The 57,671-nt window shown below is 41.7% G+C and carries 56 protein-coding genes and 7 tRNA genes (2 of these 63 only partly in view); 51 read left to right on the top strand and 12 right to left on the bottom strand.

Translation table 11 applies throughout. The features are described from left to right. The 6 genes from ACTNDS_RS05115 to ACTNDS_RS05090 form a co-directional block, all read left to right on the top strand. Positions 1–3,110 carry the 3' portion of an isopeptide-forming domain-containing fimbrial protein gene (locus ACTNDS_RS05115; RefSeq protein ID WP_441034153.1) on the top strand. The gene continues 1,561 nt to the left of window position 1, outside the view, so only the last 3,110 of its 4,671 coding nucleotides appear in the window; its start codon lies off the left edge, out of view; the stop codon is at positions 3,108–3,110. After that, positions 3,107–3,949 carry a class B sortase gene (gene srtB / locus ACTNDS_RS05110; protein ID WP_441034151.1) on the top strand — a complete coding sequence of 281 codons (843 nt, stop codon included), beginning with the start codon at positions 3,107–3,109 and terminating at the stop codon, positions 3,947–3,949. Before ACTNDS_RS05115 ends, srtB begins: the two co-directional genes overlap by 4 nt. Before the next feature lie 110 nt (positions 3,950–4,059). Then, positions 4,060–5,151, top strand: a complete 1,092-nt coding sequence (locus tag ACTNDS_RS05105) for a GntR family transcriptional regulator (protein ID WP_441034149.1) — start codon at positions 4,060–4,062, stop codon at positions 5,149–5,151. A 95-nt stretch (positions 5,152–5,246) separates the two neighbouring features. Then, positions 5,247–6,746, top strand: a complete 1,500-nt coding sequence (araA, locus tag ACTNDS_RS05100) for an L-arabinose isomerase (RefSeq protein ID WP_173743654.1) — start codon at positions 5,247–5,249, stop codon at positions 6,744–6,746. Between the two features lie 142 nt (positions 6,747–6,888). Next, a complete protein-coding gene (locus ACTNDS_RS05095; protein WP_441034146.1) occupies positions 6,889–8,493 on the top strand; it encodes a xylulokinase in 1,605 nt (534 codons plus the stop codon). 251 nt (positions 8,494–8,744) lie between these two features. Next, on the top strand, positions 8,745–10,721 hold the full coding sequence (locus tag ACTNDS_RS05090) for a diguanylate cyclase (protein ID WP_441034144.1): 1,977 nt from the start codon (positions 8,745–8,747) through the stop codon (positions 10,719–10,721). A gap of 55 nt (positions 10,722–10,776) precedes the next feature. Here the strand turns inward: ACTNDS_RS05090 and ACTNDS_RS05085 are convergent, their stop codons facing one another. After that, positions 10,777–10,980: a hypothetical protein gene (locus ACTNDS_RS05085; protein WP_441034142.1), complete on the bottom strand. Its 204-nt coding sequence runs from the start codon at positions 10,978–10,980 to the stop codon at positions 10,777–10,779. A gap of 324 nt (positions 10,981–11,304) precedes the next feature. On the opposite strand from ACTNDS_RS05085, the gene ACTNDS_RS05080 reads away from it, so the two are divergent. The 14 genes from ACTNDS_RS05080 (at position 11,305) to ACTNDS_RS05015 (ending at position 16,394) form a co-directional block, all read left to right on the top strand. Next, positions 11,305–11,616 (top strand): rhodanese-like domain-containing protein, encoded by a 312-nt coding sequence (locus ACTNDS_RS05080; protein WP_173743657.1) that lies wholly within the window; start codon positions 11,305–11,307, stop codon positions 11,614–11,616. 86 nt (positions 11,617–11,702) lie between these two features. After that, positions 11,703–12,245, top strand: coding sequence for a phosphodiesterase (gene yfcE / locus ACTNDS_RS05075; RefSeq protein WP_441034140.1), 543 nt, complete (start codon positions 11,703–11,705; stop codon positions 12,243–12,245). Between the two features lie 38 nt (positions 12,246–12,283). Further along, the gene (locus tag ACTNDS_RS05070; protein ID WP_441034138.1) at positions 12,284–13,432 is read left to right on the top strand and encodes a THUMP domain-containing class I SAM-dependent RNA methyltransferase; all 1,149 of its coding nucleotides are present in this window, start codon (positions 12,284–12,286) and stop codon (positions 13,430–13,432) included. A 33-nt stretch (positions 13,433–13,465) separates the two neighbouring features. Continuing rightward, a complete protein-coding gene (locus ACTNDS_RS05065) occupies positions 13,466–14,050 on the top strand; it encodes an XTP/dITP diphosphatase (protein ID WP_019160654.1) in 585 nt (194 codons plus the stop codon). Between the two features lie 28 nt (positions 14,051–14,078). Further along, on the top strand, positions 14,079–14,558 hold the full coding sequence (locus ACTNDS_RS05060) for a metallophosphoesterase family protein (protein WP_019160655.1): 480 nt from the start codon (positions 14,079–14,081) through the stop codon (positions 14,556–14,558). 317 nt (positions 14,559–14,875) lie between these two features. Beyond that, positions 14,876–14,950, top strand: a tRNA-Pro gene (locus ACTNDS_RS05055). 36 nt (positions 14,951–14,986) lie between these two features. Beyond that, a tRNA-Gly gene (locus tag ACTNDS_RS05050) sits at positions 14,987–15,057 on the top strand. 22 nt (positions 15,058–15,079) lie between these two features. Beyond that, positions 15,080–15,153, top strand: a tRNA-Arg gene (locus ACTNDS_RS05045). A gap of 5 nt (positions 15,154–15,158) precedes the next feature. Then, positions 15,159–15,232, top strand: a tRNA-His gene (locus tag ACTNDS_RS05040). Positions 15,233–15,241: 9 nt separating this feature from the next. Continuing rightward, positions 15,242–15,313: transfer RNA gene (locus ACTNDS_RS05035), tRNA-Gln, on the top strand. A 10-nt stretch (positions 15,314–15,323) separates the two neighbouring features. Then, positions 15,324–15,396: transfer RNA gene (locus ACTNDS_RS05030), tRNA-Lys, on the top strand. 48 nt (positions 15,397–15,444) lie between these two features. Then, positions 15,445–15,525: transfer RNA gene (locus ACTNDS_RS05025), tRNA-Leu, on the top strand. Between the two features lie 153 nt (positions 15,526–15,678). Further along, complete coding sequence (locus tag ACTNDS_RS05020; protein WP_441034136.1) at positions 15,679–15,810, top strand: hypothetical protein; 132 nt, start codon at positions 15,679–15,681, stop codon at positions 15,808–15,810. Beyond that, a complete protein-coding gene (locus ACTNDS_RS05015) occupies positions 15,780–16,394 on the top strand; it encodes an NUDIX hydrolase (protein ID WP_441034134.1) in 615 nt (204 codons plus the stop codon). The genes ACTNDS_RS05020 and ACTNDS_RS05015 overlap by 31 nt, the downstream gene beginning before the upstream one ends. Positions 16,395–16,544: 150 nt before the next feature. Here ACTNDS_RS05015 and ACTNDS_RS05010 read toward each other — a convergent pair whose 3' ends face one another. Beyond that, positions 16,545–17,885 carry an MATE family efflux transporter gene (locus tag ACTNDS_RS05010; RefSeq protein WP_441034132.1) on the bottom strand — a complete coding sequence of 447 codons (1,341 nt, stop codon included), beginning with the start codon at positions 17,883–17,885 and terminating at the stop codon, positions 16,545–16,547. Positions 17,886–18,159: 274 nt separating this feature from the next. On the opposite strand from ACTNDS_RS05010, the gene ACTNDS_RS05005 reads away from it, so the two are divergent. The 10 genes from ACTNDS_RS05005 (at position 18,160) to ACTNDS_RS04960 (ending at position 25,296) form a co-directional block, all read left to right on the top strand. Continuing rightward, on the top strand, positions 18,160–19,479 hold the full coding sequence (locus ACTNDS_RS05005) for an MATE family efflux transporter (RefSeq protein ID WP_441034130.1): 1,320 nt from the start codon (positions 18,160–18,162) through the stop codon (positions 19,477–19,479). Between the two features lie 89 nt (positions 19,480–19,568). Continuing rightward, a complete protein-coding gene (locus tag ACTNDS_RS05000) occupies positions 19,569–20,387 on the top strand; it encodes a TrmH family RNA methyltransferase (protein ID WP_441034128.1) in 819 nt (272 codons plus the stop codon). A gap of 25 nt (positions 20,388–20,412) precedes the next feature. Then, on the top strand, positions 20,413–20,556 hold the full coding sequence (locus ACTNDS_RS04995) for a hypothetical protein (RefSeq protein WP_441034126.1): 144 nt from the start codon (positions 20,413–20,415) through the stop codon (positions 20,554–20,556). A 90-nt stretch (positions 20,557–20,646) separates the two neighbouring features. Then, complete coding sequence (locus ACTNDS_RS04990) at positions 20,647–21,108, top strand: hypothetical protein (protein WP_441034124.1); 462 nt, start codon at positions 20,647–20,649, stop codon at positions 21,106–21,108. A 159-nt stretch (positions 21,109–21,267) separates the two neighbouring features. Then, positions 21,268–21,705: a PPC domain-containing DNA-binding protein gene (locus tag ACTNDS_RS04985; RefSeq protein WP_022379989.1), complete on the top strand. Its 438-nt coding sequence runs from the start codon at positions 21,268–21,270 to the stop codon at positions 21,703–21,705. Between the two features lie 114 nt (positions 21,706–21,819). Beyond that, a complete protein-coding gene (locus ACTNDS_RS04980; RefSeq protein WP_173696594.1) occupies positions 21,820–22,311 on the top strand; it encodes a GNAT family N-acetyltransferase in 492 nt (163 codons plus the stop codon). 281 nt (positions 22,312–22,592) lie between these two features. Beyond that, positions 22,593–23,186: a hypothetical protein gene (locus ACTNDS_RS04975; protein WP_441034121.1), complete on the top strand. Its 594-nt coding sequence runs from the start codon at positions 22,593–22,595 to the stop codon at positions 23,184–23,186. A gap of 149 nt (positions 23,187–23,335) precedes the next feature. Further along, complete coding sequence (locus tag ACTNDS_RS04970; protein WP_022381192.1) at positions 23,336–23,920, top strand: biotin transporter BioY; 585 nt, start codon at positions 23,336–23,338, stop codon at positions 23,918–23,920. Further along, entirely contained in the window at positions 23,904–24,287 is a 384-nt protein-coding gene (locus ACTNDS_RS04965) for a CHY zinc finger protein (protein ID WP_441034119.1), read from the top strand. Before ACTNDS_RS04970 ends, ACTNDS_RS04965 begins: the two co-directional genes overlap by 17 nt. 226 nt (positions 24,288–24,513) lie before the next feature. Beyond that, positions 24,514–25,296 carry a ZIP family metal transporter gene (locus ACTNDS_RS04960; RefSeq protein WP_441034117.1) on the top strand — a complete coding sequence of 261 codons (783 nt, stop codon included), beginning with the start codon at positions 24,514–24,516 and terminating at the stop codon, positions 25,294–25,296. Between the two features lie 19 nt (positions 25,297–25,315). Here ACTNDS_RS04960 and ACTNDS_RS04955 read toward each other — a convergent pair whose 3' ends face one another. Further along, positions 25,316–25,639: a hypothetical protein gene (locus ACTNDS_RS04955; protein WP_433845066.1), complete on the bottom strand. Its 324-nt coding sequence runs from the start codon at positions 25,637–25,639 to the stop codon at positions 25,316–25,318. A gap of 194 nt (positions 25,640–25,833) precedes the next feature. On the opposite strand from ACTNDS_RS04955, the gene ACTNDS_RS04950 reads away from it, so the two are divergent. Next, positions 25,834–26,592 (top strand): hypothetical protein, encoded by a 759-nt coding sequence (locus ACTNDS_RS04950; protein WP_441034114.1) that lies wholly within the window; start codon positions 25,834–25,836, stop codon positions 26,590–26,592. Positions 26,593–26,594: 2 nt separating this feature from the next. Then, positions 26,595–27,194 carry an NAD(P)H-dependent oxidoreductase gene (locus ACTNDS_RS04945; RefSeq protein ID WP_441034112.1) on the top strand — a complete coding sequence of 200 codons (600 nt, stop codon included), beginning with the start codon at positions 26,595–26,597 and terminating at the stop codon, positions 27,192–27,194. A 97-nt stretch (positions 27,195–27,291) separates the two neighbouring features. Here ACTNDS_RS04945 and ACTNDS_RS04940 read toward each other — a convergent pair whose 3' ends face one another. Together ACTNDS_RS04940 and ACTNDS_RS04935 are read right to left on the bottom strand one after the other, a co-directional pair. Then, the gene (locus ACTNDS_RS04940; RefSeq protein WP_441034110.1) at positions 27,292–27,732 is read right to left on the bottom strand and encodes a DMT family transporter; all 441 of its coding nucleotides are present in this window, start codon (positions 27,730–27,732) and stop codon (positions 27,292–27,294) included. A 13-nt stretch (positions 27,733–27,745) separates the two neighbouring features. After that, entirely contained in the window at positions 27,746–28,168 is a 423-nt protein-coding gene (locus ACTNDS_RS04935; RefSeq protein ID WP_173744113.1) for a DMT family transporter, read from the bottom strand. A gap of 281 nt (positions 28,169–28,449) precedes the next feature. Between ACTNDS_RS04935 and ACTNDS_RS04930 the strand changes: the two genes are divergently transcribed. The 5 genes from ACTNDS_RS04930 (at position 28,450) to ACTNDS_RS04910 (ending at position 34,684) form a co-directional block, all read left to right on the top strand. Next, positions 28,450–29,862 (top strand): ADP-ribosylglycohydrolase family protein, encoded by a 1,413-nt coding sequence (locus ACTNDS_RS04930; RefSeq protein ID WP_441034108.1) that lies wholly within the window; start codon positions 28,450–28,452, stop codon positions 29,860–29,862. 20 nt (positions 29,863–29,882) lie between these two features. Next, positions 29,883–31,013, top strand: a complete 1,131-nt coding sequence (locus ACTNDS_RS04925; protein WP_441034106.1) for a BMP family lipoprotein — start codon at positions 29,883–29,885, stop codon at positions 31,011–31,013. Positions 31,014–31,150: 137 nt separating this feature from the next. Further along, positions 31,151–32,704, top strand: coding sequence for an ABC transporter ATP-binding protein (locus ACTNDS_RS04920; RefSeq protein ID WP_173744111.1), 1,554 nt, complete (start codon positions 31,151–31,153; stop codon positions 32,702–32,704). Then, on the top strand, positions 32,697–33,761 hold the full coding sequence (locus ACTNDS_RS04915) for an ABC transporter permease (protein WP_441034103.1): 1,065 nt from the start codon (positions 32,697–32,699) through the stop codon (positions 33,759–33,761). The genes ACTNDS_RS04920 and ACTNDS_RS04915 overlap by 8 nt, the downstream gene beginning before the upstream one ends. A gap of 2 nt (positions 33,762–33,763) precedes the next feature. Then, positions 33,764–34,684 carry an ABC transporter permease gene (locus ACTNDS_RS04910; RefSeq protein WP_019160689.1) on the top strand — a complete coding sequence of 307 codons (921 nt, stop codon included), beginning with the start codon at positions 33,764–33,766 and terminating at the stop codon, positions 34,682–34,684. A gap of 94 nt (positions 34,685–34,778) precedes the next feature. On the opposite strand, the gene ACTNDS_RS04905 is transcribed toward ACTNDS_RS04910, so the two are convergent. Then, positions 34,779–35,678 (bottom strand): PfkB family carbohydrate kinase, encoded by a 900-nt coding sequence (locus tag ACTNDS_RS04905; protein WP_441034101.1) that lies wholly within the window; start codon positions 35,676–35,678, stop codon positions 34,779–34,781. Positions 35,679–35,786: 108 nt separating this feature from the next. Between ACTNDS_RS04905 and ACTNDS_RS04900 the strand changes: the two genes are divergently transcribed. The 3 genes from ACTNDS_RS04900 to ACTNDS_RS04890 all read left to right on the top strand — a co-directional run bounded on the left by ACTNDS_RS04900 (position 35,787) and on the right by ACTNDS_RS04890 (position 38,309). Further along, a complete protein-coding gene (locus ACTNDS_RS04900) occupies positions 35,787–37,091 on the top strand; it encodes an amidohydrolase family protein (protein WP_441034099.1) in 1,305 nt (434 codons plus the stop codon). 101 nt (positions 37,092–37,192) lie between these two features. Continuing rightward, entirely contained in the window at positions 37,193–37,897 is a 705-nt protein-coding gene (deoD, locus tag ACTNDS_RS04895) for a purine-nucleoside phosphorylase (protein WP_173744107.1), read from the top strand. 31 nt (positions 37,898–37,928) lie between these two features. Continuing rightward, a complete protein-coding gene (locus ACTNDS_RS04890) occupies positions 37,929–38,309 on the top strand; it encodes a metal-dependent transcriptional regulator (protein ID WP_441034097.1) in 381 nt (126 codons plus the stop codon). Between the two features lie 190 nt (positions 38,310–38,499). Here the strand turns inward: ACTNDS_RS04890 and ACTNDS_RS04885 are convergent, their stop codons facing one another. After that, positions 38,500–39,375 carry an AraC family transcriptional regulator gene (locus ACTNDS_RS04885; protein WP_441034095.1) on the bottom strand — a complete coding sequence of 292 codons (876 nt, stop codon included), beginning with the start codon at positions 39,373–39,375 and terminating at the stop codon, positions 38,500–38,502. 300 nt (positions 39,376–39,675) lie between these two features. Here ACTNDS_RS04885 and ACTNDS_RS04880 point away from each other — a divergent pair, with 300 nt between their 5' ends. The 6 genes from ACTNDS_RS04880 to ACTNDS_RS04855 all read left to right on the top strand — a co-directional run bounded on the left by ACTNDS_RS04880 (position 39,676) and on the right by ACTNDS_RS04855 (position 46,215). Next, positions 39,676–40,953, top strand: coding sequence for an ABC transporter substrate-binding protein (locus ACTNDS_RS04880; RefSeq protein ID WP_441034092.1), 1,278 nt, complete (start codon positions 39,676–39,678; stop codon positions 40,951–40,953). A 143-nt stretch (positions 40,954–41,096) separates the two neighbouring features. After that, a complete protein-coding gene (locus tag ACTNDS_RS04875) occupies positions 41,097–41,924 on the top strand; it encodes a carbohydrate ABC transporter permease (protein WP_441034090.1) in 828 nt (275 codons plus the stop codon). Between the two features lie 15 nt (positions 41,925–41,939). After that, a complete protein-coding gene (locus tag ACTNDS_RS04870) occupies positions 41,940–42,773 on the top strand; it encodes a carbohydrate ABC transporter permease (RefSeq protein WP_441034088.1) in 834 nt (277 codons plus the stop codon). Next, positions 42,774–43,934, top strand: a complete 1,161-nt coding sequence (locus ACTNDS_RS04865; RefSeq protein WP_441034086.1) for a glycoside hydrolase family 27 protein — start codon at positions 42,774–42,776, stop codon at positions 43,932–43,934. It begins immediately after the preceding gene. After that, complete coding sequence (locus ACTNDS_RS04860) at positions 43,931–44,137, top strand: hypothetical protein (protein WP_026649642.1); 207 nt, start codon at positions 43,931–43,933, stop codon at positions 44,135–44,137. Before ACTNDS_RS04865 ends, ACTNDS_RS04860 begins: the two co-directional genes overlap by 4 nt. Positions 44,138–44,169: 32 nt before the next feature. Next, positions 44,170–46,215: a Sip1-related alpha-galactosidase gene (locus ACTNDS_RS04855; RefSeq protein ID WP_441034083.1), complete on the top strand. Its 2,046-nt coding sequence runs from the start codon at positions 44,170–44,172 to the stop codon at positions 46,213–46,215. Positions 46,216–46,375: 160 nt separating this feature from the next. Here the strand turns inward: ACTNDS_RS04855 and ACTNDS_RS04850 are convergent, their stop codons facing one another. From ACTNDS_RS04850 to ACTNDS_RS04840, 3 genes are all read right to left on the bottom strand, one after another. Then, positions 46,376–47,275, bottom strand: coding sequence for a DMT family transporter (locus tag ACTNDS_RS04850; protein WP_441034251.1), 900 nt, complete (start codon positions 47,273–47,275; stop codon positions 46,376–46,378). Between the two features lie 222 nt (positions 47,276–47,497). Next, on the bottom strand, positions 47,498–48,874 hold the full coding sequence (locus ACTNDS_RS04845) for an NCS2 family permease (RefSeq protein ID WP_441034081.1): 1,377 nt from the start codon (positions 48,872–48,874) through the stop codon (positions 47,498–47,500). A gap of 98 nt (positions 48,875–48,972) precedes the next feature. Then, a complete protein-coding gene (locus ACTNDS_RS04840; protein ID WP_441034079.1) occupies positions 48,973–50,250 on the bottom strand; it encodes an amidohydrolase family protein in 1,278 nt (425 codons plus the stop codon). 221 nt (positions 50,251–50,471) lie between these two features. Here ACTNDS_RS04840 and ACTNDS_RS04835 point away from each other — a divergent pair, with 221 nt between their 5' ends. Continuing rightward, a complete protein-coding gene (locus tag ACTNDS_RS04835) occupies positions 50,472–50,840 on the top strand; it encodes a BlaI/MecI/CopY family transcriptional regulator (protein WP_019160697.1) in 369 nt (122 codons plus the stop codon). A gap of 102 nt (positions 50,841–50,942) precedes the next feature. On the opposite strand, the gene ACTNDS_RS04830 is transcribed toward ACTNDS_RS04835, so the two are convergent. Further along, positions 50,943–52,169, bottom strand: coding sequence for an argininosuccinate synthase (locus ACTNDS_RS04830; RefSeq protein ID WP_019160698.1), 1,227 nt, complete (start codon positions 52,167–52,169; stop codon positions 50,943–50,945). A 500-nt stretch (positions 52,170–52,669) separates the two neighbouring features. Between ACTNDS_RS04830 and argC the strand changes: the two genes are divergently transcribed. The 4 genes from argC (at position 52,670) to ACTNDS_RS04810 (ending at position 57,379) form a co-directional block, all read left to right on the top strand. Then, a complete protein-coding gene (gene argC / locus ACTNDS_RS04825; RefSeq protein ID WP_441034077.1) occupies positions 52,670–53,710 on the top strand; it encodes an N-acetyl-gamma-glutamyl-phosphate reductase in 1,041 nt (346 codons plus the stop codon). 356 nt (positions 53,711–54,066) lie between these two features. Beyond that, positions 54,067–55,290, top strand: a complete 1,224-nt coding sequence (argJ, locus tag ACTNDS_RS04820) for a bifunctional glutamate N-acetyltransferase/amino-acid acetyltransferase ArgJ (RefSeq protein ID WP_441034075.1) — start codon at positions 54,067–54,069, stop codon at positions 55,288–55,290. 15 nt (positions 55,291–55,305) lie between these two features. After that, positions 55,306–56,202 carry an acetylglutamate kinase gene (gene argB, locus ACTNDS_RS04815; protein WP_441034073.1) on the top strand — a complete coding sequence of 299 codons (897 nt, stop codon included), beginning with the start codon at positions 55,306–55,308 and terminating at the stop codon, positions 56,200–56,202. After that, positions 56,189–57,379 carry an aspartate aminotransferase family protein gene (locus ACTNDS_RS04810; protein ID WP_441034071.1) on the top strand — a complete coding sequence of 397 codons (1,191 nt, stop codon included), beginning with the start codon at positions 56,189–56,191 and terminating at the stop codon, positions 57,377–57,379. The genes argB and ACTNDS_RS04810 overlap by 14 nt, the downstream gene beginning before the upstream one ends. A gap of 226 nt (positions 57,380–57,605) precedes the next feature. Here ACTNDS_RS04810 and ACTNDS_RS04805 read toward each other — a convergent pair whose 3' ends face one another. Next, positions 57,606–57,671 carry the final stretch of an ATP-binding protein gene (locus ACTNDS_RS04805; RefSeq protein WP_441034069.1) on the bottom strand. 480 nt of this gene lie beyond the right edge of the window, so only the last 66 of its 546 coding nucleotides appear in the window; its start codon lies beyond the right edge, outside the window; it ends in the stop codon at positions 57,606–57,608.

Here is a 57,671-nt window from a genome sequence, read left to right as displayed (position 1 = left end):
TTTCCGCTTATGAGTGGAAGGTAGGGGATATGATAGATTATTCTGTGACGGTTACGCAGACAAAGCCGGATGTCCAGGCTGTAGGAGTAAGTGTGACAGATGAGATTCCCTCCTGCCTTTGCCTGACAGAGGGACAGTATGCAGCACAGACCAGTCCGGGAGCAGATCCCTGCACTCTTACCAGGCAGGGGGAAAATGGATGGAAAGTAACCTGCCCTACTTTGAAGTATGGAGAAACCATAACAGTCAGCTTTAAATGCCAGGCAGCGGAAGCTTCCAATGGTCAGGAATGGGAAAATATAGTAACTGCTACAGCGGATAATCTTGTAGACCCGGAGACAGGGGAACAGAAAGACCGAAAAGATATGGCCGAAGTATGGCCTAACAGCCCTCAGCTGGAGATTGACAAAACAGCAGATAAATATGAATGGCAGGTAGGGGATGGAGTTACTTATAGAATTGTAGTGAATAATTCTGTGCCCGGAACAATTGCAAAGGATGTCAGTGTGACAGATATCGGACTTCCTCAGGGGCTTGTGCTGTCAGGGGGAACCCAGAGTGTGGAAGTGCTGAATGTACAGTCTCAGGTAAATTACCCGGTTCCTGATAAAAAAACAGGGCAGGCTTATGAAAGCCGGACGGTAGAATCACATATGGAAGCAGATGAAAGCGGCTTTGCTTTTTATTGCTCTTATCTGCCTTACAGTCAGCCGGTCACGCTTGTATTTCACTGTATAGCTACAGAGTCTGCCAATGGCCATGAAAGTGTAAATGTGGCAAATGTAAAAGCTTCCAATGCAAATGAAAAATCTGATGATGCAGAAGTATATGTAAATACGGGAAGTCTCTGGATTGAAAAGACAGCCGATCATTATGAGTGGAAGACAGGAGAACAGGTTGAGTATAAGGTTGTTGTTGAGAATAAAAATCAGGGAACGATTGCCAGAAATGTGACAGTCTGGGATACAGAGATGCCGGCAGGCCTGGTTCTGGATTCTATGGAAAATGTATCTGTTAATGGAATTCCTCAGAATATTACGCAGCCTGTTGCTGGAACAGAAGATACTCCGGGACAGCTGAATCCGGAATTTTATAATGAAACCGGTGAGAAAACGGTAGGATATGAGTTTCTTCCGGAAGGAAATGGATGGAGACTGAATCTTTCAGACTTGCCTGCAGGAGTACCTGTGACGGTTGCTTTTCTCTGCACAGCCACTGAGGATGCAAATGGAGTGGAAAGTATTAACCTGGCTAATGTGCAGGCAGAGAATGCACCGAAGACCACTGATGATGCGGAAGTATATGTAAATACAGCAATCCTGTCTATTGATAAAGGTTTTCAGAATCCATATCTGGCAGCAGAAGATGGCCGCGTGGAAAATGAATTCCGGGTAGGAGAGCAGGTAAATTATCAGGTAACGGTTACCAATCAGCAAAAAGGGTCTATTGCAAGAAATCTGGTGATCAGTGATCTTTCTCTTCCTGAAGGACTTGCGCTGGACGGTGATGAAGGAGCAGTTACAGTTAGTGGTGTTCCTACAGTGATCCAGAATCCGGTTGCCGGAACGGATGATATGGGGAATGCGTTGAATCCAGAGAATTACGGTGAAACCGTAGAAAAACAAGTCAGCTGCCAGGTGATTCGTCAGGGGACAGGATGGATCGTTACTATTTCTGATCTGCCCTATCAGATGCCGGTAACTGTCAACTTCCGTTGTACAGCCCAGAGTACTGTAAATGGTATGGAAATTGTAAATACAGCCAAGGCATATGCAGATAATGCAGCGGAAGTGAAGGACACCTCTAAGATATGGGTAAATTCTCCGGCTCTCAGGGCTGTAAAGACGGCAGATAAGACTTTTTATAAATATGGAGATATTGTTACCTGGCGTATTGATCTTACTCAGGAGCAGACAGGCTGTGTTGCCAGAGAGCTGGTGGTTCAGGATGTGACGGATACTCCGGGAGTTCGGCTTCAGAAGGATTCTATTGTACTTCTGGATGAAAAGGGAACTAAGGTTGAGGCGCAGATTCAGGCAAATGATGACAATACCTTTGTGATCAATACAGGCAGAAACCTGATCAAAGATGTGGGATATCTGATCTGTGATAATGACAGAGGTGGTATTTCAGAGCAGGTAATGCCTAATCCGCTGGAGTGCAGGGAACAGAAATGTATGGCTGTAGAATATCAGACCGCAATTATTGATCCGGCTCTGGCAGGAAAGAAAATCCATAATACAGCAGTGGTAAACAGCAGAGAAAATATTCCGGTGAATACAGAGGCAGAAACAGAGGTACATAGTCCGGTCCTGGAGATTACAAAGACCTCAGATAAAAAAGAGTATATGTCAGGAGAAACAGGCTACTATACCTTAAAGGTACGTCAGCTCCGTGAGGATGTAACGGATGAAAATATAGTGATCACGGATGCTTTTCAGACAGAGGGAGCAAAGATAAAGAAAGAGTCTGTTCTGGTAAAGAAAAACGGAACTGTTTTGAAGGATGCAAAAACAGAAATTTCAGAGGCAGGCTTTGTGATCCATACAGGAACCGGATTAGGAGATTCAGACAAATTGGAAATTTATTATGAGGCAGTGTTTGAAACAGCAGCGAAAGATAAACAGACGATCGTAAATCATGCCACAGCCAGAGGAGATCTTTCTACAGAAGTACAGGCTGATCATGAGGTTTATGTGAAACCTGTGCTAAAACCAAGTCCTACGCCAACTCCGACTCCGAAACCATCGAAAACTCCAGAACCTACCAATACGCCTGTGCCAACGCCTACAATCATTCCAAAAGCAACCCCAACTCCACGTCCAAATGGAACTTGTCCAAAGCTGACACAGATTCCGACAAATACGCCGGTAGGAGTTATAGGCGGTGGAAATAACGGGAATTCCGGAAATGGAGGTTATGGATCCGGAGGTTATTCTTCTTACAGCAGCGGATATCAGGGTGGATATACTGCGGGAAGCTCTAAGACAGGAGAATCCAGACCTTTTAAAACGATGGCAGGTTTGAGTATTCTGGGAATTCTTTTGCTGGGAACCGGAATTCTGGTATTCAGAAGAAGCAAAACCGGAAAAAGGGAAAAGCATTTATGAAAATTCTGAAAAATCTTGCTCGAAGTATGATCTGTGTAGCTGCCGGATTGCTTTTGTACTGCGGGGGCTTTTATATAAAAAGCTATGAGCAGAACAAAGTTGCCAGGGAAAAGAATCAATATGTGGAACAGCTTGCCTATGCCGGAAGTTACGCAGAAAATGATAAAGCAGTTAAAAATCCGGATACAGAAAATAACACCGGACAAAGCAGAAAAAAATCTGACGCAGAAAAGGCGAAAAATAATATAAAGGCTGAAATCAGGGAATCCTTTGGGATTTCCTGGGAGAAGCTAAGAAAGCTCAATCCGCAGACAGTTGGCTGGATTAGGATTTCGGGAGCTGATATTTCCTATCCGGTAGTGCAGGGAGAGGACGATGAATTTTACCTGAAACATGATTTTGAGAGAAAGGAGGATTTATTTGGGAGTATTTTCCTTGGGCATCACAATGATGCAGCTTTTACAGATTCTCACAGCTTTATCTATGGTCACAACATGGAAGGTCATATGATGTTTGCTAATCTGAACCAGTATGAACAGCCTGAATTTCTGGAAAAATGTCCACAGTTTGAAATTGTGACACCAGAGAAAAAGTTGGTTTACGATATTTTTTCTGTAGAACAGGCAGGGGAGGGAGGAGCTGCCTTTGAATATGGATATGACCTGGACAGTCCGTCATATCAAAGGCAGCTGGCTGCCCTGAAGAGAAATTCTATGTATGAAACCGGTATCTGGCCGGATGCCCATAAACCGATGGTGACATTAATCACTTGTAATTCCAGGCTGGATGAGAAGGTACGTATGGCAGTTCATGGTATTTGTAGCCAAGAGATAAAATAATGGGAAAAACTAATGAAAAATCCTCCTGTATTTTGTATAATTTAAGCATAAAAAACAACTTGTTCGTATGTGCATACAAGTTGTATCCTAAATACAGGAGGGAAGAAGACATGACAGATAATGGAAAGCCTAAATATTTCTCGCTTATGGAACAGCTCAGAAATGATATTGTATCAGGAGTTATCCGGCCGGGAGAAAAGCTTCCTTCAGAAAACGAACTTTCTCAGAAATATTCCCTGAGTAGGCATACAGTCCGTAAATCACTGGGAATTCTGGAACAGGACGGATATGTGGAGGCATTTCACGGGAGAGGTACTTATTGCTCAGAAAATATGCGCCACATCAAAAAATCAAAAAATATTGCGGTAGTTACCACATATATTTCTGATTACATTTTTCCCAGACTGATACAGGGAATGGACAATGTCCTCTCAGAAAGTGGTTACAGCATTATCCTGAAAAATACGGCAAACAGCAGGCAAAAAGAAGCCAGATGTCTGGAAGAGCTTCTGAAGAAAGATATTGACGGACTGATCATTGAACCAAGTAAAAGTGAAATGATCTGTAAACACAGAAATCTTTATCAGAATCTGGACAAGTTTGATATTCCATATGTGTTTATTCAGGGAATCTATTCGGAAATGAGAGACAAACCTCATATTCTCATGGATGACGCGCAGGGAGGATATCTGGTAACAAAATATCTGCTGGATCTGGGACATAAGAAGATCAAGGGATTCTTTAAAGCTGATGATATGCAGGGACTGAAACGTCATAAAGGTTATGTAAAAGCACTGCAGGAGGCCGGGATTTCCTATGATCCGGATGATGTTATCTGGTTTCACACAGAAGACAGAAAGATTAAACCGGCACTGATGGCAAAGGAGATGGTACAGAACGGACAGCTTCCGGATGGGATTGTCTGTTATAATGACCAGATTGCTGTTCAGGTTATGGAAGAACTGGAAAAACTAGGAATCAGGATACCGGAAGATGTTTCGATCACAGGTTATGATAATTCTCTGTATGCACAGCGTGGAGGCGGAATCACAACAATTGCCCATCCCCAGGAAAAACTGGGAGAAATGGCTGCAGAACTGATCCTGGAAAAGATCAACGGAGTTTCTGAAGCAGAGAGCAAGGTTGAAAGACTGATCCACCCGGAACTGATCATACGGGGATCGTGCAGAAAGGCTGAATAAAAACGCCGGATATTAACAGTAAACACACAGATTGAAGATGCTGTGGAAAGCAGCAGAAGATCTGAAAATATAAAAAATCCAGGAGGAATTTTATCATGAAAACAGGAAGAAACTATAAGTTCTGGTTTTGTACAGGTTCACAGGATCTTTACGGAGATGAATGCTTAAGAAAAGTTGCCGAGCATTCCAGAATTATCGTTGAAGAATTAAACAAAAGCGGTGTTCTTCCATTTGAACTTGTATGGAAACCAACACTGATTACAAATGAACTGATCCGTAAAACATTTAATGAAGCAAATGCAGATGAGGACTGTGCAGGTGTTATCACATGGATGCATACCTTCTCACCGGCAAAATCATGGATCCTTGGCCTGAAAGAATACAGAAAACCACTCTGTCATCTTCACACGCAGTTTAATGAAGAAATTCCTTATGATACCATTGATATGGACTTTATGAATGAAAATCAGTCTGCACATGGCGGTCGTGAATATGGTCATATTGTTTCAAGAATGGGAATCGAAAGAAAAGTTATCGTTGGCCACTGGGCAGATAAAGATGTACAGGAAAGACTTGCTTCCTGGATGCGTACAGCTGTTGGCATTATGGAAAGCAGCCATATCCGTGTATGCCGTGTGGCAGATAACATGAGAAACGTAGCTGTTACAGAAGGTGATAAAGTAGAAGCACAGATCAAATTCGGATGGGAAGTAGATGCTTATCCTGTAAATGAGATCGCTGACTATGTAAAAGATGTAGCTAAGGGTGATGTTGATGCGTTAGTAGATGAATACTACAGTAAATATGATATCATTCTTGAGGGAAGGGATCCGGAAGAATTCAGACGTCATGTAGCAGTTCAGGCTCAGATTGAAATCGGATTTGAGAAATTCCTGGAAGAGAAAAATTATCAGGCCATTGTTACACACTTTGGAGATTTGGGCGCTCTTAAACAGCTTCCTGGACTTGCAATCCAGAGACTTATGGAAAAAGGTTATGGATTCGGTGCAGAAGGTGACTGGAAGACAGCTGCAATGGTTCGTCTGATGAAGATTATGACTGCTGGTGTAAAAGATGCAAAAGGAACTTCTATGATGGAAGACTACACCTATAACTTTGTACCTGGAAAAGAAGGAATCCTTCAGTCTCATATGCTTGAGGTTTGCCCGTCTGTTGCAGATGGCAAGATTGGCATTAAGGTATGCCCGCTTTCCATGGGTGACAGAGAAGATCCTGCAAGACTTGTATTCACAAGCAAAACCGGTCCGGCTATCGCAACATCTCTGATTGACCTTGGAGATCGTTTCCGTCTGATCATCAATGATGTAGACTGCAAGAAGGTTGAGAAACCAATGCCGAAGCTTCCTGTAGGAAGTGCGTTCTGGACACCACAGCCAAACCTTAAGACAGGTGCAGAAGCATGGATCCTTGCAGGTGGAGCTCATCATACAGCATTCTCCTATGACCTGACAGCAGAGCAGATGGGAGACTGGGCAGCTGCTATGGGTATTGAAGCTGTTTACATTGATAAAGATACCAATATCCGTGATTTCAAAAATGAACTGAGATGGAATGAACTTGCATTCAGAAAATAATTTTTTTGCAATTAAAATGTAAAAAATTATGGCAAAACAATAAAAGAAATGCGATAATAATATGGGTGTACAATATATATGATTACAGATTGTCGAGTGATCTGTAATCATAAATGACAGAGAAACAGGGAGGTACATAAAAATGGGAGCAGCAGAAGCAAAAGCAGCGATTCTCGCTAACAAAACAGCACTTGGTATTGAATTTGGTTCTACCAGGATCAAAGCAGTACTTGTAGATGATAAAAATCAGCCGATCGCATCCGGCGGTCATGAATGGGAAAATCGTTATGAAAACGGTGTCTGGACATATAGCCTTGATGATATCTGGACAGGTATCCAGGATTGTTATCAGGATATGGCAAAGGATGTAAAAGCAAAATATGACGTAGAACTGGAATCTGTAGGTGCATTTGGTGTCAGCGCCATGATGCATGGATATATGCCTTTCAATAAAGAGGGAGAACTTCTTGTACCATTCCGTACATGGAGAAACAATATTACAGGGGAAGCCAGCGAGAAACTGATGGAACTGTTCAACTACAACATCCCTCAGAGATGGAGTATCGCACATCTGTATCAGGCAATCCTTAACGGTGAAGAACATGTGAAAGATATTGACTATATTACAACTCTGGAAGCTTATGTTCACTGGAAACTGACAGGAAAGAAAGTTCTGGGTATCGGCGATGCAGCAGGTATGTTCCCCATTGATACCACAAAGGCTGATTACAATCAGGAGATGGTTGATAAATTTGATGAACTGGTAGCCCCTTATGGATTTTCATGGAAGCTTCGCGATATTATGCCGAAAGCACTTGTTGCAGGTGAAGATGCCGGTGTTCTGACAGAAGAAGGTGCAAAACTTCTTGACGTAACAGGAAAACTGAAAGCCGGAATCCCGATGTGTCCTCCGGAAGGTGATGCAGGAACAGGTATGGTTGCCACAAACAGTGTAGCAGTCCGTACAGGTAATGTTTCAGCAGGAACTTCTGTATTTGCCATGATTGTTCTGGAAAAAGAACTCTCCAGACCTTATAAAGAAATTGATATGGTTACCACTCCGTCCGGACACCTGGTAGCTATGGCACATTCCAACAACTGTACTTCTGACCTGAATGCATGGGTAAATGTGTTCAAAGAATTTGCAGAAGCTATGGGCATGGAAGTAGATATGAACAAACTGTTCGGAACCCTTTATAATAAAGCACTGGAAGGAGATCCAGACTGTGGAGGACTTCTATCCTACTGCTATTTCTCAGGTGAGCATATGACAGGCTTTGAAGAGGGACGCCCCTTATTTGTACGTTCTCCTGAAAGCAAATTTAACCTTGCAAACTTTATGAGAAATAATCTGTATACATGCCTTGGTGCCATGAGAGTAGGCCTGAACCTTCTGTTTGAGAAAGAAAACGTAAAGGTAGACCGTCTCCTTGGTCATGGCGGATTATTTAAGACAAAAGGCGTTGGACAGCAGATTCTGGCAGACGCTGTAAATGCACCGGTATCTGTAATGTCTACAGCAGGTGAAGGTGGAGCCTGGGGAATTGCCCTTCTTGCATCCTATCTTGTAAATAAAGAAGAAGGTGAAACTCTGGAAGCATTCCTTGATAATAAGGTATTTGCAGACCAGGAAAGCAGTACTCTGGATCCGAAACCAGAAGGTGTAGCAGGATTTAATTCCTTTATGGAAAGATATATGAAGGGACTTGCGATTGAAAAAGCAGCAGTGGATTCCAAAATCTGGTAAATGATAAAATAATAAAACAAAAAACGTTTTGTACGTGAAATGAGTACCGACCTCCGGAAATCAGATCTGAAAATCTAATGACCGGAAGGCCGGTACTTTTTATGATTGTTCGAAAATATAGAGCTTCTTTTGCGAATATTTATGAAACTAAGAAAAAAATTATTCTTATTGTGCTGCGTAATAGGTAAGTGATATAATAATACAAGTTTATATCACAGAAAAAAGCTGGTGTTCGTGAGAGGCTGGGAATAATGATCGAGTGGAAACAAATAACAATGCAGGAAGCAGAGAATAAAATGGAAGTGCTCCGGGAGATTTTTGATATAGTCCGTCTTCTGAAGGGCAGTGATCTGCAGGCTGCCGGAATGGAAAGTAAGCTTCCAGGAAAAAAATATCTTTGTCAGTGTTATGCTTTCTGGAATAAAAATAAAAGATGTGATAATTGTATTTCTCTTAAAGCACTGGATGAAAAGAAACAGACATCCAAGATTGAATTTCTTGATTCCGACATGTACCAGGTGTTTGCAAAGTATTTGGAAATAGATGGTGAGCCTTATGTAATGGAAATGTTGAAAAAGCTGGATGAGAATACACTGACTGATAAAGAAGGGTACGAAAAGCTGGCAGGAAAACTGACTGTATATAGTGAAAAGCTGTATAAGGATGTGCTGACCGGGGCATATAATCGCAGATATTTTGAGGAAAAAGTCAAGGATATGTCTGTGAATGCCGGAATTGCGGTTATTGATCTGGATGATTTCAAATTATGCAATGACACTTATGGTCATGATGGAGGAGATCTGGTACTGACAACCGTAGTGAAGGTGATTCGGCATTATATCCGCCGCACGGATATTCTGGTGCGTTATGGAGGAGATGAATTTTTGTTGATCCTGCCTGGAATTGAGAAGGAGGTTTTTTCTCAGAAGCTTCGCATGATCCAGGAGAAGATTCATGAGACGCATATCCCCGGCTTTAATCGTCTGATCCTTTCAGTGAGCATTGGTGGAGCTATGTTTACCCACGGCAGGATGGAGGAAGCAATCACCAAAGCAGACAGACTTATGTATATGGCCAAGGGGCATAAAAATACAGTAGTGACCCGTTGGGATCTGAAGCAAAATACAGATGAGATGGAAAAAAGAAATCTGCCTCAGCTTCTGGTCGTTGATGATTCTGAAATGAACCGCGAGATACTCAAGGAAATTCTGGGAAAAGAATACCGGATCCTGGAAGCCTGTGATGGAAATGAGGCCCTGGAGATGCTGGAGCAGTATGGAACTGAAATCTCATTGGTTCTGCTGGACATTATTATGCCCAAAATGGATGGATTTGAAGTACTTGCCTATATGAACAGAGATAAATGGATCGAGGATATACCGGTGATTATGATTTCCAGTGAAGGATCGGAGAGCTATATCCGTCGTGCCTATGAACTGGGGGCTTCAGATTACATAAGCAGACCATTTGATACCAAGGTGGTATATCAGCGGGTTATCAATATGATCAAGCTTTATGCCAAGCAAAGGCGTCTGATCCATCTGGTAACAGATCAGATTTATGAAAAAGAGAAAAATAACCGTATGATGACCGGGATTCTCAGCCAGATTGTAGAGTTTCGAAATGGTGAAAGCGGGCTTCATGTGCTTCATATCAATATTCTGACTCAGCTTTTGCTGGAGAAACTGATGCGGAAATCAGAGAATTATAATCTTTCCTGGTCTCAGCAGTATATGATTGCCACAGCTTCTGCGCTTCATGATATCGGTAAGATCGGAATTGATGAAAAAATTCTGAATAAATCCGGAAAGCTTACAAAGGAAGAATTTGAAATTATGAAACAGCACACGCTCATAGGTGCCCAGATGCTGGATAGTCTGGAAATGTATCATGATGAAGAGATGATGAAATATGCCTATGAAATCTGTCGCTGGCACCATGAACGTTATGATGGAAAAGGATATCCGGATGGCTTGAAAGGAGAAGAAATCCCCATATCTGCCCAGGTGGTATCACTGGCAGATGTGTATGATGCCCTGGTAAGCGACCGGGTATATAAGAAAGCATATTCTCATGAAAAGGCAATGGAGATGATCTTAAATGGAGAATGCGGAGTGTTTAATCCGATTCTTCTGGAATGTCTGGTGGAAATTCAGGATAAAGTACGCAAGGAACTGGGTATCAAAAGTGTGAATGAATGTCTGGAATATCTGGAAGAGAAAGCCTGATAAAAATCCCCCTGAAGGGTCGCGGAAAGACTTCAGGGGGATTTTTGAGCAGATTTTAGTATCTGGAGGTTTCTTCGGATTTGTAAGACTGGGAGTCCTTATGATTCATTTTATTACTGTTTTTGCTGTTATGACAGTTTGATTCGCTGTTGTTAGTGTGGTCAGAGGACTGGTTTGTTCTGCTTTCGGAACTGTATTTACTGGAAGTGCCCTCATAATTTTTGCTGTTTTTGGTTGTAGAATCGTAATTTTTTGCCATTTTAATTCCTCCTAATGTGGTTTATTAACCGGAATTGAGTATTTTTTATAAAAATCCCGGTGTTTCTGAATGACAATTGTTATTATTCCAAAAACCTCAGGGAATATTCATTAAAATATGTTGATTTTTTCAACAAGCTATATTATAATCGTACTTGTAAAAAGAATTTACCCTTCAAAAATTTTTTTTACATAACCCCTTATTTAATTATTTATACTCCCCTTGAACACCCCGGTAGCTCCCCTACCGGGGTGTTCTCTATGTAATAGGCTGGTTTCTCAATTCTGAAACTATGCATATACTATAAATAAAAAGGAGTCAGCTATGTTTCCTCTGGAAACTATTTCTGCAAAAATGCTGGATTATTATGTGGATCGGAAGGATTCACTGATCATAGATCTCAGAGATGAGAAAGAATATGCAGAAGGTCATGTAAAAGGGGCAGTGAATATACCATACGGAAAATTCGATGAATATAGAAAATTACCTGAAAAAAAGGTTCTGGTACTTTATTGTGACAGAGGTGGGGCAAGTCTTATGTTAGCCAGACAACTGGCAAAAAAAGGCTATATGACCAGGTCTGTGATCGGAGGTTTTCGGGCTTATCGGGGAAGAAATCTTGTAATTTCTTCCTGACCATGGTAATGTAATGAATTAGAAAGAAAAAGGTAACTGTGAAAGAATTAAACAGTAACAACGAAACAAAGAGGAGAAATGAAATTATGAAATATATGTTTGCATCAGATGTTCATGGATCTGCATATTACTGCAGAAAGATGCTGGATGCTTATAGAGAGGAAAAGGCAGAACGCCTGGTTTTGCTGGGCGATCTGCTTTACCATGGACCAAGAAATGATCTTCCGAAAGATTATGCACCTAAGGAAGTGATCTCTATGTTGAATGCTTTGAAAAGAGAAATATACGCAGTTCGAGGAAATTGTGAAGCAGAGGTAGATCAGATGGTGCTGCAGTTTCCGGTGATGGCGGATTACTGTATTCTCAATCTGGATGGCAGAACTTTTTATGCTACACATGGGCATATTTATAATGAAAATAATTTGCCCCCTGTTCAGGATGGGGATATCCTGATTCATGGACACACCCATGTCCTCCGTGCTGAGCAAAAGGAAGGATATATATTGTTAAATCCGGGATCTGTGTCTATTCCTAAGGAGGGAAATCCACCTACTTATGGGATTTATGAAAACGGAGTATTTTTAATCAGAGATTTTGAAGGCAATATTGTAAAGCAAATAAATTTATAATCATACTGACAGATATATGAAAAATGAAAGGATAAAGAATGGATAAATTTGAACTGATCGCACCCTGCCATTTTGGGATGGAGGCTGTGCTGAAGCGGGAAATTCTTGATCTTGGTTATGAGATCACCAAAGTGGAAGATGGTAAGGTGACTTTTCAGGCAGATGCCCAGGGAATTGCAGATGCAAATATGTTTCTGCGTTCTACGGAGAGAATCCTGTTGAAGGTGGCGGAGGTAAAAGCGCAGACCTTTGACGAGCTGTTTGAGAAAACCAAGACTCTGCCCTGGGAAAATTATATTCCCAGAGATGGTAAATTCTGGGTGGCAAAAGCGAATTCTGTAAAAAGTAAGCTGTTTAGTCCCTCAGATATCCAGTCTATTATGAAAAAGGCGATTGTGGAACGTCTGAAGGGGGTATATAAGGTATCCTGGTTTGAGGAGGAAGGAGCCAGTTTTCCCATCCGTGTAGCCTTTATGAAGGATGTAGCGACCATTGGTATTGATACCTCGGGCATTTCCCTTCACAAGAGAGGTTACCGGAAAATGACAGTGAAAGCGCCTATTACAGAAACGTTGGCGTCTGCTTTGATCATGCTGACACCGTGGAACAAAGACAGAATTCTGGTAGATCCTTTCTGTGGAAGCGGTACTTTTCCAATAGAGGCTGCAATGATCGCTGCAGATATTGCACCTGGTATGCATCGTTCATTTCTGGCCGAGGACTGGAAGCATCTGGTTCCAAGAAAGTGCTGGTATGATGCGCTGGAAGAGGCTCAGGACAGAGTAAATCTTAACATTGAAACAGATATTCAGGGATATGATATTGATCCGGAAGCTCTAAAGGCTGCCAGAGCTAATGCCCAAATGGCAGGAGTAGACAAGCTGATTCATTTTCAGCAGCGTCCGGTGAAAGAACTTCGACATCCGAAGCCCTATGGTTTTATTATCACGAACCCACCCTATGGTGAACGTCTGGAGGAAAAGGAAAATCTGTCCCGGCTTTATCGGGAGATCGGGGAGAGCTATCAGCGTCTGGATAAGTGGTCTATGTATCTGATCACATCTTATGATAAAGCAGAAAATGATATTGGCAGGAAGGCAGATAAAAACAGAAAGATTTATAATGGTATGTTGAAAACCTATTATTATCAGTTTCTGGGTCCACGTCCGCCGAAAAAGAAGAACTAAACATGAAAACGCAATAGATGAGGGTATCAGAAAATGAAAAAAATAATTTTTGCAACAGGAAATCAGAATAAGATGAAGGAAATCCGGGAAATTCTGGCAGATATGGATGTGGAGGTTGTTTCCATGAAAGAAGCGGGAATCCATGCAGATATTGTAGAAGATGGAAATTCCTTTGAAGAAAATGCAGAGATCAAAGCGAAAACAATCTGTGAAATGACAGGTGAGATTACGCTGGCAGACGATTCAGGCCTGGAAATTGATTATTTGAATAAGGAACCGGGAATCTATTCTGCCCGTTATATGGGAGAAGATACTTCCTACCGTATCAAAAATGGAAATCTGATCCAGCGTCTGGAAGGAGTACCGGACGAAAAGCGTACTGCAAGATTTGTCTGTGCAGTTGCGGCAGCATTTCCGGACGGAACTGTGAAAACAGTAAGAGAGACAATGGAAGGCCGTATCGGGTACGAAGAAAAGGGAGAGAATGGTTTTGGATATGATCCTATATTTTATCTGCCGGAATATGGATGTACCTCTGCAGAACTTTCTATGGAGGAAAAAAATAAGATCAGTCACAGGGGGAAAGCCCTTCGTGCGATCAGGGACGTATTAAAATAAGACATTCACAAAATAAAGGAAGATGCAGATGAAAATATTGATCGTCAGTGATACTCATGGAAGGGACGAGAACCTGGAAAAAGCTGTATACAGGGAGGAACCCTTTGATTACCTGATTCATTGTGGAGATGTGGAAGGCCGCGAGATTTTTATTGAAGCTCTTGTGGACTGCCCCTGCTGTATTGTATCAGGAAATAATGATTTCTTTTCGGACCTTCCAAGGGAAGAAATTATTGATCTTGCAGGAAAAAAGATTCTGGTGACCCATGGACATACTTATGGGGTTTCAGGCGGAACAGATGGCATTGTAGAAGCTGCCAGAGCCAGAGGCTGTGAGGCAGTGCTGTTTGGACATACACATTATCCGGAAATTGAGATGCAGGAGGGAATCCTGGTGATTAATCCGGGCAGCCTGACCTTTCCCAGACAGAGAGGGCGTAAATTCAGTTATGCTGTGATGGAGGCAGAAGAGGGGAAGGATCTGCAGGCAGAAATCCGGTATCTGTAAAAATAGATTTATTTTGATCAAATGTAGCAAATAAATCAAACAATATATTTTGCTTAAAAAATTTATAATCAAAATAGAAAAAGAAGAAAATATAGAAAAAATATAGAAAAAATATAGAAAAAAAGGCGGGATTGGGATTAACCGGGAAAGTCTGCAAACCCTTGATTTTACTGGGTTTTCATCCTGCCTTATACCTTTGAAAATTTAATTTTTAAAAAAAATTGTAAAAATTGAAAAAAAGGTGTTGACATTTGACACTGATTAACATATAATATGTCTTGCGTCGGACAACGAAGCAAAAATAAATAAAGAAACAGCGGGGTGTGGCTCAGTTTGGCTAGAGCGCCTGGTTTGGGACCAGGAGGCCGCAGGTTCGAATCCTGTCACCCCGACTGCTGTAAACAACAACATTACCGTTTCAGCGAAATGCGGGTGTAGTTCAATGGTAGAACACTAGCCTTCCAAGCTAGATACGTGGGTTCGATTCCCATCACCCGCTTCTCTGTATGTAACAGGGAGATGTGTCTGTAGCTCAGCTGGATAGAGCAACGGCCTTCTAAGCCGTGGGTCGGGGGTTCGAATCCCTTCAGGCACGCTGTGGTGGGTATAGCGCAGTTGGTTAGCGCGCCAGATTGTGGCTCTGGAGGCCCAGGGTTCGAATCCCTGTATCCACCCTTTGCCTTTGGGCTATCGCCAAGCGGTAAGGCACAGCACTTTGACTGCTGCATTCGCTGGTTCGAATCCAGCTAGCCCAGTCTTTTATATGGAGCATTAGCTCAGTCGGTAGAGCACTTGACTTTTAATCAAGTTGTCCGGGGTTCGAATCCCCGATGCTTCATTAAACAAGCGGAAATCTTTTATAAGGTTTCCGCTGTTTTTATAACAGGCGGATATGGCGGAATTGGCAGACGCGCTGGTTTTAGGTACCAGTGGGCATCCCGTGCAGGTTCAAGTCCTGTTATCCGCATAAAAGAGTATCTTTCCATATGAACGGAAGGATACTCTTTTGTTATATGCGAGTAAAAAAATAATTGCAGAAATTATCTGACAGGCTTAAAAAAGATAGGATAATATGGTAAGATAAGGAAAAGTATAAACATCAAAATGTGAGGTTTATGAAATGAATGATACTGGTATCCGGCAGGAAGTTATTGAGGAAATCAGAAAATTAGCAGTAATTAATCCACAGATAATATTAAAAAACGAAAGGAAGTATCCATTATGGGACAGATACACAATATCGAGAAACTGACAGACTGTAAATTTTTGAATTTGTATCATTTAAATGCAACAAGCATCCACAACACTCCTGTGTCATATTTCGTGGCATCACGTGCGAAAACTATTAACGAATTAAAGATAAAAACAGGTAAAAACACTCCTGATGGCGTGATCATTTACAGTCTTTACGGAGAAAAAAAAGACAGAGTTGTATTGGTACGTCAGTACAGATACGCAATCGGCGGATATATCTACGAATTTCCGGCAGGTCTGGTAGAACCAAACGAAGAATTTCATGAGGGTGCGGTAAGAGAAATGTACGAGGAAACAGGATTGAAATTCACACCTCTGAAAGTAGATCCTGCATTTGAGAAACCTTATTTCACAACGGTTGGCATGACAGATGAATCCTGCGCAACTGTTTACGGTTACGCGGAAGGCGAGATCAGTAAAGCGGCACAGGAGGATTCCGAAGAAATCGAAGTTGTGCTTGCTGACAGAGAAGAAGTAAAGAGGATTCTGCGTGAGGAAAATGTAGCGATCATGTGTGCATATCAGCTTATGCATTTCCTTCAGGATGAAGAACCTTTTGCATTTTTAAGGGAAGAACTTTAACAAGGCCTAAAGAAGGTTACGAAAAAGGTTTTATTACTGAAGAAGAAATCCGTCTTAGCGCAAGAAGAATCCTGAACGCTATCCTAAGAATCGACTGATCAAAAAACAGGCACATATACCGGATATCCGGGACTATGTGCCTGTTTTGTTTTAATGATATTTATGCATCCGTACATAATAGCTGATGCATAAGATCACAGTGGCTCCGCTCCATGCTGCAATCTCTGCAAAGAAAATACCGTCTTGTCCGATGAAATAGGGAAGGATCAGTGCAGCACTGATACGCATGACAAATTCAGCCATACCACTTACCATAGGCATTAAGGTATCTCCCAGCCCCTGAAGTGCAGATCTGTACACGTACAGGAAGTACAAAACCCAAAGCATGGCAGCCATAATAGAAAGGTATTTAAAAGCAATTGCCAGTACCTGCTGTGTCTGCTGCGGTTCACCTGAGATGAAAAGTGAGAGAATATTTTTTCCAAATAAAAACATGGCAGCAGAAATGATCAGTGAGGTAAGCAGGGAAAGCATCATACTGCTGCGGACGCCTTTTCTGATCCTGTCAATCTTTCTGGCTCCCAGATTCTGACCCACATAGGTAACGATGGCATATCCATAGGAAATAGCAGCCATTTCCAGCAGACCATAAAGCTTGTTTGTAGCTGTAAATCCTGCTACAAAAAGGAAACCGTAGCCATTGATCACATACTGGACTACCAGACCGCCCACACCGATGATGATATTCTGAAATACAACAGGAATACCAAGCTTCATCAGGCGGGCATTCATACCGGAGGCAGGCATAAAATCTGCTCTGGTCAGATGAACGATATCAATTCTGCGTAAAATCAGGAAACAGTAAACAGCGGAGAAGCTCTGTGCAATCACAGTTGCGATTGCTGCTCCTGCCACACCCCATCTGAAGCCTGCCACAAAAAGGATGTCCAGTGAGACATTCAGCACAGATGCGATGATCATTGCAGTCAGCGGTGTTTTACTGTTTCCCATAGCCCTTAGGGCAGAGCCAAACATATTATAGGCTGCTGTGGCGGGGATTCCGCAGAAAATGATGCGCAGATATAACAGAGACATTCCGATAATATTGGAAGGTGTATGCAGCCCTGTTAATACCAGCGAAGCAAATGACTGGCTGAGAATCAATACTCCGGCTGCGATGAATGCGGTCAGTCGGTAACTATGAGCCAGAGATTTACGCAGATTTTCGAAATCCTTTGCCCCATAATATTGGGAGAGTTGAATAGAAAATCCCTGAGTGAGTCCTGTGGATATTCCTGTGACAACCCACATCAGAAAGTCAACAGCACCCAGTGCGGCAAGAGCCTCCACACCTGCAGCCTGGCCAACAACCATGGTATCCACCATTGTATAAAGCTGCTGACAGATATTTCCCAGCATCAGGGGAATTGCAAAAAGAATGATCAACCGTCCCGGTGAACCGGAGGTCATATCCTGAATCTTGGTTTTCATTAGTATAAAAGTTCCTTTCCGGAGCATATTTGAAAAAGTTTAGAAATGATTATTCGAATATGCCCTGATATTTTTTACATTGATAATTTTATATTATTAACGTGAAAAATGAAATATAATATTTCATCAGAATGATATAAATTTATCGATACCTGCTATAATCAGCATGTTGCTGAAATTATTATGCATAGCTGCCTGAGAGGAGTTTTTGATTGCTATTTCTTAAAATACAGATATAATAGAAAGCAAGCCTTTACGGAAGGAGAAAAGAATTATGCTGAAAAGATTTACTAAATATGTAACCCAGAGTGTTGCCGGAATGATCGGGATTTCTGTTTATGTTCTGGCAGATACTTTCTTTATCTCTGTATATTCCGGTGCTGATGGGCTGGCAATCCTGAACCTGATCCTGCCGGTTTATGGGCTAATCTATGCGATTGGGGCTATGATTGGGATTGGTTCCGCTACCAGGTATGCCATAAGCAGGGCAAAAGGAGAAAATACAGATCATTATTTCGTACAGTCAGTAACTTGGAGCATACTGGCTGCAGTTCCATTTATGCTGATCGGAATCTTCATTCCAGACAAGGCATTGGCTTTGCTGGGGGCAGATGCCGGATTGATCGGACTTGGACGAAACTACATGAGAATTATTCTGATTGCAACACCATTCTTCATGTCAAACTATACATGTACTGCATTTGCCAGAAACGATGGAGCGCCTTCTATTGCAATGATCGGTTCCATCAGCGGAAGTATTTTTAACATTGTATTTGATTACATATTCATGTTCCCTGTCGGCCTGGGATTTTCCGGAGCAGGACTGGCTACTGCAATCTGTCCGATCGTAACAATGAGTGTCTGTACCATACACTACAGAAGCAGCAGAAACCATGTAGAATTCCATTGGAAAAAACCGTCATTCAGGCACCTGATTTCCTGCTGTCAGCTGGGAGTTTCCGCATTTGTCGGTGAACTGTCTTCCGGTGTGATCGCTATTGTATTTAACTTCCTGATCTTGGGAATCGCAGGAAATGTAGGTGTAGCAGCCTATGGAGTTGTGGCAAACCTTTCTATCGTGGCATTTGCAATTTTCAACGGTCTGGCCCAGGGAGCACAGCCTCTGATCAGTGAAAGCTACGGAAAAGGTCAGCCCACTCAGGTAAAAAAACTTCTGAAATGGAGCCTGCTCGTATGCCTTGCAGTAGAAGCACTGATCCAATTGATCATCTGGACAGCAACTGACCCGCTGATTAGCATTTTTAACAGTGAAAACAATGTTCAGTTGTTGAATTATGCACATACAGGACTGCGTCTGTATTTCCTTGGATTTATAGTGGCAGGAATCAATATTGTACTGGTGGCATATTTCTCAGCAGTAGATGAACCGAAAATCGCGATTGTGGGATCATTCCTGAGAGGAATTGTTGCTATTGTTATCTGCGCAGTTATACTTGCGAAATTATTTGGATTAAATGGAATCTGGATCTCTCTTCTTGCAGCGGAGACGGTTACGTTTCTGACGATTCTGTTTCTGGCATATAAAGACAGAAGAAAAAGAATCAAACGTTACTGTTCACTCCGTTCACAGTAACAATCGAACAACACTGTTGAAAAGGAATTCTTGTATAAACCTCCAAACTGATGTAAGATAAGATTACTCAGTTTGGAGGTTTTATTTTTATGTTTAACGAAATAAAAGATTTCGCTGCGCCGGAACTGGATGTATATGCCAGAACATCTGAAGTGCAGCTTTTACGATACTATGAACCGGAACCGGGAATTTTCATTGCGGAAAGTCCGAAAGTAATTGAACGTGCCCTGAATGCAGGATATCAGCCAATCTCTTTCCTGGTGGAGCATAAAGATCTGGAAGGAGAGGCACAGGAAATCCTGAAACAATATCCGGATGTGCCGGTTTATACCGCGGAATATGAACTTCTGGTCAAGCTGACCGGATTTGCCCTTACACGCGGAATGCTATGTGCAATGCGCAGAAATCCACTGCCATCTGTAGAGGAAATCTGCAGAAATGCCAGCCGCATAGCAGTTCTTGAAAATGTTGTAAATCCTACAAATATTGGAGCTATTTTCCGTTCAGCGGCAGCTCTCCATATGGATGCAGTACTTCTGACCAGCGGATGCAGTGACCCGCTTTACCGACGTGCAGCCAGAGTCAGCATGGGAACTGTATTCCAGATTCCCTGGACATATTTTGATAAAAAAACTGTATGGCCACAGGATGGGATGCAGAGTCTGCAAAATCTGGGATTCAAAACAGCTGCAATGGCTCTGCGTGACGATTCTGTAGGAATTGATGACAAAGCACTTCGTTCAGAAGAAAAACTGGCAGTCATTCTCGGAACTGAAGGTGACGGCCTTGCATCACAGACCATCGTAGACTGCGATTATACAGTAAAGATACCAATGTCCCACGGAGTAGATTCATTGAATGTGGCAGCAGCAAGTGCAGTGGCATTCTGGGAGCTGGGACACAGATAAGATATAACTCAGGAGGAAATGAAAAATGTCTTTGGAAAAAGCAGAAAAATATCTGGAAGAGAAAGGCTTTCTTGACCATGTGATCGAACTGGAAGCATCCACTGCCACAGTAACAGAGGCAGCAGAGGCAAACGGATGGGTGGATGTGTGTAAAGAAACAGAAAACTGATCGTTCATGGTAACACCCATGCATTACATTTATATGAAAGAATCGGTTTTACCAGACTTGGCGTGATTCCCCAGGGATTCAGAATGCCGGATGACATTATGGACAAATACAAAGAACTTGTTTTTTCTTCACTCATCTTTATCTTCATTGAACATAGTGAATATAAAAGGTGGAAAATTAATGAAAACAGTAAAAACTCCTGCGGGGATATTTACGATCAACAAAGTGAAAATTCCCTCAGCATACACATGTGCAGCAGAACAGAAAATAGAATATATCAGTGAAAATCATGTGCAGATTATCACTATGAATCAGGCAGTATCATTTGGAGATCAGATATTGTCCCCGAGAATCTGTCAAAGCTGTATGAATCCTGAAAAAATTACAATTTATCCACTGGAAATAGAATACTTTGGGGAAAAAGTGTTTTTTACGGATCACTATAGTGTAAAAGAATGGAAAAAAGGCGATCCATTACCGGAAATCCATGAATGGTATCCGCACATAAAAAAAGCCAGATGTAACCCGTGCAGGAACTGTGGAAGATGTTAAAATTGCACACTTGTTACTGTTTACTCCGTTCACAGTAACGTACACTTCTTTAAATGACAGAAACAGAATGATAGGGATTGTTATCAACAGGAAACAGGAATATAATATTTCTGTTAAGCAATATTTATCCAAAAGCAATAACTTAAATGGAGATAAAAAATGGATTACAGAAAATTCGGCGAATGCTATTACATAAGAATGGATCGTAATGACGAGATCATCAGTACAATCCTCGAAATATGTAAAAAAGAAAATATCAGATCAGCCACTTTTTCAGGGATCGGAGGATGCAAGGATGCAGAAATTCAGACCTTTATCCCAGAGACAGGCAGCTTCGAAGAACAGCGCATTTCCGGAATGCTTGAGTTGGTATCTTTAAACGGTAACGTGGTCACAGGTGAAAATAATACTTGTTACCATCATACCCATGCAGTATTTTCTTATAAAGATGGTGAACGACATTGCATGGCAGCAGGTCATATGAAATCAATTACTGTACTGTATACTGCAGAAATCGAACTTCATCCGGTAACAGGCGGAACTATCCGCCGCAAATATGATCCTGAAACAGGGACTGGATTCTGGGATTTTAATTGAATCAAGTAAGTCCCATGTTTCAATTGCGAAAAGCAATAAGCAGTGGGTAGATGTGTGTAAAGAAACAGAAAACTGGTAGTTAACGGTATGATATGGAAAATGGAGGACAGAAGAATGGGTATTGTAATCAGAGAATATCAGACAGAAGACGTAACAGCAGCTATTACAATATGGAATCAGGTGGTAGAGGATGGTGTAGCATTCCCACAGGAAGAAAACCTGACAGAAGAAACAGGAGATGCTTTTTTCAAAGAACAGACTTATACAGGAATCGCAGTAAACACTGACAACAATGAAATTGTCGGTCTCTATATCCTGCACCCGAACAATGTAGGAAGATGCGGACATATCTGTAATGCCAGCTATGCAGTAAGAAGAGATTTCCGTGGTGAACACATTGGCGAGAAACTGGTTCTTGACTGCCTCGCACAGGCGAAAGTAAAAGGCTTCCGTATTATGCAGTTCAATGCAGTGGTTGCAAATAACACCCATGCATTACATTTATATGAAAGAATAGGTTTTACCAGACTTGGCGTAATTCCCCAGGGATTCAGAATGCCGGATGGACATTATGAAGATATTATTCCGCATTATTATGTGCTGTAGAGAATAAAAATATACTGTAGAAAAATTTTGAAGCCGTTTTCAGGATATGGAAAAGGAACAGTTTATTGAGAGTGTACAGAATTTAACACGAGTTCTGTATACTTTTTTTATTAAAAAATGAAACTTTTTGCTCTTTGACAGGATATATAAGAATGTAAAGGTTAAAAGCTTTTAATTTTGAAAGTATTAAAAAGAAAGTAGGGTTGATATGACAGATGAAGCAGAGCTTTTGCAACGTCTCAGGAACAGAGAAAAAAATTCAATAGATGAAGCAAACGACTATGAGATCAAAAAAGAAAATATTACCTTTGTTGATAGCTGCAACACTTACAATTGGAGTTACTGCTGTGGCAGCAACAGGAAAGATTTCAATGTGGACAGGTTCGTCAGCATCACGTGCTGATTATACATCTCTTCCAACGGTAGAACAGGTTACAAAGGATATTGGGTATAGACCGATATTGATTGATACCTTTGAGAACGGGTACTGCTTTAAAAAGGGTAATATTATAAAAAACAGTTTTAAGGATGACAATGCAAATGTAATTGAAAAGTTTAAATCGGTGTCCTTTGATTACCAGAAGAATGGAGATGTTGTATCGTTTGAACAGCAGAAATATAACTCAAAACTTATTCCGTCAGGTGATATTATTGCCACTGTAAATGGAATAAATCTGTATTATGTACATTATATAAATAAAGTGGTATCGGATGATTACGAATTAACAGAACAGGATAAAAAAGACCAGGCCAGTGGAAAAGTTGTATTCAGTTACGATGACAGCGCTTCTCAGATTGAATTCAGTCCGGTTCACCATCTTTTTGTAACTGTTGTGGAAATACCTGTATTGCAGTTGATGTATAATATGTTATAATTTACAGATAGTGGTGAAATAGCAACACTATATACGACTTAACAAAAATGTAAACCAAATACAGAGAAACAGGTTGACAATCCTCCCCGCTTATGATATAAAAAGAAAGTCAAAATCAATCATCAACAGGGAAAGAGGAGAGTCTTATTATGAGTCAGTCATATGCAAAAAGCCCTGCTGCAGAGAGGAAATTTACAACCAGAGAAATGGTACTGGTTGGTATGTTTGCAGCAGTTCTTGCAGTAATATCACAGATTTCACTGCCAATGCCTACCGGTGTACCGATTACTATTCAGGTATTTGGCGTAGCGCTTGTAGGAGCAGTACTTGGTTCCAGACTTGGAACTACAGCAACACTGGTTTACGTTCTGTTGGGAGCCATCGGTCTTCCGATCTTTGCTAACTTCTCAGGTGGAATCAGCAGCATTGTAGGAGTTACCGGAGGATACATCTGGGCATGGCCGATCATGACCTGGCTCTGCGGAATCCGTCCGAAAACAGAGAACAAGACAAAAAACCTTGCAATTTCAATCGGGTTTGCACTGATCGGACTTCTGATCGTTGAGACAATCGGTGGTCTGCAGTGGCACTTTGTAGGAGGCTCCATGAGCATCCCGGCAATTGCAGTATACTCCTTAACAGCATTTATTCCAAAGGATATTGTGATCACAGTTCTTGCAGTTCTGATCGCAATTCCTATCAGAAAAGGAATCAACAATGCAGGAAACCGCTGATAACAGTAACAGGATAAAGAATAGCCTGCCGAAAGATACTCGGGGAAAGCAGGAAAACATAAAGATCCATGGAATCGGGCTTGATAAGGCAGGACGGTGTACACACTATCACACACAGCTTGACATAGCTGCATTGCTCTGTGCAAAATGCAGAAAATATTACGCATGTTATTCCTGCCACGATGAACTGGAAGATCATCCATTTGTTGCAACAACACCGGAAGAAGCTTATCCTGTTTTATGCGGAAATTGTGGCAGGAAACTTACACTTCAGGAATACAAAAAAGGCAGCTGCCCTTACTGCCACGCAGGATTTAATCCAAAATGCAGTTTACATGAGAATATTTATTTCTGTTGCACTATGTAACGTGTTTTGAAAAACATTCCCGCAATCTGCACGTCTCACTTTGTAGTATATTTTGCAGAAAGTCTTTTCAAACACAATCTAATGCAGAGAATACAAAATAACAAAAAATTTTGTATCCTCTTTTTATTTTGCGAAAAATTTGTTATACTTACATGAGTTAGCATAAGCTAAACAAAAAAACATATTTCTTAAATATGAATATAGATAAAACAGGAGGAATAAATCAATGGATATAAATGTATTCTATGGAATTCTGATTCCTTTTCTTGGAACCTCTGCAGGAGCTGCCTGCGTATTTTTCATGAAGAAGAATCTGAATGAACAGATCCAAAGGGCACTTACCGGCTTTGCAGCAGGAGTTATGGTTGCGGCTTCCATATGGAGTCTGCTGATCCCGGCAATTGAACAGTCTTCCGGACTGGGGAAGCTTTCATTTGTACCGGCAGCAGTGGGATTTTGGATAGGGGTGCTTTTTTTGCTCTTGCTGGATCACATGATCCCGCATCTTCACCAGAACAGTAACAAGGCAGAAGGTCCGAAGAGCAAACTTCAGAGAACTACCATGCTGGTTATTGCAGTAACTCTGCATAACATTCCGGAGGGAATGGCAGTAGGAGTTGTATACGCAGGTTATTTGACAGGTCACGCCCAGATTACTATCATGGGAGCTATGGCCCTTTCTATCGGGATTGCTATTCAAAACTTCCCTGAGGGAGCTATTATCTCCATGCCCCTGCGTTCTGAAGGGATGGGAAAGACCAAAGCCTTTGCAGGTGGAGTCCTGTCCGGGATTGCAGAACCTATCGGTGCAGTCCTCACAATCCTGGCTGCCGGCTTCATTGTCCCGGCACTTCCATATCTTTTAAGCTTCGCTGCCGGAGCTATGCTCTATGTAGTGGTAGAAGAGCTCATACCTGAAATGTCTGTCGGAGAACACTCCAACATAGGAACTCTTTTCTTCGCAGTAGGATTCTCTCTGATGATGATTCTGGATGTAGCGCTTGGATAAAAAACAGCTGTCCGATTTATTACCGGGCAGCTGTCTTGGCGTTGAGAGATATTTGGGAAACAGTGGGAACCTGTGAGGGGGCAGAGTCAGTTGAATGACGTGGTTCTGTCCGGTACAGATATAAAATACCGCCAAAGAAACCAAAGATCAATCCTGTATACCCGCCGCTGCAAAGGACAACAGTTACCTTTGTAACAAAGGACATACCGCCGATCATGCAGATCAAAAAGCCTGTCAGAAGACCGATAGTTGTCCAGCTTATAAGTGAAACAGCCAGAAAAGTTGCAGCAGCATGTGAGTTTTTTACCTGTTTATTAATAGAATTCCATAATGTCTGATACATAATGATTCCTCTTTTCTTTTTTTCATTTTATGTACTTTATTATAAAAATGGTTTGTAAAATACACATGCGCGTTAATGAAAAATTTGTGTAAAATTTGCAGGATCATATAAATCCTGTGGCTTGTGTGAAAAAATGATTCGTGATAAGATAAGGGCAATAAATCTGATTAACGATCTGGCAAGGAGAAGACTATATGGATATAAATAAATTTCAGGAAAAACTGGCAGAAATCTGTAAGCTCGGTGAGGAAAGTGGTAAGGCGCTGAAGCTGGAGCAGATAAAGGAATGCTTTGGAGATATGGATCTTGACAAATCACAGCTAATCAAAATTCTTCAGTACCTGAAGCTTCAGGGGATTTCCATTGAGGGTGCAGAAGCCCTTCAGAAACCTGCAGATTCGGAAACACCGGGAACAGAGGAAATGCAAAAAAAGGTAGCGCTTACTGCAGAGGAAGAAGAATATTTGAGGGAATACCTGGAAAATCTGGAAGAACAGAAAAAGGTTCTGCGCAGTACAGAAGAGCTTTTCGGGCTGTTGAATCAGGGAGATGCTCTGGCAGCAGCAGAGCTTTCTCAGAAATATCTGCCCAGAGCAGCACAGATGGCAGCGGAATTGAATTGTGAGGAGATTTTCCTGGCAGATCTGATCCAGGAAGCGAATGTCAGTCTGCTTATGGCTCTGGACGAGGAGAATGACCACAAGGATGAAAAATGGCTTCTGGGAAGAATCCGCGCAGGAATCCTTCGGGCCATTGAGGAGCAGACACAGAAGAAATTCGAAGATGATTATCTGGTGGCAAAAGTAGAAAAGCTGGAAGCGGCAGTGCGGGAACTGACAGAAGATGATGAGGATGAAAAATCTAAATTCAGTGTGGAGGAACTGGCGATAATCCTGGATATGGATGTGGAAGAAATCCGGGATGTATTAAGACTGACAGGAGATGATAAATAATTATGGAAAAAACGATTCTTGTAATTGATGCCTGTGTCAGACAGGAGGAATCCAGAACCAGAAAATTACTTACGACTGCCCTGGATACTATGAAGGTGCAGCATCCGGACTGGAAGTTTGAGGTGCTGGATCTGAACAAAATGGATTTAAAATATTGGACAACGGATACCTTAAAGGCCAGGGATGAGCTTTTGATGAAAGGGGATTATACAGCTCCTGTATTTCGGTATGGAAATCAGTTCCGGGAAGCAGATGGAATTGTTGTGGCAGCGCCGTTCTGGGATCTGAGTATACCGGCAGTGCTGAAGGTTTACATTGAAAATATTTCGGCAGATGGTATTACCTTTAAGTGCGATGAATCCGGTATGCATGGAATCTGTAAGGGCCAGTGGATGCTGTTCCTTACTACCCGTGGAGGTATATGGGCAGATAGCCATATGGAGCTTGGAAGCAGATATATGGAAGCTTTATGCCAGTTTTTTGGGATTGATCAGTATAATTGTGTGTATGCAGACGGAATTGATGTCCAGGAATTGGATGGCGAGAAGATTCTGGAGGCAGCGATAGAAGAGACTGTGCATATCAGCAGAATGCTGAACTAACATCATAAAATGAATAAAAAAGATTTTCACATGGAAAGAAAATAAGAGTAAAGTACTCCTTTGCCATGCGAAAATCTTTTTTTGTCAGGAAAGAGAATTACTTTTCAGGCATATGGGAAATTTTGTTATCCCAGATGATTCCGGCAGCTACCAGAAGGATTCCCAGAAGCTTCTTCAGATTAATATTATGGAACATAAAGGCGTCAAACAAAATTCCGGCAGTAAGCTGTCCTGTCAGTAAAAGAATGGTGGATTCCATAACTTTCAGATGAGAGAGTGTGATCATGGAAATAATAAATGCCACGATCCCGAAGGCTCCGCCCAGATAGGCCCACCAGGGAGCCTGGCTAAAAGAATATAGGTTAATAGAAAATTTTGAGGATATTGTCAGTAAAACAAAGGATAAGACTGAAGCCACCACATAGTTCACCAGAGAACCATTGTTGGTTCCAAGATATTTTGTACACCGATAATTGATCATTTTGGAAATAACGGTGGCACATCCGTTTACGAATGCGAGAGTTAATATAAATGCCATGATTAATGTCCTTTCATGAAAGAGTGATAATGATCAGCCCTGCAAGGATCAGTGCAAAGCAGGGTAAACGTTTCAGGTTAAAAGGAATTCTGGGTACACCGAACCATCCGAAATGATCGATCACTGCAGAAATCACCAATTGACCGGTTACAGAAAGACAGGTTACCACCGAGACACCCAAAACACCGATACAGTAACTGGAAGTGACAACCAGAAAAATTCCAAAAAAACCGGCAGAATAGAGATACCAGGGCATTCCGCTGATTTTCAGTTTCTCATGAACAAATAGTTTCATATACAGAATAAGTAAAATTCCGCCTACTGCATGAACCACAAGGCTCATGCCAAACATTCCCACATAATCGGTGAGCATGCGGTTCAGGCTGCCCATGGCAGACTGACAGGCACCGGCCAGAAGGGTAAACAAAGCGTACATAAAAATTCCTCCTCAAATTGTTATCACACAACATTATACAGGAAAACTGTTTTTCTTACAATTCTTTTGGCAGGACCTATATAATATTTTGAAGATTATGGGAAAACAGGTAATGAATTTGTTTTATTTTTATATTTTAAGAGAAATGGGTGGAAATTTTATTTGAAATAAGGTACAATAAAAGAACTGAATTACAATTGTATGTACAGAAACGAAGAGGATCAGAGCCTTATTTGCCATTGATGTCTGATCAGTATCTGTCATGGATAAAGGAGAAAGATATGAAAGCCTGGGAAAAAGCACAACAGATTTTTCGTGAAGCCAGACCGGTGGTACGATCGGAGGAGGAGCAGACCTGGACGGATAACGTAGACGTATCTCAATTCTATGATGATAATCTGTCCCTGGATTGGGGCAGTAATGTACCGGGATCAGGGGCTCCGGAGAAGATTATGGTGGCAGCTGTTCAGGCACTTGAGAACAGGGGCTATCAGGTCAGCGAGACCGGATACAGGTTCCTGGAGCAGGGACTTGCAGCACATCAGGAGCGGGATTTTGTGAAGCTCCATCAATTGTCAGCGCTTTTACGAAGAGAGCTGATGAATGCCCAAAAGGATGAAAACTCAGAATACTGGAAATACAAATATTATCATTCTTTTGAGGAGTATGAGAAGGAAGTAAGCTTTCCGGATTCCATAGCGGTTGATGCTTCTACAGAAGATTTCAGAGAAAAGATCCGTGCCGGGTGGTTGGCACAGCTGGTTGGCGGAGCTATGGGAACCATGGTGGAGGGCTATACCAGTGAGAATTTACAGAAAGCATTTGGGGATGTGACAGGTTATCTGCGGGAACCAAATACTTACAATGATGATATTACCTTTGAACTGGCATTTCTGGATGCTTTTTCTGAGAAGGGATATGAAGTTACAGCAGAGGATATTGCACTCAGGTGGGTAGGATTTATTCCCTGTGGCTGGTCAGCAGAGGAGTTGGCTATCCGGAATATCAAAAGCGGTATTTTCCCTCCGGAAAGTGGTACCCACTGCAATCCGTTCAATGAATGGATCGGTGCTCAGATGAGAGCCGGAATATGCGGAATGGCAGCACCGGGTAATCCTTATATGGCAGCGAGACTTGCATGGCGAGATGGCGAAGTTTCCCATGCAAACAATGGAATTCTGGGAGAAGTTTTCAATGCTGTGATGACTTCACTTGCATTTGTGAATACAGATATTCACAGTGTAGTAAAAGCTTCTATTGATATGATCCCGAAAAAAAGTGAATATTATTCAGTGATCTCATATGCGTATGAGTGTTGTATGCGCTGTGACAGCTGGCAGGATGCACTGAAGGCATGTATGGACAAATATCATACCTACAACTGGATCCATGCATATCCCAATGCCTGTTGTGAGATCATTGCATTAATATATGGAAACGGTGATTTCCGTGAAACCCTTCACATCATTACTATGTGCGGTATTGATGTAGACTGCAATGCGGGAATGATTATGCCGCTTCTGGCAATCCAACAGGGAATCCAGTCTATTCCCTCTGAACTGCTCCATCCGGCTTTTGAGAAGCTGGAGACCTATATGAGAGGTAAATACCGTGAAATCTCTCTGGAGGAACTGGTTCAGGAAACCGTAGACAGTATCTGCAGGGCTGGAGCGCAGAATACCGGGCATGTATGAGAAAAAGGAGGAACTATAATATGAAGAAAAAATTAGTAGCAGCAACTCTTACAGCAGCAATGATCCTTTCCACAGGACTGGTAACAGTGCCGGTTATGGCAAAGGAAGATGGTGAACCATATAAGGCAGCACTGCTTCTGAACGGAACTCTGGGTGACAAATCTTTCTATGATTCTGCAAATGCAGGTCTGGAAGCACTTCAGGAAGAGCTGGGCGATGATAAGTTTACATTCAAGGTTGAGCAGATGGGTGCTACTTCCGCTGATGAAGCAAAATGGGAGCCTACCATGTATGATTACTGTGATGATGGTTCTTACGATGTAATTATCTGTGGAACTTACCAGATGCTGGATGCGCTGACCAATGCGGCAGCTGATTATCCGGATCAGAAGTTTATCTTCTTTGATGAAGCCTTTGATTTCAGCACAGGCGGAGAGGAGAATGTATATAATGTAATGTACAAACAGAATGAGGTATCTTATCTGATCGGTGCTATGGCTGCTATGATGACTACAGATGAGTCTCTGGACATGATCGATCCATCCAACAAGATCATTGGTTTCCTGGGTGGTATGGAGAACTCTGTTATCAATGACTTCCTGGTTGGATACATTCAGGGTGCAAAGGATGTGGATCCTGATACACAGGTGGCTCTGGCATATGTAGGAAACTTCTATGACTCTGCAGCAGGAAAAGATATGGCTCTTACTCAGTATCAGAATGGTGCTGACATTGGATTTAACGTAGCAGGAAGTGCAGGTCTTGGACAGATTGAGGCAGCAGTAGATGCAAAGAGATATGCTTTTGGTGTTGACTCTGACCAGGCAGCAGTTCTGCCGGATTACGCAGCTAATATTCCTACATCTGCACTGAAAAATGTAGGTAATTCCCTGATCCGTGCTATTAAAGAGGATATGGATGGTGAGCTTCCATATGGTACTCTGGAGTATCTGGGACTTTCTGACGGTGGTGTAGAGCTGGTAGAGGATGATCACTATAAAGAGGTTGTTCCGGAAGAGATCCGTACAAAGGTTGAGGATCTGAAGCAGCAGATCATTGATGGAAAGATTACAGTTCCTACAGCTCTTGGCGATGATGCAATGAGCGAGGACGATATCAAGGCTCTCATCGATTCTGCAAAAGTAGGCTGATCGTTACTACAGAAAAAGTGAACAGTAGCGGTTCATCCGTATAGATGTGGATTGCAAAGGTGCGCATCATGTAAAGCATGATGCGCACTCTGTGTTTAACCGAAATATAAACATTAATGTGAGATGAGGTGAGTCGATTGGATAATCAGACGGTTTTACAGATGAACCACATTATGAAGATTTATGGAAATGGTGTGGTTGCCAATGAAGATGTATCCCTTGAGCTCCGAAAAGGAGAGATCCATGCACTTCTGGGAGAAAACGGTGCCGGAAAAAGTACATTGATGAAAGTGCTTTTTGGTCTGGAAGCACCGGATCAGGGTGATATTATTCTGAATGGTCAGAAAACAACAATAAAATCTCCACAGGAGGCTATCAGTAAAGGGATTGGAATGGTACATCAGCATTTTATGCTGGTACCCTCTCTGACAGTGGCACAAAATATTATTCTGGGTGTTGCGCCGAAGAAAGGCTTGTTTATTGATATGGATAAAGCTGTAAAGGCTGCCCGGGATATTGCAGAGGAGTATAATTTTGACCTTGATGTTAATCAGAGGGTGGAGGAAATCCCGGTAGGTATTAAGCAGAAGGTAGAAATTCTGAAAGCTCTTTACAGAGGAGCAGAAATTTTGATTCTGGATGAACCTACGGCAGTGCTTACTCCGCAGGAAACAGATGAGCTTTTTGTCCAGCTTATGAAACTGAAGGATAAGGGACACACGATTATTTTTATTTCTCATAAACTTGATGAAATCAAAAAGATCTGTGACCGTGCAACTATTATGAGAAATGGACGAAGCATGGGAACCTATGAGGTGAAGGATATTACTACACAGGAAATGTCCAGACTGATGGTTGGCCGTGAGGTATCTCTGACATTTGATAAGAATGAACAGCATCTTACGGATGATATATTTGTAAAAGTCCGTAATCTTACTGTGCATAATTCCCAGGGTGTGTTGAAGGTGGATGATCTTTCCTTTGATGTAAAAGGTGGAGAGATTCTGGGAATTGCCGGTGTGGAGGGAAACGGACAGAGTGAACTGATCGATACCCTTACCGGTCTGAACAAGAAATACAAAGGTGAGATAAAGATCAAGGGGGAGGATATTGCGAATACTTCCATCGAAGGAATCAGGGCATTGAAGCTGGCCCATATTCCTGAAGACCGTATGACTTCCGGCTGTGCAGGTAATCTTTCTATTCAGGAAAACATGTTTTCCAATCAGTACAAAGATACAGCTTATTCCGGTAGATTGTTTTTAAAGAAAAAAGCAATTGAAAAGCGCAGTGATGAGCTGATCAGAGAATATATGGTGAAATGTAAATCCAGAAAACAGAATGTGGGTATGCTTTCCGGAGGAAATATTCAGAAAGTAATTGTTGCCAGAGAATTTTCTACAGGACCGGATATTATTATTGCAAACCAGCCAACCCGTGGTATTGATGTGGGTGCGGCTGCTTTTATCCGTAAAAGACTTCTGGAATTTCGCGATGCAGGCTGTGCAGTCATCCTGATTTCGGCAGACCTTACAGAGATCTTTTCTCTTAGTGACAGACTGGCAGTTATGTACAAAGGAAAATTTGCCGGTTTCTTTACAGATGTGGAGAAAGTGACAGAGGAAGAGCTTGGACAGCATATGCTGGGAATCAAGCATGATGATGTACTGGAGGGCGTGACTTATGAATAGTGCAAAAAGATTTGATATTATCAGAACGATCATGTCAGTTCTGATCGCGCTTGCCATCTCTTTTGTAATTATCTTCATGGTAAGTGATCAGCCGCTGGAGGCTATTAAATATTTGCTTATTGGTCCTCTGACTAATAAGCGAAGTATGGGTAATGTGGTGGAATCTATGATTCCGCTGATCTTTACGGGAACCGGTGTATGTATTATGTTTTCTGCAAACCAGATCAACTTGGCTGGAGAGGGCGCTTTTCATATTGGAGGTCTGATTGCTTCCTGTATTGCCATTAAAGTGACTGCAGGCTTTGTATCTCCTTTTGCAGCCCTGGTCTGCGCTGGTCTGGCAGGTGCTTTATTTACTGTAATCCCTGCTATTATGAAGATTACGACTACAGCATCCGAGATGGTTTCCTCTCTGATGATCAACTACATTGCGCTGTATTTTGGAAACTATATGCTTAACAATGTAATCGGAGATCCAAAGGCAAGTGCTGCTTCCTATAAGCTGAGCGAAGCATCTGAACTTCCGGTACTGATTCAGGGAACCCGTGTACATCTGGGCTTTATCATTGCTATTGCAGTGGCAGTGCTTGGATATTTGTTTCTGTACAGGACCAAAATGGGATATGAACTTCGTCTGGCAGGTGAGAATGAAGAATTTGCCAGATATTCAGGAGTGAGTATCGTAAAGGTTATTGTACTTTCTCAGATCCTTGGTGGTTTTGTGGCAGGTCTTGGCGGTGGAGTGGAAATGCTCAGCCCGATTTACAGCAGATTTACATGGACTTCACTTCTGGGATATGGATGGGATGCGATCATTATCTGTACCCTTGCAAAGAAAAATCCGCTGTATACACCTTTTGCAGCGCTGTTTCTTGCTTATCTGCGTACCGGTGCTTCCATTATGGCCCGGAGAACAGATGTAACACTGGAAATTGTACAGATCACCCAGGGTATTATCATTCTTCTGGTTGTGGCAGAACAATTCCTGAGTAAGTATAAACATAAGATCATTGCCAAAGAGGCAAAGGCAGCACTGAAAGATGAGGAGGTGGCATAAGTATGTGGAAAGCAATTTTATCACCGGATTTCTTTTCTACGATTTTAAGATCTGCAACTCCGATTCTGTTTGCCACACTGGCATCTGCAATTGCAGCCAAATCCGGTATCTGTAACATGGCACTTGAGGGCATTATGTTGTTCTCTGCATTGTTTGGGGTAATCTTTTCATCCCTTACCCATAGTGCGTGGCTGGGACTTTTGATCACAATGGTTATTGGCGGTTTGATTGGTATGATCCTGGCATTCTTTATCCTGAATCTGAAGACGGATGAAATCCTGGCAGCGATTGCTATTAACCTGACGGCAACAGGAGGTACGGTTCTGATCATGGTTGCTTTTTCGGGAGACAGAGGCGTTTCTTCCTCAATCCGAAGTGTATCGGCACCTACGGTTACCCTGCCCCTGATTGAGAAGATTCCTTTTATTGGAAGTGTACTTTCCGGGCAGAATGTACTGACCTGGCTGGCGATTCTGGCTGTGATCCTGCTTCATCTGTTTTTGTATAAGACTCCTCTTGGTCTGGCAATCCGGGCAGTAGGAGAAAATAAAAATGCAGCGGAATCGGTAGGAATCAGTTCCAGAAAGATTAAGTATATTGCGCTGATCATTAGTGGTGTACTGGCTTCTATGGGAGGTTTTTATCTTTCCGGCGGTTATATGAATATGTTTACCAAAGACATGTCCGGTGGACGAGGCTTTATTGCACTGGCTGCATCCAGTATGGGTGGTGATACTCCTGTTGGAGGTTTCCTGGTATCCTTACTTTTTGGCCTTGCCCAGGCAGTTGCAAATGTTATGCAGTTGACTTCACTGATGCCTTATGAGATTATCCTGATGGTACCATATCTTACCACTCTGGTAGGTTTGGGAGTTTATTATTATGGACAGAAGAAGAAAAAAGAACGCCTCAGTGGAAAATAGAAGATAACTGTCAGGTGCATCTGCAGTTATAATAGATTATAAAAAATACAGGCAGAGCTGCGGATGGCGGACTCTGCCTGATGTGTATTGAACTCTAAATATTCAGCTTCCGAAAGTCTTCATCCGGCAGAAGTGCGGAAGATGTGGCAACCACAGCAGAAGAAACACGGTTGGCCTTGGATATGGCGACCGGGATGCTGTCTCCCTTTTTCAGACAGGCGATCACAGATCCGATGTGGGAATCTCCGGCTCCGATGGTATCTGCCTGGATGGCAGGAATGGGGGCAATGATCTCTTCTTTTTTTCCGTTGTAATAATAGCAGCCTTTCTCACCCAGGGTGATGATTACAGTATTGTGGGTTTTTCGGTATAAATAAGCACCTGCTTTGCTGATGTTTGCTTCACCGCTTACCTCAAGGGCTTCTGTTTCGTTAAGGTGGAGGACAGGAGAGAGCTTATAGATTCGTTCTGTAAGTGCGGGATCAATGACTGTAAGTCTTGGACCGGGGGCAAAGAATACAGTGAGCTGGGGATTTTTTTCTAGAAATTCAACAATGTTGATACCGGTTTTTTCTTCAATTTCCAGACCGCAGATATATACAGAATCGATTTCAGACACATCTACCAGGTCGAACCAGCTTTTTTCAAAAAGATATTCCGCGCCATGGTAGGAGACAAAGCTTCTTTCCCCGCTTTTTTCTACGAAACAGTAGCAGCATCCGTTCTCCGCATCAGGGGATGGAATGGGGCTTGAAATCCCGCGTTTCTTCAGCTCTTCCCTGACAAAGTGACCGTATACTCCCTGTCCTACAGGGGAAAAGAGGATATAGGGAACCTGGAAATGGCGGACAGAGTCCGAGACATTATAGGCACATCCTCCCAGGGACATGTGTTGGCTGCGGATGTGGACGTCCTCTCCTGTTTTGGGTAAAGAATCCACAAGGTTTACAATAATATCTACAACAGTAGATCCGATAATCAGTACTTTTTTCATGATAGCTCCTTTAAAGTGGTCAAAATTAAAAATATTTTTCTTCTGACTTACGGAGAATATGCTATCACAATCCGGGTTTACTGGCAATATAGAAAGGATGATTTCATTATGGAGAAAACAGTTTTATTAAAAAATGCAGGGCTTTTGGATGAAGAAGCAAATTGTATTTTGAATCAGAATGTATATGTGCAGGAAGGGAAAATCCTGAAAATTCTGCCTGCAGCAGAGGACACAGAATCCATTCATGCGGATGAGACAATTGATTGCAGTAAATATTATGTCAGTCCGGGACTGGCAAATCTGCATACCCATACTGCCATGAATATCTTTAAGGGAATTGCTGAGGATGTTACGGCAGATGCCTGGTTTAATGAAATGATATGGCCATATGAGAGCAAGATGACAGATGAGGATATTTATGTGGGAACCCTGATGGGAATCGCAGAAATGATCAATAATGGGGTAACTGTTTTTGCAGATCATTATTTTGGAGAAGAACAGGTGCTGAAGGCTGTAAAGGAGACAGGGATCAGGGGAGACCTGGCGCCTACCTTGTTTGGGATGACGCCGGATTTCCATGAGCGTCTGGCACAGGTAAAAGCATTTATCCAGGAACACAGAAACGATTCAGACAGGATTTCTTTCCATATGGGACCCCATGCCAATTATACCTGCCCATCACCTACGCTGAAAGAAATCATTGATGCAGCAAAGGAACTGAATCTGCCTATCCATCTCCATGTATCAGAGGAGGATGTGCAGGTGGAGAAGGCCAGAGAAGAGACAGGGCTGACTCCTTTTGGAATTCTTTATGAAGCAGGGGGATTTGACTGTAAGGTGCTGATCGGTCATGGACTTTGGATCGAGGAAGAGGATCTGAAATACCTGAGGGATGATACCTGGTTTGCTTTCTGCCCCAAAACGTATATGAAGCTGGCTTCCGGTAAGGGTGGATTCTTCGATTATTATAAACAATTGAATTATGGTTTTGGTACAGACGGAGCGGCAAGTTCAAATACGTTAAATCCTGTGGAACAGGCAAGGTTGTTTGGCCTGATGGGAAAATATCAGGAGAGAAATTCAGCAGCTTATACAGCAACAGAAATATGGCAGCATCTTATGGCAAGCCATCAGGCGTTTCCTTTTGGAAGTGGCAGACTGAAAGAAGGGGCTCCTGCAGATCTGGTGATCTGGGATCTGTATCAGCCGGATACTTTTCCATTCTATAGCCCGATTTCGGCTATTCTCTACAGCAGTAACAGCCAGAATGTAAAATATACAATGGTTGCCGGGGAATTTCTGAAATATAACGGAAAGCTGAAAATAGATACCAAAACTCTGATGCAAGAAGCTGTCCGACTGCAGAAAGCTCTGTTAGAGCGCGGAAAAGGAAAAGCGCAGGTTGCTTATTGACATTGAAATTTTGTTTGTAAGATTGGATAAAGTGCAGTAAAATGTACTTAGTATGTTGACCAGAAATAATGTGATAAAAATAAACTAAAGGAGGAAATATTATGTCTATTCCAACACCACACAATACTGCAAAAAAAGGAGATATTGCAAAAAAGGTTCTGATGCCGGGAGATCCTCTTCGTGCGAAATATATTGCAGAAACTTATCTGGAGAATCCGGTGTGCTTTAATACCGTAAGAAATATGTTTGGATATACTGGAACTTATAAGGGACAGCAGGTTTCTGTAATGGGAGGCGGTATGGGTATGCCGTCTATGGGTATTTACAGCTATGAGCTGTACAATTTCTATGATGTGGAGCAGATTATCCGTATTGGTTCTGCAGGCGCCCTGCAGGATGATGTAAATGTGATGGATGTGGTGATTGCCATGAGTGCATGCACAGATTCCAATTATGGAAGCCAGTACAAACTGCCGGGAACTTTTGCTCCTACTGCAAGCTATGAATTGGTGGCAAAAGCAGTAGAGGTTGCCAAAGAGCAGGGAACTCCGGTTCATGTAGGATCTGTAGTTTCATCTGATGTATTTTACAGTGATGATCCGGATTCATCTGCTGCATGGAGAAAAATGGGAGTTCTCTGCGCGGAGATGGAGTGTGCAGCATTGTTTATGAATGCAGCGAGAGCAGGAAAGCAGGCTCTGGGAATTCTGACTATCTCTGACCATATTTTCAGAGATGAGGCCATTTCAGCAGAAGCCAGACAGACATCCTTTAATAAGATGATGGAAATTGCGTTGGGAATCTGATATCCGGATATATAATATGGGAGGTATTTGAATGCAGATCAGAAAATCGGCGGAGGATTATCTGGAAGCAATTTTAATGCTATCGAAGCAGGGCAGTGCAGTTCGGTCTATTGATATTGCTACCATGCTTGGTGTTTCCAAGCCCAGTGTAAGCCATGCCATGAAGCTGCTTCGTGAAGATGGGTATATTGCTATGGACAGGTATGGTACGGTTACTCTTCTGGATAAGGGGGCTGAGATTGCAAACCATATTTATGAACGTCACAGAGTACTTAGCAGTTTGCTGGAGCGTCTTGGGGTGAATCCTGAGGTGGCCAGAGAGGATGCGTGTAAGCTGGAGCATGATCTCAGTGATGAGAGTTTTTCAAAGATAAAAGAGCATTTCCACAAGGTGATGGGGGAAGTTGAATAAATAAAAAACGGGAGAAAATCTGTTTATATGATTTCTCCCGTTTTTTTGTATATGTTGTTTTCAACGTCATAATATGCAATATTATTTTCGAATGCCAAATTGCAAACAATATTATTATTAACTCAACTTTCCCAGATGACGTTTTGAAATAAAATCTGAATTGAATTTGAAGACATAATCCATTCTTCTATCAAAGGTTTTCAAGCGAATACCGGTATGTGCGGTAATTCTTAGGACTTAATCCAAACTGTCGTTTAAACGCCTTTGAGAAGACGAGCTGATCTGTATATCCGACATTGTCAGCAATCTCCTTTACAGATAAATTTGTTCCTACGAGAAGGTTTGCCGCTTTGTACATCCGAAATTCCAGTAAGTAGTTTCGGATTGTCATGTTTGCACGCTCATTAAAAATACGGTTCAGATACCCCTGAGAAATTCCAATGTGTTCTGCTATATCTGAAACACTAATATCTTTCATATAGTGAGTATTGATATATTCTATTGCAGCATCCAGATGCTGGTTTTTTCCTAAATAATCATCCTGGACGCGTTCTTGCTTCAGAAATTCCTGATGAGTACTTACAAGTAATGCCATAAGCTTCAAAAGCGCAGCTTCTCGAAACAGGCTTCCTGCATAATCCTGAACAACGTGGTCAAATAATTCATCAAAACATTGATGAAGTTTATCTTTGTCTGGAGAGGGTAAAACAAGACGATTTTTCGAAAATCCGCATTGTTTTAAAATCGCGTTTGTACGCAATCCCTTGAATCCAATCCACATATAACTCCATGGATCATTGACATCCGCACAATATACTGTTGGAACACCAGGAGAAATCAGAAACATATGCCCCGGACTAATAGAATAAGTAACACCTTCCACTGAATAAAAGCCAGTTCCCGATATAACAAAATGAATAATATATTCCTCTCTGGTTGCGGAGCAGGCATGGTATGGCAGGCATTGTTCTTTTCCCATATGAACCAGATCCAGTTCCATAGAAGAAAGGCTTAAATCTTCCAGACTACGATATTCCTGACTGTTCATATATTTAACATTTACCATAGAAACTCTCCTTCCTGATTTTTTATAAACAGATACTCGAAAAAATTCAAAAAATCCAATTGAGAAAATAGTTGGTTATGACATATAAAATTCAAAAAAGTATATCTGATTTTAACATATAAAGTCAAAAAAAACCATACTGTTTTTAACATGATTTTATCAAAATCTTATATGTGAATTATAGCATGTTTTAGATTTTTTATGTCATTGTTATGTAAATAATAATATATAATAAATTCAACTTGAAGATACGTATCATTTATAACAAAAAAACATTTCAAAGTGAAAGGAAAATATATTATGAACAAAAAACTCACAACCTTATTACTGATAGCAACTGTAATTGGCAGTCAGACTGTTTGTGTAAATGCTGCAGAAAAAACCATTACCGTAGCAATTTGGGATAACAACCAGCTTGACGGACTTCAGCAGATTGCAGATGAATGGGGAGAAGAAAATGGATATAAGGTTGAATTTGATGTACTCGGATGGGACAGCTACTGGACAATGCTGGAAGCTGGTGTCTCTGGTGGTGAAATGCCAGATGTTTTCTGGATGCATTCTAACAATGCACTGAAATTTGAAGGTTCCAATATTCTTCTGAATCTGAATGATTATATTGAAAGCGATGACGCAATCAATATGGACAACTATTTTAACGGAATCACAGAACTGTATACAAAAGACGGAGTTCACTATGCGATTCCAAAAGATCATGACACTATCGCAGTGGTATATAACAAAGCAATCTTTGACAAATATGGTGTTGAATATCCGTCCGAAGACTGGACCTGGGATGACTTCGCAGAGGCTGCTCAGGAAATCACAGATAAAGGTGCTGACGATGGAGTATATGGAACTTACTGTAATGTAAGTAACAATCAGGATACCTGGTACAACATCATTTATTCTTATGGTGGAGAAGTTATTACATCAGATAAAACCAAATCAGGATATGACGAAGATGCTACCATCGAAGCTATGAAGTTTGTCGGCGACAAAATTCTTCCAGCCTGCCCTTCTCAGGATGCAATGGCATCTACCGGTGGTGACACTATGTTCCTTTCAGGTCTTGTTGGTATGATCTGTCAGGGATCCTGGTGTATAAACAACTTCTATACTGCTGATCATGCATCTGATTATGCATGGGCTATGCTGCCATATACTGACAGAAACGAAAATGGAACCTGCGAATCAGAAGAACGTTGCTCTATCTACAATGGACTCGGATGGGCTGCCTATTCCCAGACTAAGGATCCAGATGCTGCATGGTCTTTGATTTCTGAATTCTGCTCTGAAGAAGGACAGAAAAAGCAGGCTGAATTAGGCGTAACAATGGCTGCGTATAAAGGTGTTTCCGGTGAATTCGCAAATGCTTATGATGGAATGGATATCTCTCCTTTTATTGATATCGAAGAAAAAGGAACTTTGGTTTTTCGTCCATATTCAAAGAGTGCCGGAACATGGGAATCTGATGTATCGGATGCACTTGTAGAAGCATGGAATGAACCAGATCAGATGGAAACTATTCTGAAAAAGTGTGCGGAAGAAATGAACGAAACAATTTCTGAAGAATAATATTCAGAAGACACGTTATGAGCAAGTGGCGAAGCGGATTGCAAATATCCGCTTGCCAAGCTTTTTAGAAAGGAAGAGTCTGATATGAAAAAAAGATGACACGTCGTCAAAAATCACAGGCATTTTGGGGAATTGTGTTTATTATGCCAACAATCATCGGTTTATTAATATTGAATTACTATCCGATGATTCAGGTTGCATATCAATCTTTCTGCAAGACAGGTGATTTTGGTATCGGTAATGTCTGGATCGGTTTAAAAAACTATACAAAGCTGTTTCATGATCCGGAAGTTTTTAAATGTTTATGGAATTCTATCCGTTATTCTCTGCTGAGCATTCCGTTAACATTAATCATTCCTCTTGTCTTGGCAGTATTTCTGAACAGAAAAATGAAATTCCGTAGCGTCTATCGTATGATATTTTTCCTTCCTATGGTTTGTGCGCCAGCTGCAATCGCCATGGTATGGAAATGGATGTATAACCAGGATTATGGTCTTTTAAACCACCTTCTGAATGTAAAAATCAACTGGATCACAAACCCCAAGATTGCAATGCTTTCTGTAGTTATCGTTGGTGTCTGGGGTGCTCTGGGAAATAATATGATTCTTTTCCTCGGAGGCCTTCAGGATATTCCAAAAGATTATTATGAAGCTGCACAGATGGACGGATGCACTGGTATCCGGGCATTCCGATATATCACTGTTCCGCTTCTTTCACCAATGATCTTCTTCGTTTTACAGACTGGTCTAATTGGAGCACTTCAGCTTTTCGACCTTCCGTTTATGATCATGGATCAGACAAGCCGTGCATGGCCTTCAGTCAAAACTATTACCTATCTATTCTATGAATACGCATTTGAGCAGTCCAACCGTGGATACGGTGCAGCAATCGTTATCTTCACTATGGGTATCATTGGAATATTGACCATTATTCTTCAGAAATCTGAGAAAAAATGGGTATTCTATGAATAAGGGGGAGAAAAAGATATGACAGAAAAAAAAAGAACCGTTTCATTAATCATACATATTATTTTGATTGCAGGTTCACTGATCATGCTGATTCCATTTGCATGGATGATACTGACCGCATTAAAAACAAAAAGTGAAGCAATCTCCATTAATCCGTTTTTGATTTTCCCACACAACGGATGGCATTTTGAAAACTTTTCCGAAGTATGGAAATCCTACAATTTCCTGATACTTTATAAAAATACCCTGATCACAATCTTTCTGCGTGTTGTATGCGCCTGCATGACTGCTACACTTGCAGGATATGCATTTGCGCGATTGCATTTTCCATTTAAAAAGTTTTTCTTTTCTCTGATCCTGATTCAGATGATGGTGCCTGGACAGATTTTCATTATTCCACAGTATCTGATGGTATCAAATATGCATATGCTGAATACGAAGTTCGCACTGCTGTTTCCTGGTATTGTCACTGCATTCGGCACTTATCTTTGCAAGCAAAGCTATCAAAGCCTGCCAAAATCCCTGGAAGAAGCAGCGGAACTGGATGGTTGTTCCATACCAAAACAGTTCTTTTATATTATGCTTCCGCTGACCAGATCTTCTCTGGTATCTCTTGGTATCTTTACTGCATTATTTGCTTATAAAGACCTGATGTGGCCAATGATCGTCTGCCCGAAATCCGATGCAACAACATTGACAGCAGCTTTATCAAAAATTCAGGGACAGTTTACAAATAATTATCCGCAAATCATGGCAGGGGCGGTAATGGCAGTTTTGCCTATGTTAATTCTCTATCTTATTTTCCAGAAACAGTTTGTAGAAGGAATTGCGACCTCAGGAGGAAAATTATAAATGAATCGAAAAAATATGTGTGCGGTTCCACCAATGGGATGGAACTCCTGGAATACATTTACTGAAAATATTAATGAAGAGCTGATTTTTGAAATTGTGGATCAGATGAAGGCAATGGGCTACCAGAAAGCAGGTTATGAGTACATTGTAATTGATGACTGCTGGAGTCTGAAACAGCGTGATCATGGGCGTCTGGTACCTGATCCTGAAAAATTTCCTCACGGAATGAAAGCAGTTGCTGATTATGTTCATGCAAATGGTTTTAAGTTTGGTATGTATAGCTGCTGCGGAACCAGAACCTGTGCAGATTATCCGGGAAGCTTTGAACATGAATATGATGATGCAAAGCAATTTGCTGAGTGGGGAGTAGATTTTCTGAAATATGACAACTGCTTTAAACCGCAGCGCCAGGATGTACAGACCTTATATCGTCGCATGGGTCTTGCGCTTGCCAATTGCGGTCGTGACATTGTATTCTCAGCCTGTGAATGGGGATTTTATGATGTTTATAACTGGATAAAATCTACAGGTGCGCATCTGTTCCGGTCTACAGAAGATATCAATGATTCATGGAACTCTATCAAAGATATTGCATTATCCCAGTTAGATAAAATGCCATACTCTGCACCATATTGCCATAATGATATGGATATGCTGGTTGTAGGAATGCATGGAGCAGGTGGCAATGAGTATATTGCTGCTGGCGGATGCAGCACAGAGGAATATCAGACACATTTTGCATTATGGGCAATGATGAATTCTCCATTAATGATCGGATGTGATATCAGAAAAATTTCGGAACAGGATAAAGCAATCCTGCTTAATGAGGATCTGATTGCAATCAATCAGGATATCGAATGCCGCCAGTCTTATGAGGTTCATTGTGAGTCTAATAGTCCGGAAGTGCATGTTCTGGTAAAATTCTTAAGCAACGGTGACCTTGCAATTGCATTTTTCAACATGGGAGATGTTCCGGAAAAATGTGCTGTTGATTTTTGGGATATCGGACTCTCTCTCAATTCCAGATGCAATTTGAATTTTTATGACTGTATTAATCATAAGGATCTTGGAATTCAGAAAGAAGTATTTGCAAAGACAGTTCCGTCACACGGATGTAGTGTTTATCGATGTAAAGTAGTTCCAGAAGGAGAATTGGAATGAGTGATTATCTGTGCATGAAATGTCAGAAAAATTTACAGTCAGATGAGATTGCACTGCACCGTAAGCTTTACGGAATCGCTTCAAGGAAATATATGTGCCTGGATTGCCAGGCACAGTATCTTTCCTGCACACGGGAACATCTAGAGCATATTATTGAAATGTATCATAAAAGTGGCATCTGTGTATTATTTGCAAAACAGTGACACGGAAATTATCAGGTATAGGAAGAATAACTATGAGATGTATGAAGTCTAATATTCAGATTAATTGTTTGAATGAAAAACAACACTTTGCTTTGTCTCCGACAGGAGAAATTTGCACCAAAGATAATTACCAGATTTGCTTTACTGAAGAGGAACAAGAAGGCTGCAGAATCGGAAGCTTAAAATTAAATATTTCCCGCAAAGACACATGGGATATGACGGGGCTGGCACTTGATGCACCAATACAGATTGCACTTGAACTTGATGAAATTCCCGAAAAAATGACATGCATGTACATGTTTAATGAATGGTGGACAAGACCCGCTTTTATTACTGAAATAAATGAAGTGCCAGAAAAAACACAGATTATTTTTTGCAGACAAAATGATCATTACTCATGTTTTCTTCCAATGGTTGGAAAAATTTTTAAAACAACTGTCTGTAGTGGGAAAGCCCAGAACAGAATGTACCTGAAGATGGAGGCAGGTGTTGGCGGTCTCAGAGAACTGGATGAACCCGTTTATCTGATTGCAGACGGAAATACGTTAGAGGAAGCAATCAGAAAAATTTTTCAATACCTGAGCAAAGCTTTCGGTATTCCACTGAGAGAAGAACGCACTTTTCCAGAATTTCTGCAGTATATTGGATGGTGCAGCTGGGATGCATTTTATAAAGAAATCAACGAAGAAAAGTTTCGCGCAAAAGCTGAAGAACTGATTGAAAAACAAGTTCCTGTAAGATGGATGCTTTTTGATGATGGCTGGATGAACGGCAGAGATGATATGCTTTGTGCATATGAACCGGATAAAGAAAAATTCCCAAATGGTTTTGATGCATTGATTACAGATATCAAGCAGAAAAGTAATATTTCATGGTTTGGTGTATGGCATGCATTAGGGGGATACTGGGCAGGTGTAGATCCTGATAGTGAACTCGCACAACTGGAAAATAACCATTTATATGCCACTGTAAATGGAAGACTTGTCCCAAATCCTGTAAATGGAGCCGGATTTTATCGCAACTGGTATCAGCTGTTAAAAAAGCAGCAGATTGATTTTGTAAAAGTAGATGGACAAAGTGCTGTTCCAATCTATTTCCAGCAGGATCAGCCAACTGCAAGTGCTGCAAGAGGTATGAATCGTGAGCTGGACAAAGGTGCGGAAGTGATGAATGGAAATGTCATCAACTGTATGGGCATGGCCATGGAAAGTATTGTTGCTAGACCAAGTACAGGTGTTTCCAGAAACAGCGATGATTTCGTTCCAAATCGTGAAGGTGGTTTTGCAGAACATCTTCTTCAGAATGCATATAATGCCTTATATCATAATGAAATCTACCATTGTGACTGGGATATGTTCTGGACCATGCATCCGGATGCAGTAAAACACAGTCTTTTGCGTGCAGTCAGCGGAGGACCGGTATATTTCAGTGACCGAATCGGAGAGACAAATGCGGATGTGGTTAAAAAGCTTTGTTATCAAAATGGAAGACTTCTTTTGATGCAAAGAGCAGCTAAGCCAACGGAAGATACTGTTTTTACAAATCCATTACAGATAGGAATTCTAAAACTTCAGAATGTTGGTATCTGGTCCGGCAATAAGTTTGGTGGTGTCATTACCGCTTTTAATCTAACAAAAGAAAAACAGGAAACTGTTATTTCTGCAAAAGATATTTCGGAATTAGATGATACTAAAACATACTGGTTATATAATTATTTTTCAAAAAATGCTGAAGTTCTGTGTGGAGGGCAGAAAAAACAGATTGCGTTAGATGCAGGAGAATATGCTTACTATATACTTCTCCCGAATGATGGACCTTTCGCATGTCTTGGACTTGTTGAAAAATATACAGGATTTCTTGCAGTAGAAACGCAGAAAAACGAAGAAAATATAACCTCTTTCAAAATTACAGAAACAGGGAATGTTGTCTGGCTCACAGAGAAAAAGATTAAAAAAGTGACGATAAATGGCAAAGATCTGACAGACAAAGTACAGAAAAATGGATTTGTTTATGAGCTGGTACTTGAAGATTCAGATGAAAATATGATGTTGGAAATAGAGTATCCAACAACAGTATAATCAATTAAGACTTTTGCTGATGAACTTAAAACTATTCTCTTATAATTAAGTGCATAATTATGTAAAACCGCCGACTACTGATTAATTAATAATCAATATCAAGGCGGTTTTTGTTTTCATAAACTGGATTTATACTTGGACCTGATGAATTTTCACGATATTATGCAGATTGTTTCTGTGGAAGCTGTGCGAGGATAATTGCGGCAAACATAATGACGCATCCAAGGATTTCTTTTGTACTTAGTCTCTGATCGAGGATAATCCATCCGGCCAGGACAGAGATGCAGGATTCCAGGCTGAGGATCAGGGATGCCACAGTCGGATTCATGTTCTTCTGTCCGATGACCTGAAGAGTGTAGCCCACACCGCAGGACATGACACCTGCATAGAGGACTGGCTTCCATGCGGCAAGAATGGAAGAAAAATCCGGATGTTCGAATATTAGTGCAGGAATGCCGGAGAGGATTCCGCAGGTCAGAAACTGAATGCAGGAAAGCTTTATGCCGTCTGTTTTTGGTGAAAAGTAATCAATGACCAGTATGTGTGCAGAAAATAAAAATGCACATATAAGTACGAGCATATCACCTTTTCCGATGGAGAAACCATCTGTAATGCACAGAAGATAAAGACCGACCAGAGCCATTGCAACAGCAGCCCATATGAGTTTACTGCATTTTTTTCCGAGGAACAGTCCGAGCACTGGCACGATCACAATATAACAGGCAGTGATAAAACCTGCCTTTCCTACAGTTGTATATTTAATGCCGAATTGTTGAAAATTACTTGCCAGGCAGAGGAAAATACCGCAGATAATGCCGCCGGCGATCAGATCTTTTCGATTCTGTGAAGGTGAGACTGATGTATCAGAGGATGGATCGCCGGAGCTGTTTTTCTGCCCAAAGACAAAGATCAATGGAACTAACACTGCGGATCCGATCAGGGAACGGGCTGCATTAAAGGTGAAGCCACCCACATAATCCATTCCCACGCTCTGAGCGACAAATGCGATTCCCCATACAGTTGCCGTGAGGAGCAGAAGCAGTGAATTTTTTAAAGGTATCTGTTGTTTTTGCATGATGTAAATAATCCTTCCTGATAATGTATAAGCGGATAAGACAAAAATGAATAAACGCCTTCATAATTATACAATACAGATGTGGAAAGGGAAAGAAGATTATTGCAGTAATTCCATGAATATCATTCCGGGAAATCAAAAAGAAGCCTCTGCAGGAGACTTCTTTTTCAAATATGGAATTGTAAGTGTCTGACTGTTTATTCAGAATCAGATAAAGATATATTTCAGAATGAACAGTACAGCAAGCACATACATTAGAGCGCTGATTTTCTTTTCTTTTGCTTTGCCTGTAACAACGTTGATGATCACATAGGAGATAACACCCATGGAGATACCTTCGGAAATGCTGTACAGGAATGGCATTGCGATGATTGCGATAAATGCCGGGATTGCTTCAGTCATGTCGTTGAAGTCAATCTTGGTTACTGATGTGAGCATCAGGAATCCAACGATGATCAGAGCCGGTGCTGTGGCAAAGGACGGGATTGCCAGGAAAATCGGGGATAACAGCAGTGATAATCCGAAGAGGATGGCTGCTACCAGGGAAGTAAGTCCTGTACGTCCGCCTTCAGCAACACCGGAAGCACTCTCTACGAAAGTAGTAACTGTGGAAGTACCACACATAGCACCTACTGTAGTTCCTACTGCGTCAGAAAGAAGAGCGCCTTTGATGTTCGGAAGTTTGCCTTCTTTGTCAAGCATATCAGCTTTGGAAGCAACACCGATTAGAGTTCCCAGAGTATCAAACATATCTACAAACAGGAATGCAAACATAATGACTACGAAATCAAGTGTGAAGACAATGGAGAAGTCCATTTTCATAAATGTGGGAGCCATGCTTGGAATGGAGATTCCGTTTGAAAAATCAGGCAGGAGGCTGAACCAGCCGGCTGCAGGATCAGGTTTGTAAAGCCCTGTCAACTGGCAGATAATGCCAAGTCCCCATGTGATCAGGATACCCCAGAGAATGTTTCCTTTTACACCCTTAACAAGAAGGATGGCAGTGATCAGAAGTCCGATCAATGCAAGCAGAACAGTGATTCCCTCAGTATTAAATGTTCCGCCGGAAACGGAGGATTTAAAGGAAAATACGCCTACCAGAGTGGAGTCGTTATTAACTACGATCTTAGCATTCTGCAGTCCGATGAAAGCAATGAAAAGTCCGATACCAACAGATACTGCATGTTTCAGGTTCATTGGGATCGCATTAAAAATTGCCTCACGTACATTGGTCAGAGATAACAGGATAAAAATAATACCCTCTACAAATACAGCTGCCAGTGCCTGCTGCCAGCTGTAGCCCATGCCAAGAACAACAGTGTAGGCAAAGTAGGCATTCAGACCCATGCCAGGTGCAAGAACGAATGGATAATTAGAAAGCGCAGCCATCAGACAGGTTGCAATAAAGGATGCCAGTGCGGTCGCTGTAAAAACAGCACCTCTGTCCATTCCGGATGCCTCCAGAATGTTTGGGTTTACAGCCAGAATGTATGCCATTGTCATGAATGTTGTAATACCTGCCATAACTTCGGTCTTTACATCTGTGTGGTTTTCTTTGAGATGGAATAATTTGTCAAGATTCATAATCTTTCTCCCTTTTGATTTTAAAAATTGCCGGCTGTTTTGCGGTGCCTCAGATAATCATTCCGAAAAAACACCATCAGAATCTGTATTTCCTGCAGTTACAGAATCTTCCTGCCAGCTACATACTTAGCGGTTATGTTGCGGTCATCTGAAAGGTAGATCAGTCTTTCCAGCCTGTTTTTCGGAGAGAGTTTTAATGGAGTTGGAATGGTGCTGTCATTAAGTACAACTGCATCAAATTCATAACCTTCTTTAAAATTTCCTACCTTTCCGAAGAAGGAACCGCCTCCTTCTGTTCCCATATAAAAGGCTTCTTCAACAGTCAGCGGCTTCATGGAAGAATCGATCAGCCGCCAGTACAGTTTGGAAACCTGAATGGCATCAGCCATGGCACGCAGAATGGAAACGGAAGTTCCTCCTGCAATGTCAGATCCAAGTCCGACATGCATACCCTCGTCCAGATATCGTCTGGCAGGAGAGATACCTGAGGAGAGATTTGTGTTGGACTGTGGACAATGTGCAATGTAAACGCCCTGTTTTTTCATAAGGGCAATTTCTTCATCTGAAGAATGAACGCAGTGCGCCATGATCGTCGGACAGTCACCTCCAAAAAGATCAAACTGGCTGTATGCTTCTCCATAGAAACGTGTATTCGGACAAAGTTCCTTTACCCAGGTAATTTCACCGAAATTTTCAGAGAGGTGAGACTGCATTGGCAGGTGATACTTCTTCTGGATTTCAGAAAGCTTTTTCATCAGTTCATCAGAACATGATGGAGTAAATCTGGGAGTAAGGATTGGCTTTGTATTTTCAAACCTGTTCAGGGTATCCTCAATCCACCGGACAGTTGCATCTGCGGAAGCCTGAGCACTCTCTTCCTGTAATTTGGCAGAACCATTGCGGTCCATATTTACTTTTCCCACCATGGTTTTCAGTCCGGTCTTATCCAGCTGCTCCATCAGGATCTCAGTAGCAGGGACATGCAGAGTCCCGAAAATGCAGGCCCTGGTATTGGGGCTTTTTTTCATATCTTCTGCAAAAATGGAATAGGCAGAGCGTGCAAATTCCAGATTTTCATATCTGGCTTCCTGAGGAAAAGCATAGGTATTCAGCCAGTCCAGCAGTTCCAGATCCATGCCGGAGGCACGGAATGTATACTGGGGGGCATGTACATGCAGATCTGTCAGACCAGGAATGATCAGGTCATCTTTATAGTCTGTGCAGGGGATTCCCCTGTATTTTTCAGGGAGTGCAGGAAATATTCCGGCACATTTTCCCTGGCTGCAGATCAGATAACTGTTTGGAGTGATGGAAAGTTCCTGAGGGGAGATACTGTAACAAATGGTACCTTTCAGGGCAAATGTATCTGTAAGCATTATTGCCACCTTCTTTCTTTGAAATAAAAGGATTATCAGATGAAATTATAAAGTGTTTCGGGCATAGTGTCAATTGTGATAAATATGACAGAAATATCAACTGACAGATATAAATTTGTAAAGGCTATGTAAAGGAACGTAAGGGTACTGTAATTGTAATTAATTTGATATTCCAGTATTATTATATTGATATTTGGTTAAAATTGGAAGGGGATCTTAAAATGGACATATTAAAAGGTAAACGATATGATATCATGAATGTGCTTTGGGAAGAGGGAAGACCATTGTCTGCTTTTGAGATCAACGAGATTGCACCTGAGCTGAAAATGCCTACTGTGCGCAGATGTCTGGAACTTCTTTTGAAGGAAAATCTGATAAAGGTAGCTGGAACCTCTATGAATGGCAAGGTTTATGCGAGAAACTATACACCTTTGATCACCAGAGAAGAATATCTGAAAGGAAATGCACAGAGCAGAAAGATTTCTCCGGTGGAAATGATGCATGCGCTTTTGGAAACCGAAGGACTTACAGAAGAGGATCTGGAAAAACTTCAGGAGCTGTTGGATCGAAAAAAAGCAGAGCTGAAATAAGAAGCGGAAGGAAGCTTTTTTGAAAAAGAACCATAGGATTTTTAATAATAAAAACAGGTTACGGTGCATCTGTGCACCACAGCCTGTTTTTATTATTGGAAATTATTTCTTGTTCTGTTCTACTTCTTTTAACATCATAGCACGAACTTTCAGTGGAAGTCCGAACAGTGTGATGAATCCGTCTGCATCGTGGTGGTCATAGAGGTCACCTGTTGTGAAGGATGCAAGAGATTCATTGTACAGGCTGTATGGAGAAGTGGTACCGGCTTTGATGATATTGCCTTTGTACAGTCTCATCTTAACTTCGCCTGTTACATATTTCTGTGTGGATTCAACGAAAGCCTGGATTGCTTCACGCAGAGGGGTGTACCATTTTCCTTCGTAAACAACCTGAGCGAACTGGCTGCCAAGTTTTTTCTTGGTTTCCATTGTCTCACGGTCAAGTGTCAGTTCTTCCAGCTGCTCGTGAGCTGCCATCAGGATGGTTCCGCCAGGAGTCTCATATACACCACGGGATTTCATACCAACAACACGGTTCTCAACAATATCTACGATACCGATACCATTCTCTCCGCCTAATCTGTTCAGCTCTGTAATGATTTCGGAAACTTTCATTTCTTTGCCGTTTAATGTTTTCGGAACACCCTGCTCGAATGTCATTGTGATCTCAGTATCTTTATCAGGAGCTTTCTCAGGTGTAACACCTAACACAAGCATGTTTTCATAATTCGGAGCCAGGGAAGGGTCTTCCAGCTCCAGACCTTCATGGCTGATGTGCCATAAGTTTCTGTCACGGCTGTAGCTGTGGCTCATATCGAATGGAAGATCGATTCCGTGAGCTTTGCAGAAATCAATTTCATCTTCACGGGACTGCATGGTCCATTTGTCTGTCATACGCCATGGAGCAATGATCTTGATATCAGGAGCAAGGGCTTTGATACCAAGTTCAAAACGGATCTGGTCATTACCTTTACCTGTAGCACCGTGGCAGATAGCAACAGCTCCTTCTTTACGTGCGATCTCAACCAGTTTCTTGGCGATTGCCGGACGTGCCATAGAGGTTCCAAGAAGATATTTATGCTCATATACAGCACCTGCCTGTACACATGGCATAATGTAATTATCACAGAAATCATCTACAATATCTTCAATATATAATTTGGCAGCACCGGATAATTTTGCCCTTTCCTCCAGCCCGTCAAGTTCGTTTCCCTGACCGCAGTTTACGCAGCAGCAGACAACATCGTAATCGAAGGTTTCCTTTAACCACGGGATTAAAGCTGTGGTATCAAGACCGCCTGAGTATGCTAAAACGACTTTTTCTTTCATGATAATAGTCCTCCTGAAATGTATTTTTATAAGAAAATATTTTTGTATAAATATTCAATGGGAAAAACACAGTTTACATTTGTATGTGTTTGACAAGTGATAATATACACCTTTTTTTATAAATATGCAATAGGGAAATGGAAAAAAGTTTTATTTGTTTTTGCATAAATATGCAATAAATATTGAAAAATGCAGGGGAATTACAAGAAATAAAATAAAATATATGTAAAACAATGGAAAATAGCTATTGCATAATATGCAGGTAAGATGTATGATTAATCCATCACTCTGATACGGCAGTGTGTTACGGTTTAGTCAGGGGGACATTTGCAATTGAAGCAGGGGACTTACTTGATTCGGTTAAAACACTGCAAAAAAGATTTCAGAGCTTAGAGATTACAGAGACAGAAGTGCAGATTCCCGGATAAAAAACTTCAGAATAAATAGTTTTTTGAGCAGGGCGGAGAGAGCACTGTCAGGAGGATACGGAGGAGAATATTATGATAAAAGCAGGTATTATCGGTGCCACTGGTTATGCAGGGAATGAAATTGTCAGACTGCTGCTGGGACATAAAGATGTGGAAGTTGCATGGTATGGTTCAAGAAGTTATATTGACCAGAAATATTCAGATGTTTATCAGAACTTTTTTAAGCTGGTAGATGCGAAATGTATGGATGATAATATGGAAGCGTTGGCTGATGAAGTGGATGTGATTTTTACAGCTACTCCTCAGGGACTTTGTGCTTCTTTAATTAATGAAGGAATTCTTTCCAAAGCGAAAGTCATTGACCTGAGTGCGGATTTTCGTATTAAAGATGTGAAGAAATATGAGAAATGGTACGGAATTGAGCATAAGGCTCCGCAGTTTATTGATGAGGCGGTTTATGGTTTATGTGAGATCAACCGTGAGGAGATTAAGAAAGCCAGACTGATTGCGAATCCGGGATGTTATCCCACATGTTCTACACTTTCTATTTATCCGCTGATCAAAGAGGGGCTGATCGATCCGTCTACGATTATTATTGATGCGAAGTCCGGTACTTCAGGAGCAGGACGTGGAGCCAAGGTTGCCAATCTGTTCTGCGAAGTGAATGAGAATATTAAGGCTTATGGTGTTGCAAATCACAGACATACACCTGAGATTGAGGATCAGCTTGGTTATGCGTGCGGTAAGGAAGTGCTGATTAATTTTACACCTCATCTGATTCCTATGAATCGTGGTATTCTGGTGACTGCTTATGCTTCTCTGACTAAGGATGTTTCTTATGAAGAAGTGAAGGTAGTTTATGATAAGTATTATGAGAAGGAGACTTTTGTCCGTGTACTGGATAAGGATGTTTGTCCGCAGACTAAGTGTGTGGAGGGAAGTAATTATGTGGATGTGAACTTTAAGATTGATTCGAGAACTCACAGAGTTATTATGATGGGGGCTATGGATAATCTGGTTAAAGGTGCTGCAGGACAGGCTGTGCAGAATATGAATCTGATGTTTGGATTTAAGGAGGCTGAGGGACTGCTGCAGGTGCCGATGTGTCCGTAAATTAAATGAAAAGGGGACGCTCCGGAAATTATTTGGTTTTGAACGCGGTTTCGGGGCTTACTAATTCTAAGTGTTCGTGAATTTGCTAAGGGCATGAGGCGGCTTGTCAAACTCGCTTCGCTCAGACAGTGATGCAGCCGCCTCATAACGCAAATTCCCGAGCACTAAGAATTACTACAGCTCCTGCAAATGCGTTCAAAACCAAATAATTTCCGGAGCTGACTTTTCAAGACGGAAGAGATGTGGATGTCTGACGGACGTGACTGCGCAGGGGACCTGCGGCAGTCGCTGAGAGTGGAGGATGTGGACGGGAAACAAGATAGTTTGTCTTATTATATAGAAAGGATTGAGGTTTTATGAAGATTATAGAGGGCGGCGTTACGGCGGCTAAGGGATTTAAGGCAGCTGCGGCTGCGGCTGAGATTAAGTATAAGGGCAGAACGGATATGGCTATGGTTTACAGTGAGGTGCCATGTGTGGCTGCGGGGACTTTTACTACCAATGTGGTGAAGGCTGCGCCTGTTAAATGGGATCAGGATATTGTTTATAATCATCCGTCTGCACAGGTGGTGATTTGTAACAGTGGGATTGCCAACGCATGTACTGGTGCAGAAGGTTATGGGTATTGTAAGGAGACTGCGGATGCGGCTGCTGAGATTCTTGGGGTGGCTGCTGACAGTGTGCTGGTTGCTTCTACAGGTGTGATTGGTATGCAGGTTCCCATTGACCGTATTAAGAATGGTGTGAAGATGATGGCACCGAAGCTGGAAGGTTCTCTGGAGGCTGGTACTGAGGCTGCGAAAGCGATTATGACTACTGATACCAAGAAGAAAGAGGTTGCTGTTCAGATCGAGATTGGCGGTAAGACGGTTACTGTTGGTGGTATGTGTAAGGGTTCCGGTATGATCCATCCGAATATGTGTACCATGCTTGGTTTTGTGACTACTGATGCGAAAATCTCCAAGAAAATGTTGCAGGAAGCGTTAAGTGAGGATGTTAAGGATACTTACAATATGGTTTCTGTTGATGGAGATACTTCTACCAATGATACAGTTCTTCTTCTGGCTAATGGTCTGGCTGAGAATCCGGAGATCACAGAGAAGGGTGAGGATTACAAGACTTTCAAGGCTGCGCTGAATTATATCAATACTACTCTGGCAAAGAAGATTGCAGGTGACGGAGAGGGTGCGACTGCGCTGTTTGAAGTGAAGATCATTGGTGCAGAGTCTAAGGAGCAGGCAGTTACACTGAGTAAGTCTGTTGTTACTTCTTCTCTGACAAAGGCTGCTATCTACGGACATGATGCAAACTGGGGAAGAATCCTGTGTGCTATGGGATATTCCGGTGCGAAGTTTGATCCTGAGAAGGTGGATCTGTTCTTTGAGAGTAAGGCTGGTAAGATTCAGATTATCGAGAATGGTGTGGCTGTGGATTACAGTGAAGAAGAGGCAACGAAGATTCTTTCTGAGGAAGCTGTCACAGCAATCGCTGATGTGAAGATGGGTGATGCCACAGCAACTGCATGGGGCTGTGACCTGACTTATGATTATATAAAAATCAATGCGGATTATCGTTCATAATAAAGGAGAATACAGATGGTTAATCAGAAATATTTGGACAAGGCGGAGGTGCTGATCGAGGCGCTTCCTTATATTCAGAGATTTAATCGTAAAATCGTAGTTGTAAAGTACGGTGGAAGTGCCATGCTGGATGATGAACTGAAGAAGAATGTGATCAAGGATGTTGTTCTTCTGAAGCTGGTTGGTTTCAAACCGATCATCGTTCATGGCGGTGGTAAGGAAATCAGCCGCTGGGTTGGCAAGGTTGGTATGGAGCCGAAATTTATTAACGGTCTTCGTGTTACAGATAAAGATACTATGGAGATCGCAGAGATGGTTCTTGCGAAGGTGAACAAGGAACTGGTTGCCATGGTGGAATCTCTTGGTGTAAATGCTGTTGGTATCAGCGGTAAAGACGGTGGTCTGCTGAAATGCCGCAAGAAACAGATAGAGGGCGGAGACATCGGATTTGTAGGCGAGGTTACAAAGGTTGAGCCGAAGATTCTGGAAGATCTTCTGGAGAAAGATTTCCTGCCGATCATTTTCCCGGTAGGTTATGACGATGAGTTCGCTACTTATAATATTAATGCGGATGATGCGGCATGTGCCATTGCAGAGGCTGTTCATGCTGAGAAGCTTGCATTCCTTTCTGATATTGAAGGTGTTTATAAAGACAAGGATGATCCGTCCAGCCTGATCTCTGAACTTCATGTAGATGAAGCACAGAAACTGATTGATGACGGTTATGTAGGCGGAGGTATGATTCCGAAGCTGAAAAATTGTATTGATGCCATTGAAGAAGGAGTTAACAGAGTCCATATCCTTGACGGAAGAATTCCTCACAGCTTACTGCTGGAAATTTTTACAAACAAAGGTATTGGTACTGCGATTCTGAGAGAAGACGGGGAGAAATATTACAATGAACATGAATGAACAGATGAAGGAATCTGAAGAGAGTATCCTTCACACTTATAATCGTTTTCCTGTTGTTTTTGAAAAAGGACAGGGATGTTATTTATATGATTCCGAGGGAAAGGAATATCTGGATTTTGCAGCAGGTATTGCTGTAAATTCTCTGGGATATCATTATCCGGGATATGATGAAGCATTAAAAGAGCAGATCGATAAGCTGATGCATATTTCCAACTTATATTACAATGAGCCGATTATCGAGGCAGGTGCGAAGCTGGTAAAGGCAAGTAAAATGAGCAAGGCATTCTTTACTAACAGTGGTACAGAAGCAATCGAAGGTGCTTTAAAAGCAGCTAAGAAATATGCATATGTACGTGACGGACATGCAGATCATGAGATCATTGCCATGAACCATTCCTTCCATGGAAGAAGTATCGGAGCTCTTTCCGTAACAGGAACTGCTCATTACAGAGAGCCCTTCGAGCCTCTGATGGGCGGTGTGAAGTTTGCAGATTTCAATGATCTGGAGAGTGTAAAGGCTCAGATTACAGATAAGACCTGCGCGATCATCACTGAAGTTGTACAGGGTGAAGGCGGTATTTATCCGGCAAAGAAAGAATTTCTGGAAGGTCTGCGCCAGATCTGTGATGAGAAGGATATTATGCTGATCTTCGATGAGATTCAGTGTGGTATGGGAAGAACCGGTTATTATTTTGCATGGCAGGCATATGGTGTTCAGCCGGATATTATGACAAGTGCCAAGGCTCTTGGATGTGGTGTGCCGGTAGGCGCATTTGTACTGGGTGAGAAGGCAGCTAAAGCTTCTCTGGAACCTGGTGACCATGGTACAACTTACGGCGGAAACCCGTTTGTATGTGCTGCAGTCAGCAAGGTATTTGATATTTATGAGAATGATAAGATCATTGAACATGTACAGGAAATGACTCCATATCTGGAACAGAAACTGGATGAAATTGTTGCAAAACATGAATGCGCTGCAACAAGACGAGGCATGGGCTTTATGCAGGGAATCGTGATCCAGGGCCGCCCTGTTGGTGAAGTTGTAAAGGCTGCTCTTGCAAAAAGACTGCTGGTGATTTCTGCAGGCAGTGATGTACTGAGAATCGTACCTCCGCTTGTGATCACAAAAGAACACATCGACAAGATGGCTGCAATTCTGGATGAGTGCATGGAATAATTTTGGTAGTTGAATTAATAAAATTGTGGAAAATTTTGAAGGCTGTTGCGTTTTGCAATGGCCTTCTTTTTTTACAGAAGATATGAATCTTGAAAATTTTATTCGGTTGCAACTGACTCGGACAGAGTCGAATAAAAATTGACATTTGTATGCATCCCGATTAAGGGAGCTGTATAAATAAAAGGCTGATTCCAGTGCCCGTATGGATAGTATAAGTAAATACAGGTTAGCTGCTGTTGGAACAGAAAAAACTGCATGCACCGCCGTTTTTGTCGATAATGTGGCGGACAGA

It is taken from the genome of Blautia sp. HCP3S3_C12, from assembly GCF_052064155.1.
GTDB lineage: Bacteria > Bacillota > Clostridia > Lachnospirales > Lachnospiraceae > Blautia_A.
Note: the sequence above shows the minus strand (reverse complement) of the source record. Positions and strands in the feature narration are given on the sequence as shown.

Coding starts and splice junctions, on each gene's coding strand:
- srtB (WP_441034151.1), top strand. CDS start 3,107: ATGAAAATTCTGAAAAATCTTGCTCGAAGTATGATCTGTGTAGCTGCC.
- ACTNDS_RS05105 (WP_441034149.1), top strand. CDS start 4,060: ATGACAGATAATGGAAAGCCTAAATATTTCTCGCTTATGGAACAGCTC.
- araA (WP_173743654.1), top strand. CDS start 5,247: ATGAAAACAGGAAGAAACTATAAGTTCTGGTTTTGTACAGGTTCACAG.
- ACTNDS_RS05095 (WP_441034146.1), top strand. CDS start 6,889: ATGGGAGCAGCAGAAGCAAAAGCAGCGATTCTCGCTAACAAAACAGCA.
- ACTNDS_RS05090 (WP_441034144.1), top strand. CDS start 8,745: ATGATCGAGTGGAAACAAATAACAATGCAGGAAGCAGAGAATAAAATG.
- ACTNDS_RS05085 (WP_441034142.1), bottom strand. CDS start 10,980: ATGGCAAAAAATTACGATTCTACAACCAAAAACAGCAAAAATTATGAG.
- ACTNDS_RS05080 (WP_173743657.1), top strand. CDS start 11,305: ATGTTTCCTCTGGAAACTATTTCTGCAAAAATGCTGGATTATTATGTG.
- yfcE (WP_441034140.1), top strand. CDS start 11,703: ATGAAATATATGTTTGCATCAGATGTTCATGGATCTGCATATTACTGC.
- ACTNDS_RS05070 (WP_441034138.1), top strand. CDS start 12,284: ATGGATAAATTTGAACTGATCGCACCCTGCCATTTTGGGATGGAGGCT.
- ACTNDS_RS05065 (WP_019160654.1), top strand. CDS start 13,466: ATGAAAAAAATAATTTTTGCAACAGGAAATCAGAATAAGATGAAGGAA.
- ACTNDS_RS05060 (WP_019160655.1), top strand. CDS start 14,079: ATGAAAATATTGATCGTCAGTGATACTCATGGAAGGGACGAGAACCTG.
- ACTNDS_RS05020 (WP_441034136.1), top strand. CDS start 15,679: ATGAATGATACTGGTATCCGGCAGGAAGTTATTGAGGAAATCAGAAAA.
- ACTNDS_RS05015 (WP_441034134.1), top strand. CDS start 15,780: ATGGGACAGATACACAATATCGAGAAACTGACAGACTGTAAATTTTTG.
- ACTNDS_RS05010 (WP_441034132.1), bottom strand. CDS start 17,885: ATGAAAACCAAGATTCAGGATATGACCTCCGGTTCACCGGGACGGTTG.
- ACTNDS_RS05005 (WP_441034130.1), top strand. CDS start 18,160: ATGCTGAAAAGATTTACTAAATATGTAACCCAGAGTGTTGCCGGAATG.
- ACTNDS_RS05000 (WP_441034128.1), top strand. CDS start 19,569: ATGTTTAACGAAATAAAAGATTTCGCTGCGCCGGAACTGGATGTATAT.
- ACTNDS_RS04995 (WP_441034126.1), top strand. CDS start 20,413: ATGTCTTTGGAAAAAGCAGAAAAATATCTGGAAGAGAAAGGCTTTCTT.
- ACTNDS_RS04990 (WP_441034124.1), top strand. CDS start 20,647: ATGACATTATGGACAAATACAAAGAACTTGTTTTTTCTTCACTCATCT.
- ACTNDS_RS04985 (WP_022379989.1), top strand. CDS start 21,268: ATGGATTACAGAAAATTCGGCGAATGCTATTACATAAGAATGGATCGT.
- ACTNDS_RS04980 (WP_173696594.1), top strand. CDS start 21,820: ATGGGTATTGTAATCAGAGAATATCAGACAGAAGACGTAACAGCAGCT.
- ACTNDS_RS04975 (WP_441034121.1), top strand. CDS start 22,593: ATGAGATCAAAAAAGAAAATATTACCTTTGTTGATAGCTGCAACACTT.
- ACTNDS_RS04970 (WP_022381192.1), top strand. CDS start 23,336: ATGAGTCAGTCATATGCAAAAAGCCCTGCTGCAGAGAGGAAATTTACA.
- ACTNDS_RS04965 (WP_441034119.1), top strand. CDS start 23,904: ATGCAGGAAACCGCTGATAACAGTAACAGGATAAAGAATAGCCTGCCG.
- ACTNDS_RS04960 (WP_441034117.1), top strand. CDS start 24,514: ATGGATATAAATGTATTCTATGGAATTCTGATTCCTTTTCTTGGAACC.
- ACTNDS_RS04955 (WP_433845066.1), bottom strand. CDS start 25,639: ATGTATCAGACATTATGGAATTCTATTAATAAACAGGTAAAAAACTCA.
- ACTNDS_RS04950 (WP_441034114.1), top strand. CDS start 25,834: ATGGATATAAATAAATTTCAGGAAAAACTGGCAGAAATCTGTAAGCTC.
- ACTNDS_RS04945 (WP_441034112.1), top strand. CDS start 26,595: ATGGAAAAAACGATTCTTGTAATTGATGCCTGTGTCAGACAGGAGGAA.
- ACTNDS_RS04940 (WP_441034110.1), bottom strand. CDS start 27,732: ATGGCATTTATATTAACTCTCGCATTCGTAAACGGATGTGCCACCGTT.
- ACTNDS_RS04935 (WP_173744113.1), bottom strand. CDS start 28,168: ATGTACGCTTTGTTTACCCTTCTGGCCGGTGCCTGTCAGTCTGCCATG.
- ACTNDS_RS04930 (WP_441034108.1), top strand. CDS start 28,450: ATGAAAGCCTGGGAAAAAGCACAACAGATTTTTCGTGAAGCCAGACCG.
- ACTNDS_RS04925 (WP_441034106.1), top strand. CDS start 29,883: ATGAAGAAAAAATTAGTAGCAGCAACTCTTACAGCAGCAATGATCCTT.
- ACTNDS_RS04915 (WP_441034103.1), top strand. CDS start 32,697: ATGAATAGTGCAAAAAGATTTGATATTATCAGAACGATCATGTCAGTT.
- ACTNDS_RS04910 (WP_019160689.1), top strand. CDS start 33,764: ATGTGGAAAGCAATTTTATCACCGGATTTCTTTTCTACGATTTTAAGA.
- ACTNDS_RS04905 (WP_441034101.1), bottom strand. CDS start 35,678: ATGAAAAAAGTACTGATTATCGGATCTACTGTTGTAGATATTATTGTA.
- ACTNDS_RS04900 (WP_441034099.1), top strand. CDS start 35,787: ATGGAGAAAACAGTTTTATTAAAAAATGCAGGGCTTTTGGATGAAGAA.
- deoD (WP_173744107.1), top strand. CDS start 37,193: ATGTCTATTCCAACACCACACAATACTGCAAAAAAAGGAGATATTGCA.
- ACTNDS_RS04890 (WP_441034097.1), top strand. CDS start 37,929: ATGCAGATCAGAAAATCGGCGGAGGATTATCTGGAAGCAATTTTAATG.
- ACTNDS_RS04885 (WP_441034095.1), bottom strand. CDS start 39,375: ATGGTAAATGTTAAATATATGAACAGTCAGGAATATCGTAGTCTGGAA.
- ACTNDS_RS04880 (WP_441034092.1), top strand. CDS start 39,676: ATGAACAAAAAACTCACAACCTTATTACTGATAGCAACTGTAATTGGC.
- ACTNDS_RS04875 (WP_441034090.1), top strand. CDS start 41,097: ATGCCAACAATCATCGGTTTATTAATATTGAATTACTATCCGATGATT.
- ACTNDS_RS04870 (WP_441034088.1), top strand. CDS start 41,940: ATGACAGAAAAAAAAAGAACCGTTTCATTAATCATACATATTATTTTG.
- ACTNDS_RS04865 (WP_441034086.1), top strand. CDS start 42,774: ATGAATCGAAAAAATATGTGTGCGGTTCCACCAATGGGATGGAACTCC.
- ACTNDS_RS04860 (WP_026649642.1), top strand. CDS start 43,931: ATGAGTGATTATCTGTGCATGAAATGTCAGAAAAATTTACAGTCAGAT.
- ACTNDS_RS04855 (WP_441034083.1), top strand. CDS start 44,170: ATGAGATGTATGAAGTCTAATATTCAGATTAATTGTTTGAATGAAAAA.
- ACTNDS_RS04845 (WP_441034081.1), bottom strand. CDS start 48,874: ATGAATCTTGACAAATTATTCCATCTCAAAGAAAACCACACAGATGTA.
- ACTNDS_RS04840 (WP_441034079.1), bottom strand. CDS start 50,250: ATGCTTACAGATACATTTGCCCTGAAAGGTACCATTTGTTACAGTATC.
- ACTNDS_RS04835 (WP_019160697.1), top strand. CDS start 50,472: ATGGACATATTAAAAGGTAAACGATATGATATCATGAATGTGCTTTGG.
- ACTNDS_RS04830 (WP_019160698.1), bottom strand. CDS start 52,169: ATGAAAGAAAAAGTCGTTTTAGCATACTCAGGCGGTCTTGATACCACA.
- argC (WP_441034077.1), top strand. CDS start 52,670: ATGATAAAAGCAGGTATTATCGGTGCCACTGGTTATGCAGGGAATGAA.
- argJ (WP_441034075.1), top strand. CDS start 54,067: ATGAAGATTATAGAGGGCGGCGTTACGGCGGCTAAGGGATTTAAGGCA.
- argB (WP_441034073.1), top strand. CDS start 55,306: ATGGTTAATCAGAAATATTTGGACAAGGCGGAGGTGCTGATCGAGGCG.
- ACTNDS_RS04810 (WP_441034071.1), top strand. CDS start 56,189: ATGAACATGAATGAACAGATGAAGGAATCTGAAGAGAGTATCCTTCAC.